We start from the raw sequence: 47102 nt of genomic DNA on the forward strand, positions 1-47102 counted from the left end.
CGCCGAGCAGCGCCGCGCCTTCGTAGATTTGGTAGAACGGGTTCGGACAGAGTACGATCGCAGGCTCGCCGTCAGCATCGCGGCGCGGATTGAGCACCGTCTGCGCGAGCGCGAACAGCGCCTCGCGCGAGCCCGCCACCGGCAGCACCTCGGTCAGCGGATCGAGCGGCGGCAGGTTGTAGCGTTGCGCGACCCATTTCGCGATCGACTCGCGCAGCGGCGCCGAGCCGAGCGTGGCCGGATACGCGGCGAGGCCGCCGAGCGAATCGATGACGGCGTCGCGGATCAGCGGCGGGGTTGGATGTTTCGGCTCGCCGATGCCGAAGCTGATGTGCGCAAGGCCGGCCGGCGGCGTGACGTCCTTGAAAAGCAGGCGCAGCTTTTCGAACGGATAGGGCTGAAGGGAGTCGAGTAGCGGATTCACGGACGAAATGGCCTGATCGGGATGGACGCGGACGAATGGCGGGACAACCGGGCACGCGCGCCGGCGGGCGGCGGCGAACGGACGATTATAGCGTGGCGCGCCCGCGGACCAGGCGGGAGCCAGGCGCGCGGCGCGGGAGCAATCCGCGAGGCGGCACACCGGGGCGCCGCGGCGGGAACGGCGCGAAATCCGCCACGGTTCGCGTAAAAGAATACGCAGGAGCAGCAATGTACGCAGCAGTTCAGGAGACGGCCGGCTGGACCCTCATACGACCCGCCCACGACGCCCGTCGGAGTCCCGCCCCATGACCAACTGGCTTCGCAACGGCTGGCCGACGCTCGCGATCATGCTGGGCGCGTCGGTCTGGGGGATGGTCTGGTATCCGCTGCGGATGCTGGCCGCGCTCGGGGTGACCGGCACCGCCGCGAGCGCGCTCACGAGCGGCACCGGCTGCCTGTTCGTGCTGCTCGTGCGGAATGGCGCGCTGAAGACCGTGCGGTGGCACTGGCTGCTGCCGGCGCTCGCGCTCGCCGCGGGCGTCACGAATCTCGGCTTCGTGTGGGGCGCTATCCACGGTCAGGTGATGCGCGTGCTGCTGCTGTTCTATCTGACGCCCGCGTGGACCGCGCTGTTCGCGCATTTCATCCTGCACGAGCGGCTCACGTGGTCGGGCGCGGCGCTGGCCGCGCTGTTGCTCGCGGGCGCGATGACGATGCTATGGTCGCCGCGTCTCGGCATTCCGGTACCCGGCAATCCCGCCGAATGGGCCGGGCTCGCCGGCGGCATGGGCTTCGCGATGAGCAACGTGCTGATCCTGAAGACTAGCCGCGTGCTGCCGGACATGAAGCCCGAAATGCGCACCGCGGTGATCTTCGGCGGCGCGGCGCTGTTCGGCGCGCTCGCGTCGCTGTTCGAGCCGATGCCCGCGCCGCCCGTCGGCGCGCATCTGGGCACAGCGGCGCTGCTGGTGCTCGGTCTCGGTCTGCTGCTCGCGTCGAACAACATGCTCGTGCAATACGGGCTCTCGCGCGTGCCGGCCAATCGCGCGTCGATCATCATGCTGTTCGAACTCGTCGTGACGGCGCTGTCGGCGTGGCTGTTCGCCGGCGAAGTACCGGGCCCGCGCGAATGGGCCGGCGGCGCGTGCATCGTGCTCGCGTCGGCCTTGTCGAGCTGGGTGCATCGGACGAAATTGGTGCCGCCCGATCCCGCCATCGGGGACACGGAGGGGCCCGGCGGCGACGATGGACGCGGTGGTCAATGCGGTAGCAAACGCGGCGACCATCGCGGTGACGAACCCGGCCCTGACGGCGACAGTGACGACCGCCGAAAGGGCGGTAAGAATCGTCCACGCGCGATGGTATGATTCCCCCTCATTAGCCGGCGCATGCGTACCTGTGTGTGCCTCAGATATGCATGAGCGCATGCAGCCGGCAACCAAATTGCGAAGGCTCGCGAGGTTGCGCGGGGCCGTCCCGCTGCGGCGGTGAACGACTGGCGCAACCTCGCGAGCCACCTATCACTCTCTCTTTTCAAACAGCGAAATCGCCGTGCGGCTCACCTCGATCAAACTCGCTGGTTTCAAATCCTTCGTCGATCCCACGCATTTCCAGGTCCCAGGCCAGTTGGTTGGCGTGGTCGGTCCGAACGGGTGCGGCAAATCCAACATCATCGACGCCGTGCGCTGGGTGCTCGGCGAATCGCGCGCCTCTGAATTGCGCGGCGAGTCGATGCAGGACGTGATCTTCAACGGCTCGACCGCCCGCAAGCCCGGCAGCCGCGCGAGCGTCGAACTCGTGTTCGACAACGCGGACGGCCGCGCCGCCGGCCAGTGGGGCCAGTATGCGGAGATCGCCGTGAAGCGCGTGCTGACGCGCGACGGCACGTCGAGCTACTACATCAACAATCTGCCGGCGCGGCGCCGCGACATCCAGGACATCTTCCTCGGCACCGGCCTCGGGCCGCGTGCGTACGCGATCATCGGGCAGGGCATGATCGCGCGGCTGATCGAGGCGAAGCCCGAAGAGCTGCGCGTGTTCCTCGAAGAAGCCGCCGGCGTGTCGAAGTACAAGGAGCGCCGCCGCGAGACCGAGAACCGTCTGCACGATACGCGCGAGAACCTGACGCGCGTCGAGGACATCGTCCGCGAACTCGGCACGAATCTCGAGAAGCTCGAGGGGCAGGCGGTCGTCGCGACCCGTTATCGCGAGCTGCAAAGCGACGGCGAGGAAAAGCAGCGTCTGCTGTGGTTGCTGCGCAAGAACGAGGCGGCCGGCGAACAGCAGCGCCAGCAACGCGCGATCGAGCAGGCGCAGATCGACCTCGAGGCGCAAACCGCGAAGCTGCGCGAAGTCGAGGCGGAACTCGAAACGCTGCGCGTCGCGCACTATTCGGCGAGCGACGCGATGCAGGGCGCGCAGGGCGCGCTGTACGAGGCGAACGCGGAAGTGAGCCGGCTGGAAGCCGAGATCCGCTTCATCGTCGAATCGCGCAACCGCGCGCAGGCGCAGATCGCCGCGCTGACCGCGCAGCGCGAGCAGTGGCAATCGCAGGCCGGCAAGGCGCAGGACGATATTGCCGACGCTGAAGAGCAACTGGCCGTCGCTGAAGAAAAAGCCGTGCTCGCCGAAGAGGACGCCGCCGCGAAGCACGATGCGCTGCCCGCCCTCGAAGCGCGCTGGCGCGACGCTCAGGCGGAGCTGAACACCGAGCGCGGCGGCATCGCGCAGACCGAGCAGGCGCTGAAGCTCGAAGCCGCGCATCAGCGCAATGCCGATCAGCAGTTGCAGCAGCTGCAGCAGCGCCATGAGCGGCTGAAATCGGAAGAGGGTGGCCTCGACGCGCCCGACGAGGCGCAGCTCGAGGCATTGCGCGTGCAGCTCGCCGAGCACGAGGAAATCCTTCACGACGCGCAGGGCCGCCTCGCCGACGCGCAGGAAACACTGCCGCGGCTCGACGGTGAACGCCGCGCCGCGCAGGAGCGCGTGCAGGCCGAAAGCGCGCAGATCCATCAGCTCGACGCGCGCCTCGCCGCGCTCAGGCAGTTGCAGGAAAACGTGCAGACCGAAGGCAAGATCCAGCCGTGGCTCGACAAGCACGAGCTGGGCAGCCTGCCGCGTCTGTGGAAGAAGCTGCATGTCGAGGCCGGTTGGGAAACCGCGCTCGAAGCGGTGCTGCGCGAGCGCCTCGCCGCGCTCGAAGTGTCGAATCTCGACTGGGTCAAGGCGTTCGCAACCGACGCGCCACCGGCCAAGCTGGCGTTCTACGCGCCGCCCGCGGCTGGTCAGCCTGCCCCGGCGGCGGGCGCGCTGCGCTCGCTGCTGTCGCTCGTGCGCATCGAGGACGCGGGTATTCGCGCGGTGCTGACCGACTGGCTGGGCCTCGCGTTCGTCGCCGACGATCTGCAGCAGGCGCTTTCGATGCGCGCGCAGCTGCCCGAGGGCGGCGCGTTCGTCGTCAAGGCGGGGCACGTGGTCACGCGCGTCGGCGTACAGCTGTATGCGGCCGATTCCGAACAGGCCGGCATGCTCGCGCGTCAGCAGGAAATCGAAAACCTCGGCCGCCAGGTGCGCGCACAGGCATTGCTCGCCGACGAGGCGAAGGCCGCCGCGATCCGCGCCGAAGCCGCGCACACGCAAGCCGCGCAGGCGCTCGCCGAGCTGCGCCAGCAGGCCGAACGCGCGACGCAGCGGGTGCACGCGTTGCAGATGGACGTGCTGAGGCTCACCCAGGCACACGAACGCTACACGCAGCGCAGCACGCAGATTCGCGAGGAACTCGAAGAGATCGCCGCGCAGATCGACGAGCAGCGGGCGCTGCGCGCCGAGTCGGAAGCGAACTTCGAGCGTCACGACGGCGAGCTCGCCGAACTGCAGGCGCGCTTCGAAGACCACCAGCTCGCGTTCGAAGCACTCGACGAAGAACTGACGACCGCCCGCGGCGAAGCACGCGAGCTCGACCGCGCCGCTACCGACGCGCGCTTCGCCGCGCGCAACATGGCGAACCGCATCGACGAATTGAAGCGCAGCATCCAGGTCGCGCACGAGCAGAGCGAGCGCGTCGCGGGCGCGCTCGAAGACGCGCGCGCCGAACTGGAAACGATCAACGAGCAGACCGCGCACACCGGGCTGCAGGACGCGCTCGACATCCGCGCCGTGAAAGAAGAGGCGCTGCGCGCCGCGCGCGTCGAGCTCGACGACCTGACCGCGAAGCTGCGCTCGGCCGACGAAACGCGCCTCACCGCCGAGCGCGCCCTGCAGCCGCTGCGCGACCGCATCAATGAATTGCAGTTGAAGGAGCAGGCCGCGCGCATCAGCGGCGAGCAGTTCGTCGAGCAGCTGGCCGCGGCCGGTGTCGATGAAGCCGAACTGCAAGCCAAGCTGACGGCGGACATGAAGCCGTCGTACCTGCAGGGCGAAGTCACGCGCATCAACAACGCGATCACCGCGCTCGGGCCGGTCAACATGGCCGCGCTCGACGAGCTGAAGGCCGCGACCGAGCGCAAGAGCTTCCTCGATTCGCAGTCGGCCGACCTGACGAGCGCGATCGAAACGCTCGAAGATGCGATCCGCAAGATCGACGCCGAAACGCGCACGCTGCTGCAAAGCACGTTCGACGAAGTGAACCGCCATTTCGGCGAGCTGTTCCCGCGTCTCTTTGGCGGCGGCCAGGCGAAGCTGATCATGACCGGCGACGAAATCCTCGACGCCGGCGTGCAGGTGATGGCGCAACCGCCGGGCAAGAAGAATTCGACGATTCACCTGCTGTCGGGCGGCGAGAAAGCGCTGACCGCGACCGCGCTCGTGTTCGCGATGTTCCAGCTGAATCCCGCGCCGTTCTGTCTGCTCGACGAAGTGGACGCACCGCTCGACGACGCCAACACCGAGCGTTTCGCGAATCTGGTACGGGCGATGTCCGACAAAACCCAGTTCCTGTTCATTTCGCACAACAAGATCGCGATGGAGATGGCGCAGCAGCTGATCGGCGTGACGATGCAGGAGCAGGGCGTCTCGCGGATCGTCGCGGTCGACATGGAAACGGCGGCGGGTTTCGCCCAGAATATCGTTTGAGTTAACGCCTTCGCGGGCATCCGCATCCAGCGCAGCGGCCTCGATGAGCGCCGCGCGGTACGTGGAGCGGACGACAGGCCCGCGCGGATAGAAGAATTGCTGATGGAGCATGCATGGACGAGTTGACACTCGGTTTGATCGGCGCGGGTGCCGTGGTGGTGGGGGGCGTGGTCGTGTACAACGCGTGGCAGGGCGCGAAGGTGCGCCGCAAAATGCCGCGGCCGATGCCGGCCGACACCGCCGAGAGCTTTGCGCGGGACGAGCATGAGGAGCAGAGCCCGTTCATCGAGCCGGCCCGGCCGACCACGCGGCGCCAGCCGAGCGTGAGCGCCGAGGCGGCCGCGGACCCGAGCGCGGCGCGCGTCGAGCCGACGTTCGGCGCGGGCGCCGCACCGCTCGATACACCGGCCGATATCCAGGCCGAGATGACGTCGCCGAACGGTTATCCATCGGCGGACGCCGATACCGTGGGCGAAGGCGAACATGCGGCGGCGCCGGGCGCGCACGCGAAGCGGCCCACGGCCGAAGCGCCCGCGGCCCAGCCCGCGTCCGCCGGGCACGAGCGGGTCGAACCGATCCTGCCGGCCGCCACGACGATTTCGTCGGCGCCGCCCGCGATCGTCGATCGACGCATCGACTGTATCGTGCCGATCCGGCTGAACGGCCCCGTGGCCGGCGACAAGGTGCTTCCGCTCGCGCAGCGCTTGCGTCGCGCGGGCAGCAAGCCCGTGCACATCGAAGGCAAACCCGAAGGCGGCGGCGCGTGGGAGCTGCTGCAGAACGGCACGCGCTATGAAGAGCTGCGCGCGGCCGCGCAGCTCGCGAACCGTAGCGGCGCGCTGAACGAGCTCGAATTTTCCGAGTTCGTGACCGGCGTACAGCAGTTCGCCGATGCGCTCGACGCTGCGCCGGAATTCCCCGACATGCTCGAAACCGTCGCGATGGCGCGCGAGCTCGACGGCTTTGCCGCCCAGTGCGACGCGCAGTTGTCGATCAACGTGCTGTCGGACGGCGCGCCGTGGTCGGCCAACTACGTGCAGGCGGTCGCCTCGCAGGACGGTCTGCTGCTGTCGCGCGACGGCACGCGCTTCGTCAAGCTCGACTCGCGGCAAAGCCCGGTGTTCATGCTGCAGTTCGGCGACACCAACTTCCTGCGCGACGACCTCACGTACAAAGGCGGTGAGATGATCACGCTGGTGCTCGACGTGCCGGTCGCCGACGAAGACATCCTGCCGTTCCGGCTGATGTGCGATTACGCGAAGTCGCTGGCCGAGCGGATCGGCGGACGCGTGGTCGACGACGGTCGCCGGCCGCTGCCGGAAAGCGCGCTGCTCGCGATCGAAAAACAGTTGATGACGCTGTACGCGAAGCTCGAACAGGCGGGTATTCCGGCGGGTTCGCCGGCCACGCGGCGCCTGTTCAGCCAGTAAGCCTTTTGCAGCGTACCACGCGTTTTGACGACGGCCGCACGATGTGCGGCCGTCGTCGTTTCCGGCTTGAGTCGCAGCGCGGCCCGCCCCGATTCAGCGATGTAAAGGGGCACGCTTCCTGCGATAATCCGATGTCCGACTTTCTTCTCGAGAAGCTTCCGACAGCATGGCCCGATCCTCCGTCCCTCCTTCCGCAACCAGCGCTCCGGCCGAGCGGGCCGTGTGGTTGCGCGCGGAACTCGAACGCGCGAACTACGCGTATTACGTGCTCGATCAACCGGACCTGCCGGACGCCGAGTACGACAAGCTGTTCAAGGAGCTGGAGCGCATCGAGGCCGAGCATCCCGATCTGATCGTGCCGGATTCGCCAACGCAGCGCGTCGGCGGCGAGGCCGCGAGCGGTTTCGAGCCGGTCGTGCACGATCTGCCGATGCTGTCGTTGAACAACGGTTTCGCCGACGAAGACATCGTCGCGTTCGACAAGCGCATCGGCGACGCGCTCGGCAACAACGCGAGCGAGCCGCCGGTTCCCGTCGACTACGCGGCCGAGCTGAAATTCGACGGCCTCGCGATCTCGCTGCGCTACGCCGACGGCGTGTTCGTGCAGGCCTCCACGCGCGGTGACGGCACAACCGGCGAGAACGTCACCGAAAACGTCCGCACGATCCGCTCGATTCCGCTGAAGCTGAAGGGTAAGCGCGTGCCCCACGTGCTCGACGTGCGCGGCGAAGTGCTGATGTTCAAGCGCGATTTCGAGCGCCTGAACGAACGCCAGCGCACCGCCGAACAACGCGAATTCGCGAACCCGCGCAACGCGGCGGCGGGCAGCTTGCGGCAGCTCGATTCGAAGATCACCGCGCAGCGGCCGCTGTCGTTTTTCGCGTATGGCATCGGCGTGCTCGAAGGCATCGAGATGCCGGCCACCCATAGCGAACTGCTCGACTGGTACAAGGAGATGGGCTTGCCGGTCAATGGCGAGCGTGCGGTCGTGCAGGGCGCCGAAGGCCTGCTCGGCTTCTTCCACGCGGTCGGCGAGAAGCGCGACAGGCTCCCCTACGACATCGACGGCGTGGTCTATAAGGTCAACCGGCGCGACGAGCAGGATGCGCTCGGTTTCGTGTCGCGCGCGCCGCGCTTCGCGCTCGCGCACAAATTCCCCGCGCAGGAAGCGCTGACGAAGCTGGTCGCGATCGACGTGCAGGTCGGCCGCACCGGCGCGATCACGCCGGTCGCGCGGCTGGAACCGGTGTTCGTCGGCGGCGCGACGGTTACGAACGCGACCTTGCACAACGAGGATGAAGTGCGCCGCAAGGACATCCGCATCGGCGACACGGTGATCGTGCGGCGCGCCGGCGACGTGATTCCGGAGGTGGTCAGCGCGCTGCTCGAGCGTCGTCCGGCCGACGCGCGCGAGTTCGTGATGCCGACGCAGTGCCCGGTGTGCGGTTCGGCGATCGAGCGGCTGCCCGACGAGGCGATCGCGCGCTGCACGGGCGGGCTCTTCTGTCCGGCGCAGCGCAAGCAGGCGTTGTGGCACTTCGCGCAGCGGCGCGCGCTCGATATCGACGGCCTCGGCGAGAAGATCATCGATCAACTGGTCGAACAGAACCTGGTGCGCACGCCGGCCGATCTGTTCAATCTCGGCTTCACGACGCTCGCGGAACTCGACCGCTTCGCCGAAAAGTCCGCGCAGAACCTGCTCGACTCGCTCGACAAGGCCAGGCACACGTCGCTCGCGCGCTTTATCTACGCATTGGGGATTCGCCATGTCGGCGAATCGACCGCGAAGGATCTCGCGAAGCACTTCGGCTCGCTCGATCCGATCATGGATGCGTCGCTGGAGGAACTGCTCGAAGTCAACGACGTGGGGCCGGTCGTCGCCGAATCGATCCACCAGTTCTTCGCCGAGGACCACAACCGCACGGTGATCGAACAGCTGCGCGCGCCGGGCAAGGTCACGTGGCCCGAGGCGCCGCCAGCGCCGAAGGCGCCGCAGGGCGTGCTGGCCGGGCAGACGGTCGTGCTGACCGGTACGCTGCCAAACCTGTCGCGCGAGGACGCGAAGGAAATGCTCGAGGCGGCCGGCGCGAAGGTGGCGGGGTCGGTATCGAAGAAAACCAGTTACGTGGTGGCGGGGGCCGACGCGGGCAGCAAACTTTCGAAGGCGGAGGAACTCGGCATCCCCGTACTCGACGAAGATGGTATGCGCAAGCTCCTGGAGGGGCACCGATGATTCACGACATTCTGAAGATGGGCGATCCGCGCCTGCTGCGAATCGCCGAGCCGGTCGATCACTTCGACACGCCCGAGCTGCACCGGCTCGTGGAAGACATGTTCGAGACCATGCACGCGGCGAACGGCGCGGGTCTCGCCGCGCCGCAGATCGGCGTCGATCTGCAGGTGGTGATCTTCGGCTTCGGTTCGAACGAGCGCTATCCGGACGCGCCGCCGGTGCCCGAAACGGTGCTGATCAACCCGACCGTCACGCCGGTCTCGCAGGACATGGAAGAAAGCTGGGAAGGTTGCCTGTCGGTGCCGGGGCTGCGCGGCGTGGTGAGCCGGTTTTCGATGATCCGTTATCACGGCTTCGACCAGTTCGGCAATCCGATCGACCGGGTCGCCGAGGGTTTTCACGCACGGGTTGTGCAGCACGAATGCGATCATCTGATCGGCAAGCTGTATCCGATGCGGATTACCGATTTCTCGAAGTTCGGCTTTACGGAGGTCCTGTTCCCGGATCTCGATACGAATAGCGACGACTGACACAGCTGCCGCCAACAAAAAACCCACGCCAAAGTGCGTGGGTTTTTTGTTGTGCCGATGCGCCCGCTCTCAGCAAGGAGGCGCATTGGACGGACCTCAGAACGACTCGTCTTCCGACAGATAGCGCCACTGTCCCGGCGGCAGCGCGCCGAGCATCACCTGGCCCATGCGCACGCGCTTCAGGCCCACCACCTCGAGACCGACCAGTTCGCACATGCGGCGAATCTGACGCTTCTTGCCTTCGCGCAGCACGAAACGCAGCTGCTCGCCGTTCTGCCAGCTGACCTGGGCGGGCTTCAGCGCGACGTCGTCGAGCGACAGGCCGTGGCGCAGCAGCGCGAGTTTTTCGGCCGGGAAATGGCTTTCGACGTCGACCGTGTGATCGCCGTAGGCGACGCGCACCAGATACTCCTTGTCCACGTCCGAGTGACCGCCGATCAGTTGCTTCGCGATGCGGCCGTCCTGCGTCAGCACGAGCAGGCCCGTCGAATCGATGTCGAGACGCCCGGCCGGCGCGAGCTGGCGCAGATGCGACGCCGAGAAGGGGATCCCCGAACGGTCGCCTTCCCAGCGATTCTCCGGCGTGACGAGCGTGATGGCCGGCTGATAGCCGTCCTCCGCCTGGCCCGACACGAGCCCGACCGGCTTGTGAACGATCACGGTCACCTGGCTCGACTGAAAGGCTTCGGCGGCCGGGTCGATGTCGATGCGCTGATCCGGGAACACCTTCGTGCCGAGCGTATCGACGCGCTCGCCGTCGACCATGACCCAGCCTTTCTCGATCCATTCGTCGGCCTCGCGACGCGAGCACAGACCGAGCTTGGACATCAGCTTCGACAGACGCAGCATGCCCGGTGCGTCTTCGCGATCGCGGCGGGGCGGGTGCGGGGTGTCGATGGTGGTGTCGACGGGGCGGGCGGTTGCTGATGCCGAGGCTCGCGGCTTGGCGGCGCGGGCCGGTCGGTCGTCGCCGAAGCGGCGGTTCGCGGCCGGCAACGTGTCGTCGAAGCTGCGCGCAGGGCGCTCGCGACGCTCGGTGCGTTCGCCGTAGCCGCCTTTTGCCGGCTTCGCGAAGCTGCGCTCGCCACGCTCGCTTTCGAAGCTGCGCGAGGTGCTGTCGCTGCGCGCGCCTCGATCGCCACCGCGACGCTCCTGCGGCTCACCGCGATCGCTACCGAAGCGCGGACGGTCGGCGGCCTCGCGCTCCCGGCGCACCGGACGATCGCCACGCGCGCCGCCTTCCGACGGCCTGCCTGTGCCTGGACGCGGACCGCTGAACGGACGGCGTTCGCCGGCGTCGCGGCCCGGTGCGCGCTCACCGCGCTCCGCATTGCCCTCGAAACGACGGGGTGCGCGTTCTGCACGCTCGCCGAATTCGCGCCGAGGAGCGCGTTCGCCACGCTCAGCGCTGCCTTCAAAACGACGCGGCGCGCGTTCAGTCCGTTCGCCGAAATCGCGTCGAGGCGCGCGTTCACCACGCTCAGCGCTGCCTTCGAAACGACGCGGCGCGCGTTCAGTCCGTTCGCCGAAATCGCGCCGAGGCGCCCGTTCGCCACCTTCAGCGTTGCCTTCGAAACGACGCGGCGCGCGTTCAGTCCGTTCGCCGAAATCGCGTCGAGGCGACCGTTCGCCACGTTCAGCGTTGCCTTCGAAACGACGCGGCGCGCGTTCAGTCCGTTCGCCGAAATCGCGCCGAGGCGCCCGTTCGCCACGCTCGGCGTTGCCTTCGAAACGACGCGGCGTGCGTTCAGTCCGTTCGCCGAAATCGCGCCGAGGCCCGCGTTCACCACGCTCAGCGCTGCCTTCGAGACGACGCGGCGCGCGTTCTCCGCGCTCGCCTCGCTCAGCCGCACCTTCGAAGCGGCGCGGTGCGCCCGCGGCAGCCGCGCCCCGTTCGCGCACGCCCGACCCTTCGGCACGCGGCGCGCGTGCACCGGCGCCCGCCGGCTTCGCACCGACCGGCCGCTTCGCGCCACCACCCGTCGACGCCGCGCCTTCGCGCTTCGCGCCGGCCTCGGCCTCGAATGGCTTCGGCCGCGCTGGACGGGTCGGCTTACGCGCCGACGCGCTGCCGGGGCGGACAGGGGCGCGTTCGGACGACGCCGGCCGCGGATGCTTCGCTGTTAATTTGATTCGCATGAAATCTCACACTGCGATCGCGCGCAGTAGTTCGGTCTCGACCTGAATTTGCAGGCGGTTGTCCGACAGGCTGTGTCCTTCGAGCAGAAACACGTCCTCGACGCGTTCGCCGAGCGTATTGATCCGCGCCGAGGCGACGCCGACCCGGTGCTCAGCCAGCACGCGCGCGATCGAATAAAGAAGGCCCGGCCGGTCGTTCGCCGACACGGACAGGATGTAGTATTGGCCGCGCTCATCGGCCCGCAGGTCGACGCGCGGCGTAATGGGGAAGGTGCGCGACAGCCGTGACAGCCGGCCCTTCGACGGTCCCGGCAGCAAGGTGCCGTGGCCCGCGAGGCGCGCGGTCAGCTCCTGCTCGACCAGATTGGCGATGTCGCGATAGTGCACGTCCTCTTCGGTGTGCGCGACGAGGAAGTTGTCGAGCGCGTAGCCGTGGCGCGTCGTGCTGACACGCGCATCGAGCACCGACAGGCCGTTGCGGTCGAAATACGCGCAGATGCCCGCGAACAGATCGGGCTGGTCCTTCACGTAGACGAGCACCTGCAGCGCCTCGCCGATCGGCGACGGCCGCGCGCGTACGAGCGGCGTCGGCGTTTCGACGTGGCGGTACAGCACGCGCGTCTGCCACGCGATGTCCGCCGCGTCGTGGCGCAGGAAATAGCCGACGTCCAGCTTGTCCCACAGCGCCCGTTGCGCGCCTTCCGGCACGGTTTCGAGACGCAGCAGCGCGAGCGCCTCTTCCTGGCGCGACTTCAGCTCGGAATGCTCGTCCGGCTGGGCACCGCCAAGCACGGCGAGCGTGGTGCGGTAGAGGTCTTCGAGCAGCTTGCCTTTCCACGTGTTCCAGACCTTCGGGCTGGTGCCGCGGATGTCGGCGACGGTCAGCAGATAGAGCGCGGTCAGGCGGCGCTCGGTGCCGACCAGCTCGGCGAAGCGTTTGATCACTTCAGGGTCGCTCGTGTCCTGCTTCTGCGCGACCTGGCTCATCGTCAGATGCTGCTGCACGAGCCACACGACCAGCTCGCCATCCTCGCCTTCGATGCCGTGCTGGCGGCAGAAGCGCCGTGCGTCGGCCATGCCCAGCGTGGAATGATCGCCGCCGCGGCCCTTCGCGATGTCATGAAACAGTGCGGCCACGTACAGCACCCACGGCCGGTCGAAGTTGACGATCAACTGGCTGCAGAACGGGTATTCGTGCGCATGCTCGGCGACCGCGAAGCGGCGCAGATTGCGCAGCACCATCAGGATGTGCTGATCGACCGTGAACACGTGGTACAGGTCGTGCTGCATCTGCCCGACGATGCGCCGGAAATTCAGCAGATAACGCCCGAGCACGCTCGTCTGGTTCATCAACCGGAACGCATGCGTGATACCGGCCGGCTGCTTCAGGATTTCCATGAAGAGTCGGCGATTTTCCGGATCGCGCCGCCAGTGCTGGTCCATCACGTCGCGGGCGTTGTAGATCGCGCGCAGCGTGCGCGCCGACAGTCCCTTCACGCCCGGGGTGCGCTCGTATAGCAGGAACGCCTCGAGGATCGCATTCGGCTCGCGCTGGAACACGTCGTCGGAGGCGATTTCGAGCATGCCCTGCTTTTCGACGAAGCGATCCGACAGCACGCGCGTGATGCCGCTCGTGCTCGGAAACAGCTGCGCCTCGATGTTCTGGATCAGGATCGTCGCGAGTTGCGTGACCGCTTTCGCGGCCCAGTAGTAGCGGCGCATCAGCTGCTCGCTCGCGCGCTTGGTCGCGGTCGGCTTGAGGCCGAAGCTTTCCGCGACCGGCGTCTGCAGGTCGAACACCAGGATGTCCTGGCGGCGCCCGGCGATCACGTGCAGCCGCGCACGCAGCGACTTCAGAAAGCCTTCGTTGTGGCGCAGCTCGCGCGCCTCGCGCTCGGTGATCAGTCCGCGTGCTTCGAGTTCGCGCCAGCTGCTGCCGAAGCCGGCCGCCTGTGTGATCCACAGGATCAGCTGCAGGTCGCGCAGCCCGCCCGGGCTTTCCTTGACGTTCGGCTCGAGCGCGTAGGGCGTGTCCTGAAACTTCGCGTGACGCTGGCGCATTTCGAGCACCTTCGCCTGGAAGAACGCCTTCGGGTCGAGCGCCGCACGGTAGCGCCGAGCGAAATCGTCGAACAGTGCGGTGCTGCCGGTGATGCGGCGCGCTTCCAGCAGCGAGGTACGCACCGTGACGTCGTTGGCCGCTTCCTCGATGCATTGCGACACGCTGCGCACGCTGCTGCCGAGTTCCAGCCCGAGATCCCACGCGAGGCTGATGAAGCGCTCGATGCGCGCGTCCAGATGCTCGAGCCGCGCGTCGGGCAACAGCACCAGGATGTCGATGTCGGAGTGCGGCGCGAGTTCGCCGCGCCCATAGCCGCCAACCGCGACCAGCGCGAGGTCGTCGGGCAGCTCGCAGGTGTCCCAGGCGGCGCGCAGCGAATGGTCCGTGGCGCGCGCGAGGGCGGCCATCAACGCGTCGACGTTGGTGGCCGTTCGGAAGCGTTCCAGCAACTGGGCTTTGGCCACTTTGTAGTCCGCCTTGAGCGACGAGGCATGGGAGGGGGCGACGGCTGGAACGCTACTCATTGGCAGGAAGGCGGTGTGGTCGGAATCGGTCAGGCCGTGGCCGCGACCACGGGCGGACGCGCGGGCGTGCCGGCCGACACGGTCAGCACGTCGTAGCCTGTCTCGGTGACGAGCACCGTGTGCTCCCACTGCGCGGACAGGCTGCGGTCCTTGGTCTTGACGGTCCACTGGTCGGGCATCGTGCGGATGTCACGGCGGCCGGCGTTGATCATCGGCTCGATCGTGAAGATCATACCGGCCTGCAGTTCGAACCCGGTGCCGGGGCGACCGTAGTGCAGGATCTGCGGATCTTCGTGGAATACGGTGCCGATGCCGTGTCCGCAATATTCGCGCACCACGCTGTAGCCGAGGCCTTCGGCGTGCTTCTGGATCGCATAGCCGATGTCGCCGAGATGCGCGCCGGGTCGCACCTGGTCGATGCCGAGCCACATGCATTCGAAAGTGGCTTGCACGAGGCGCTTTGCCATGATCGACCCTTCGCCGACGATGAACATGCGGCTCGTGTCGCCGAAATAGCCGTCCTTGATCACGGTGATGTCGATGTTCAGCGCGTCGCCGGTTTTGAGCGCCTTGTCGCCCGGAATGCCGTGGCAGATCACGTCGTTGACGGAAATGCAGGTGGCTTTCGGGTAGGGCGGGTAGCCGGGCGGCTGGTAATTCAGCGGCGCGGGGACCGTGCCCTGGTCCTTCAGCATGTATTCGTGACACAGACGGTCGAGCTCGCCAGTGGTGACGCCGGCCTTGACGAACGGCGTGATGTAGTCGAGCACTTCGCTCGCGAGCCGGCAGGCGACGCGCATCTTCGCGATATCGTCTTCGTTTTTGATGGTGATAGCCATGGTTTCCTCGGAAGCCTTGCTGGATAAGGCTTGCTGGGTGTTGCGGTGGCCGGGCGGAGGGGCGTCTGCCGGGCACGGAATGCCGGTCGATCCTTAACACCCCCGCGCGTGGCGGAATCGAGCCATTTTACAGCAGTGGGGGCCGGGTCGTTGCGCAGGATCGGGCGGCAATGGGCGAAAAGCGCCAGAATCGGCAAATTGGCGGCCCAAAGGACGCCAGGCCGGGCTTCGGGCCCGGCGGCGCGGTCCCGTGCGTAGGACCATCGGCCGGTGGTCGGGCCGGTTGAGTCAGTCGGTCGTCGCGTGCTATACTCTCGGGCTAAGTCGGTCCTAGTCCGCTTTTATTCGCGAGTCCGCAAATTCGCGCATGGCAGCTGGGCGGAGCGGCTTCTCGCGGCACTCCGGTTGTTGGGTGTCGTGAGTGAGAGAAAGTCGTGTCAGGCAACCAATTCGCAAGCCGGCGCACCCAGGGTGTCGTCGCGTTCCAGCCAAGGTAGAGGCGAGCGCGGCCGATACGGCAGCCGGTTTAAGACCCAACCCTCGTGGAGAATTTCATGGCAGTTACGATGCGTCAAATGCTGGAAGCAGGTGCCCACTTCGGTCACCAGACCCGTTTCTGGAACCCGAAGATGGCCCCCTTCATTTTCGGTCATCGCAACAAGATTCACATCATCAACCTCGAAAAGACGCTGCCGATGTACAACGACGCGCTGAAGTACGCGCGTCAGCTGGCATCGAACCGCGGCACGATCCTGTTCGTCGGTACGAAGCGTCAATCGCGTGACACGATCGCCCAGGAAGCGCAGCGCGCTGGTATGCCGTTCGTGAACGCGCGCTGGCTCGGCGGCATGCTGACCAACTTCAAGACGCTGAAGGTTTCGATCAAGCGCCTGAAGGACATGGAAGCGGCGCTGGAAGCCGGTGAAACCGAGCGCATGAGCAAGAAGGAAGCGCTTCTGTTCGAACGTGAAATGGCCAAGCTGCAGAAGTCGATCGGCGGCGTGAAGGACATGGGCGGCATTCCGGACGCGATCTTCGTGGTTGACGTCGGCTACCACAAGATTGCCGTGACCGAAGCAAACAAGCTCGGCATTCCGGTCATCGCCGTGGTCGATACGAACCACTCGCCGGAAGGTGTGGACTACGTGATCCCGGGTAACGACGACGCCAGCAAGGCCGTCGCCCTGTACACGGCTGGCGTGGCCGATGCGATCCTCGAAGGCCGTGCCAACGCGGTCAACGAAGTGGTCCAGGCTGCGCGTGGCGGCGACGGCGACGAGTTCGTCGAGGTCAACCCGGAAGCGTAAGGCTGCCCAGTGTCCGGCATAAAAGGGGGCTTTCTACAGGCCCCCTTTTTTTAAGTCGCGACGTCTATGACAGTTGTTGTAACGGGCATCTGGCAGAGTGCTCGGGGCGACGCGAGGCGCGTCGCTCGCAAAAAATGCGCGAAAACGCTGAAACGAATTCCTGCCGCCGGCATCGAAATGCGGGCGGCGTGTGACAGACAGAACTCAAGGAGCAAATGATGGCGGCAATTACCGCAAGCATGGTTGCAGAACTGCGCGCGAAGACCGACGCGCCGATGATGGAATGCAAGAAGGCGCTGACGGAAGCCGACGGCGATCTGGCGCGCGCTGAAGAACTGCTGCGCGTGAAGCTCGGCAACAAGGCGAGCAAGGCGGCATCGCGCGTGACGGCCGAAGGCGTCGTCGCATCGTTCATCAACGGCAACGCTGGTTCGCTCGTCGAGCTGAACTGCGAAACCGACTTCGTCTCGAAGAACGACGACTTCCTCGCGTTCTCGAAGAAGATCGCCGAACTCGTCGCGACGCAAAACCCGGCTGACGTCGCGGCGCTGTCAGCCCTGCCGCTCGACGGCCAAACCGTCGACGCAGTGCGCCTCGCGCTGGTCGGCAAGATCGGCGAAAACCTGTCGATCCGCCGTTTCGTGCGCTTCGACACCGCGAACAAGCTGGCGGCGTACCTGCACGGCACGCGCATCGGCGTGCTGGTCGAGTACACCGGCGCGGACGAACAGGTCGGCAAGGACGTGGCGATGCACATCGCTGCGATGAAGCCGGTCTCGCTGTCGTCGGACGACGTGCCGGCGGACCTGATCGCCAAGGAACGCAGCATCGCTGAACAGAAGGCGGCCGAATCGGGCAAGCCGGCTGAAATCGTTGCGAAGATGGTCGACGGCAGCGTGCAGAAGTACCTGAAGGAAGTGTCGCTGCTGAACCAGACGTTCGTGAAGAATGACAAGCAGACGATCGAGCAGATGCTGAAGGCGGGCAACTCGAGCGTACAGAAGTTCGCGCTGTTCGTGGTCGGCGAAGGCATCGAGAAGAAGCAGGACGACTTCGCAGCGGAAGTGGCCGCCCAGGTCGCTGCTGCAAAGCAACAATAAGCGTTACCTAAGCTTCACCGCCGTACCGTTTGGACCCGCGGCGAGGCAAGACCTCGCCGCGGTCGGCAGCGCCGCAAGGCCGCGCACGAGTTGACCCTCGCCGCGCGGCCGCCGCTGGCGAACCTCAGGGTTCGCCAATTTGGCGGTGCTTGCCCGAATCAGCATTTCACCCCTACATTAGTCCCTTGTTGTTGCCCTGTTCTGCGCGATCTGGATACCCCTATGCCCACTGCCTATAAACGCGTCCTGCTCAAACTCTCCGGTGAAGCTCTGATGGGCGACGATGCCTTCGGCATCAATCGCGGAACCATCGAACGAATGGTGGCGGACGTGGCCGAAGTGGTCCGTCTCGGAACACAACTGGCCGTGGTGATCGGCGGCGGCAATATTTTTCGCGGCGTCGCGGGCGGTGCGGCGGGTATGGACCGCGCAACGGCCGACTACATGGGTATGCTCGCCACGATGATGAACGCGCTGGCGCTGCAGGACGCGATGCGTCACGCCGGCATCGAGGCGCGCGTGCAATCGGCGCTGCGCATGGACCAGGTCGTCGAGCCGTACATCCGGCCCCGCGCGATCCGCCAGCTCGAGGAAGGCAAGGTCGTGATCTTCGCGGCCGGCACCGGCAACCCGTTCTTCACGACCGACACGGCCGCTGCATTGCGCGGCGCGGAAATCGGCGCGGAAGTGGTGCTGAAGGCGACCAAGGTGGACGGCGTCTATTCGGCCGATCCGAAGAAGGATTCGAGCGCGACCCGCTACAGCACGATCAGCTTCGATGAGGCAATCGGCCGCAATCTGCAGGTGATGGACGCGACGGCTTTCGCTCTGTGCCGCGACCAGAAGCTGCCGATCCGCGTGTTTTCGATCGTCAAACCCGGTGCGCTCAAGCGCATCGTGCTAGGTGAGGACGAGGGCACCCTCGTCCACGTGTAAACTTCGTTTACATTACGTGGGCTTTGACGCGAGCCCGGGCCGCCGCATCGCGCGTGCCGGGCGGCTCGCACCGTTTTGAAGGTTCGGAGGTTTAAAAATGTCTGTGGCTGATATCAGGAAGGGCGCTGAACAGAAGATGCAGCGCTCCATCGACGCGTTCAGGAACGACCTGTCGAAGATCCGCACGGGCCGTGCGCACACGGGCCTGCTCGATCATATCCAGTGCGACTACTATGGCTCGCCGGTGCCGATTTCGCAGGTCGCGAACCTGACGCTGATCGACGCGCGCACGATCGGCGTGCAGCCGTGGGAAAAGAAGATGGTCCAGGTCGTCGAAAAGGCGATCCGCGAGTCGGATCTCGGTCTGAACCCAGCTACCCATGGCGATGTGATCCGCGTACCGATGCCAGCATTGACCGAAGAGCGTCGCCGCGAGCTGACCAAGGTCGTTCGCAGCGAAGCCGAAACGGCCAAGGTGGCCGTGCGCAACCTGCGCCGCGACGCCAACGAGCAACTGAAGAAGCTCGTCAAGGACAAGGAAATCTCGGAAGACGACGAGCGTCGTGCCGGTGACGACGTCCAGAAGCTGACGGACAAGTTCGTCGCCGAAATCGACAAGCTCGTCACAACGAAAGAAGCCGAGATCATGACGGTCTGACGCCGTTCGGCTCAGCACCTTCTGATTTCCACTTCTTTACTGGCATTACTGTCCCGACGGCCATGACCTATACCAGCTCAACCGTGCGCGTGCCTGAAGTCGCCGCGGTGCCGCGACATATCGCGATCATCATGGATGGCAACGGCCGTTGGGCCACGCAGCGGCGTCTGCCCCGCGTGGCGGGCCATACGCGCGGCGTCGACGCGGTGCGGGCGGCCGTCGAGGCGTGCGCGCGGCGGGGCGTCGAATATCTGACGCTGTTCGCGTTCAGCTCGGAGAACTGGCGCCGTCCGAACGAGGAGGTATCGTTCCTGATGCGCCTGTTCGTCACCGCGCTCGAGCGCGAGATCGGCAAGCTGCACGCGAACGGGATCCGTTTGCGCGTGGTCGGCGATCTCGAGCGTTTCGACGACAAGATCCGCGATCTGATCAAGCGCGCGGAAACCAAGACCGCGCGCAATACCCGTCTCACGCTGACCATCGCCGCGAACTACGGCGGGCGCTGGGACATCATGCAGGCCACCCGCAAGCTCGTCGAGCAAGCGGCGGCGGGCAAGCCGGTCGAGGTCAACGAGGACGCGTTCGCCGAGCACCTGTCGATGGCCTACGCACCCGAGCCGGACCTGTTCATCCGCACCGGCGGCGAGCGCCGCGTCAGCAACTTCCTGCTGTGGCAGCTTGCCTACACCGAGTTCTATTTCACCGACACGTTCTGGCCGGATTTCGACGCCGACGCGCTCGGTCACGCCATCGCTTCGTACACGGAGCGGGAACGCCGCTTCGGCCGCACCAGTGCTCAGCTCGAGCCGCAATCGCAGAACGTCGATTCGCTTCCATGCTAAAGACCCGTGTCATCACGGCGATCGTGTTGCTGGCAGTGTTCCTGCCTGTCACGCTGTTCGCGCCTGTCGGCGCATTCGGCGCACTGATCGCTTTCGTCGTCGTGTTCGCCGCGTGGGAGTGGGCGCGCCTGCTGAAGCTCGGTGGCGCGGGTCCGGTGCTGTACGCGCTCGTCGCGGCACTCGGACTCGTCACCAGTACGCGGGTGGGCATCGGCACCGAACCTGCGCGGCCGTTCTTCCAGGCGGCGGCGATTTTCTGGGTGATCGCCGGTCCATTCGTGCTGCTGCGCAAGCCCGTGCTCGCGCAGGGCGCGTGGCGCGCGTTTCTGTTTCTTGCCGGAATCGTCGGTTTCATCGCGTGCTGGCATGCTCTCGTCGCCGCGCGCATGCAGGGTGTGCCGTTCGTGCTGTCGCTGCTGCTATTGGTATGGCTCGCCGATATCGGCGCATACTTCTCCGGGAAGGCATTTGGCAAGCACAAGCTGGCGCCAGCGATCAGTCCGGGTAAAACCTGGGAGGGGGCGATCGGCGGCTGGCTGCTGGTCATGATCGTCGCGGCCGCGGCGATCTTTTTGCACGCGTTCGAGCCGACCCTGTATTCTGCGCTGCTGGCGCAACTGGGTGCGCTGCGCACGGTGCTCGCGCTGACCCTGCTGGTGGTTTTCAGCGTGGTCGGTGACCTGTTCGAATCGATGATGAAACGTCAGGCCGGCGTCAAAGACTCGAGCGGCCTGTTGCCGGGGCACGGCGGCGTGCTCGATCGCATCGACGCGTTGTTGCCGGTGCTGCCGCTCGCCATGCTGCTGCTCGGCTAGAGAAAGAGATATGCAAAAACGTCTGACATTGCTCGGTTCCACGGGCTCGATTGGAGACAGTACGCTCGACGTGGTCGCGCGTCATCCCGAGCGTTTTTCGATTTACGCGCTGAGCGCGCATCGCAACGGCGACAAGCTCGTCGGGCAATGCCTGCGCTTCGCGCCCGAAGTGGCGGTGGTCGGCGACGCCGACACGGCCGCGAAGGTCGCCGCGAAGCTGCGCGAAGCGGGCAGCAAGACCGAGGTCACGTACGGGCCGCAGGCGCTCGTCGACGTCGCGAAGAGCGAGGGCTGCGACACGGTGGTCGCGGCGATCGTCGGCGCGGCCGGTCTCGCGCCGGGCCTTGCCGCGGCGCGCGCCGGCAAGCGAATCCTGCTCGCGAACAAGGAAGCGCTGGTGATGTCCGGCGCGATCTTCATGGACGCGGTGCGCGACCACGGCGCGGTGCTGCTGCCGGTCGACAGCGAACACAACGCGATTTTCCAATGCCTGCCGCGTGAAGCGTCGCTGCATGGCGGCGTTTCAAAGATCATCCTGACCGCATCGGGCGGCCCGTTCCGCACGCGCGAACCGGCCACGCTCGTCGACGTGACGCCTGACGAAGCCTGCAAGCATCCGAACTGGGTGATGGGCCGCAAGATCTCGGTCGACTCGGCCACGATGATGAACAAGGGCCTCGAAGTGATCGAGGCGCACTGGCTGTTCAACCTGCCCGGCGAGCGCATCGACGTGCTGATCCATCCGCAGAGCGTGATTCATTCGCTGGTGTCGTACGCGGACGGTTCGGTGCTCGCGCAGCTCGGCAACCCCGACATGCGCACGCCGATCGCGCACGCGCTCGCGTTTCCGGATCGCGTCGATTCCGGGGTCGCGCAGCTCGATCTCGCGGAGATCGCGTCGCTGTCGTTCGAAAAACCCGACTACGCGCGCTTCCCGTGCCTCGCGCTCGCCATGAAGGCGCTTGCGGAAGGCGGCGTCGCGAGCGCGGCGTTGAACGCCGCGAACGAGATCGCGGTGGAGGCATTTCTCGCGCGCCGCATCGGCTTCATGGCGATTGCCGAGGCGGTCGACTCGGTGCTGAACGCGTTGCCGAACCGCAGCGCGCACGCGCTCGACGACGTCATCGAAGCGGACGCCGCGGCGCGCCGAGCTGCTACCGAATTCATCGCGCGTCTGCCTGACGGCGCCCGTCGCACGGAACGCGTCGTCCAGTGAGGCGTTTATGAATCTGCTGATCGAACTGCTCGCTTTCGCGGTTGCGATTGGCGTACTCGTGGTAGTCCACGAGTACGGGCACTACAGCGTCGCGCGTCTGTGCGGCGTGAAGGTGCTGCGCTTCTCGATCGGCTTCGGCAAGCCGCTCGTTCAGTGGGTCAGTCCGAAGACGGGCACCGAGTGGACGATTGCCGCGCTGCCGCTCGGCGGCTACGTGAAGATGCTCGACGAGCGCGAGACCGGCCCCGGTTCGATTCCCGAGGCGGATCTGCCGCATGCGTTCAACCGCCAGTCGGTGTGGCGGCGCTTCGCGATCGTCGCGGCCGGTCCGGTCGCGAATTTCCTGCTCGCGATCGTGCTGTTCGCGCTCGTGTTCGCAACTGGCGTGACCGAACCGGCCGCCGTGATCGCGACACCCGCGCCGAACACGCCGGCCGCGCTGGCGGGCTTCGAGGGCGGCGAGACCATCGTCGGTGTGCGCACCGGCCATAGCGATGAGACCGAGCCGGTGCGGTCGTGGTCGGATCTGCGCTGGAAGCTGCTCGGCGCCGCGTTCGATCAGCAGCGCATCGTGCTCAGTGCAAAAGACGCGCACGGCACGTCCGATTTTCCGATGGACCTGCGCGGCCTCGGCGAGAAAGACGTCGACGACGATCTGATGTCGCGCCTCGGCTTCGAGCCCGGCGGCGGCAAGCTGACGGTGGCGGGCGTGCAGGCGGGCAGCGCCGCGCAAAAGGCCGGGCTCGTCGCCGGCGACCGGCTGCGCGCGATCAACGGCACGCCGACCGATAATGCCTCGGCCTTCATCGCTTTTGTAAAATCGCACGCCGGCGTGCCGGTCACGCTGCGGGTGGAGCGCGGGGGCCGTGGCGGTCATGCGGCGGGCGCGCTCGAAGAAATCACCATCGTGCCGCAGTTGCAGCGCGATGCAGCGAGCGGGCAGCAGATCGGCCGCATCGGCGCGGAGCTGGCGACCCAGGTGCCGTCGATCGACGTGCGCTACGGGCCGCTCGAGAGCCTCCACCTCGGCGCGCGCCGTACCTGGGATCTCGCGGTGTACTCGGTCAGGATGTTCGGCCGGATGATCGTCGGCGAGGCGTCGCTGAAGAATCTGTCCGGTCCGGTGACGATCGCCGACTACGCGGGAAAGAGCGCACGTCTGGGTCCTGCCGCGTTTCTGTCGTTCCTGGCCCTTGTCAGCATTAGCCTCGGCGTGCTGAACCTGCTACCAATTCCGGTATTGGATGGGGGTCATCTGTTATATTATTTGGTTGAAGCTGTGACCGGTAAAGTTGTCTCCGATCGCTGGCAACTCGTTTTTCAGAGGGCGGGGCTTGCCTGCATCGTCGCGTTGTCGGCGATTGCGCTGTTCAACGATCTGGCTCGTTTAATCCATTTTTAAAGTGTCCGGCGGCGTTCACGAGGGCGGCCGCCAGGCCTGATGCAGCTATACATACTGGGGAAGCACGTTGTTCAAACCTCATCGCTTTGGTCCAAAGACGGTTGTAGCCGCGGCGTTCGCCGCGCATGGGCTGGTTGCTCACGCAACGACGCCCTTCGTGGTGCAAGACATTCGCATTGAGGGATTGCAACGCGTCGAACCGGGCACGGTGTTCGCGTACCTGCCCATCAAGCAAGGCGATACCTTTACCGACGACAAGGCGTCCGAAGCGATTCGCGCGCTGTACGCGACGGGCTTCTTCAACGACGTCAAGATCGCGACCGAAGGCAACGTGGTGATCGTGCAGGTGCAAGAGCGCCCGGCCATCGGCACGATCGACTTCGCCGGTATCCACGAGTTCGACAAGGACAACCTGATCAAGGCGCTGCGCGCGGTCGGGCTGTCGCAAGGCCGCTACTACGACAAGGCCCTCGTCGACAAGGCCGAGCAGGAACTGAAGCGCCAGTATCTGACGCGCGGTTTTTACGCGGCTGAAGTCACCACGACGATCACGCCGATCGACCGCAACCGCGTCGGCATCCTGTTCTCGGTGGCCGAAGGTCCGAGCGCGAAGATCCGTCAGATCAACTTCATCGGCAACAAGACATTCAGCACCGGCACGCTGCGCGACGAAATGCAGCTGTCCACGCCGAACTGGTTCTCGTGGTACACGAAGAACGACCTGTACGCGAAAGACAAGCTCACCGGCGACCTCGAGAACGTCCGCTCGTACTACCTGAACCGCGGCTATCTCGAGTTCAGCATCGAATCGACCCAGGTGTCGATTTCGCCGGACAAGAAGGACATGTACCTGACGGTCACGCTGCATGAAGGTCAGCCGTACACGATTTCGAACATCCGCCTCGCCGGCAATCTGCTCGACCGCGAAGCGGAACTGAAGAAGCTGATCAAGATCAAGCCGGGCGACCGCTTCTCGGCCGAAAAGCTGCAGGCCACCACGAAGGCGATCGTCGACAAGCTCGGCGAGTACGGCTACGCGTTCGCGACCGTCAATGCACAGCCGCAGATCGACCAGAACAACCACACCGTCGACCTGACGCTTCAGGTCGACCCGAGCCGTCGCGTGTACGTGCGCCGCATCAACGTGGTCGGCAACACGCGCACGCGCGACGAAGTGGTGCGCCGCGAAATGCGCCAGCTCGAAAGCTCGTGGTTCGATTCGAACCGCCTCGCGCTGTCGAAGGACCGTATCAACCGTCTCGGCTACTTCACCGACGTCGACGTGACCACGGTGCCGGTCGAAGGCACGCCCGACCAGGTCGACATCGACGTGAAGGTCGCCGAAAAGCCGACCGGCGCGATCACGCTTGGCGCGGGCTTCTCGTCGACGGACAAGGTGGTGCTGTCGGCGGGTATCTCGCAGGACAACGTGTTCGGCTCCGGCACGAGCCTCTCGGTGAACATCAATACCGCGAAGACGTACCGTACGCTGACGGTCACGCAGGTCGACCCGTACTTCACGGTGGACGGTATCAAGCGGATCACCGACGTCTACTACCGCACGTACCAGCCGCTGTACTATTCGACCGATTCGAGCTTCAAGATCGTCACGATTGGCGGTGACCTGAAGTTCGGCATTCCGTTCTCCGAAGTCGACACGGTGTTTTTCGGCGTCGGCTTCGAGCAGAACCAGCTCGACATCGACTCGAATACGCCGCAAAGCTATATCGACTACGTGAACCAGTTCGGCCGCGTGTCGAACAACGTACCGCTGACGGTCGGTTGGTCGCGCGACGCGCGTGACAGCGCGCTGGTGCCGAGCCGCGGCTACTTCACGCAGGCGAACGCCGAGTACGGCACGCCGATCGGGGGCACGCAGTACTACAAGGCCGACATCAACGCGCAGTACTATTACTCGTTCGCGCGTGGCTTCGTGCTGGGCTTCAACTTCCAGGGCGGCTACGGTAACGGCCTCGGCGGCAAGCCTTATCCGATCTTCAAGAACTACTTCGCCGGCGGTATCGGTTCGGTGCGCGGCTACGAGCCGAGCTCGCTCGGTCCGCGAGACGCGAAGACCAACGACCCGATCGGCGGCTCGAAGCTGCTCGTCGGCAATATCGAGCTCACGTTCCCGCTGCCGGGCACGGGCTACGATCGCACGCTGCGTGTGTTCACGTTCCTCGACGCCGGTAACGTGTGGGGAACGGAAGGTAACAGCATCGGCGCAAATGGCCTGCGTTACGGCTACGGTGTGGGTCTCGCGTGGATCTCGCCGATCGGCCCGCTCAAGTTGAGCCTTGGCTTCCCGCTCACGAAGCACACTGGCGACCAGTACCAGAAGTTCCAGTTCCAGATCGGGACGGCGTTCTGATCGGGCGGCGGGTGTTCCCGGCGGCCGGCGTTGCCGGCGGCCGGCTGCGGCGGCGGACCCGGTCAAACTACAGTATCGAGAGGATGACTTTGCTAACCGGTATGTTTTCGAAACGTGTAGCGTGCGCATTGGCGCTGGCAATGACCCTCGGGGTTGGCATGGCGCACGCGCAGGAGGCGAGGATCGCCGCGGTGAATTCCGACCGCATCCTGCGCGAATCGGCGGCGGCGAAAGCCGCGCAGCTGAAGCTCGAGGCCGAATTCGCGAAGCGGGACAAGGATCTCGCCGACATGGCGCAAAAGCTCAAGTCGATGTCCGATGCACTCGACAAGAATGGCGCGACAATGTCGGCGACCGATCGCGCGCAAAAGCAGCGCGACCTGTCGCAGCTCGACTCGGACTTCCAACGCAAGCAGCGTGAGTTCCGCGAAGACCTGAACCAGCGCCGCAACGAGGAACTCGCGGCGGTGCTCGATCGCGCGAACAAGGTCATCAAGCAGATCGCCGAAACGCAGCACTACGATCTGATCGTCCAGGAAGCGGTGTACGTGAGCCCGCGCATCGATATCACCGACCAGGTGCTGAAGGCACTTGCGGCATCGGGCAACTAAGGACAATGAGGGCGACTGAGGGCGGCGCACGGTCGCCCCGCACGCCTCGGCGCGCGCCCTCGCAATGATTGAACAGGTTGGAGACAGGATAGGCATGGCATTTACGCTCGAGGACATCGTCCAGCGGTTCGGCGGTGAAGTAGTCGGTAACGGGGCGCAGCGCGTGAGCAGTCTTGCGCCGCTCGACCAGGCAGGCCCGGACCAGTTGGCGTTCCTCGCCAATCCGAAGTATCTGTCGCAGGTCGAAACGACCCGCGCCGGCGCAGTGCTGATCAATGCCGGCGACCTTGCGAAGCTCGCCTCGCGCGAAGCTCGAAACTTCATCGTCACGCCGAATCCCTACGCTTACTTTGCGCGCATCGCGCAAACCTTCATCGACCTGGCCGCGCCGAGGGCGGTCCCCGGCGTGCATCCGAGCGCAACCGTCGATCCTTCCGCCCAGGTCGCCGCGAGCGCGGTGATCGGTCCGCGTGTCACCGTGGAAGCGGGCGCCGTGATCGGCGAGCACGCGCGGCTCGACGCCAACGTCGTAATCGGCCGCGGCACCCGCGTCGGGGCGAACTCGCATCTGTATCCGAACGTGACCGTGTACCACGGCTGCAAGCTCGGCGAGCGCGTGATCGTCCACGCGGGCGCGGTGATCGGCTCGGACGGCTTCGGCTTCGCGCCCGACTTCGTCGGCGAGGGCGACGCACGCACCGGCAGTTGGGTCAAGATTCCGCAGGTCGGCGGCGTGTCGATCGCGAACGACGTCGAAATCGGCGCGAACACCACGATCGACCGCGGCGCGATGGCCGACACGATCATCGAGGAGTGCGTGAAGATCGACAACCTCGTGCAGATCGGCCACAACTGCAAGGTCGGCGCCTACACGGTGATCGCGGGCTGCGCGGGCATCGCGGGCAGCACGACCATCGGCCGTCATTGCATGATCGGCGGCGCGGTCGGCATTGCCGGACACGTGACGCTCGCCGATTACGTGATCGTCACCGCAAAGTCGGGCGTGTCGAAGTCGCTGCTGAAGCCCGGCATGTACACGAGCGCGTTCCCGGCCGTGAACCACGCGGACTGGAACAAAAGCGCCGCGCTGCTGCGCAATATCGACAAGCTTCGCGATCGCATCAAAGCGCTGGAGAACGCCACCGTCGACAAAGCCGGCAATGCCACTGACGGCGCCGCAGGTCAACCCGCAGGCAACAAGATCTGACAGTTATCCCGGCGACCCATCCGCACCGCGTAAAATAGTGGTCGAGCATCATGAAGCAAAGCCGGTGGCCGTGACCGGGTGGCACGACCACCGGTCATCAGAGGCGCCGGTCGTGCGCGTTTTCAACCCACCTGCACCCAGCATCCGCAGTCATCATCGCGCAGTCAATGCGTGAGCAGAAACACCATGAGCACCGAAAAAATCAATCTCGACATTCATAAGATTCTCACGCTGCTGCCGCATCGTTATCCGATCCTGCTGGTCGACCGGGTGCTCGAACTCGAACCGCACAAGAGCATCAAAGCGTTGAAGAACGTGTCGATCAATGAGCCGTATTTTCAGGGACATTTCCCGACGCGGCCGGTGATGCCAGGCGTGCTGATCCTCGAAGCCCTCGCGCAGACCGCGGCGCTGCTGACGTTCTCGGAAGAGCCGAGCGATCCGTCGAACACGCTGTACCTGTTCGTCGGCATCGACAACGCGCGCTTCAAGCGCGTGGTGGAACCGGGCGATCAGCTGATCCTGAACTGCACGTTCGAGCGTCACATGCGCGGCATCTGGAAGTTCAAGGCGCGCGCCGAAGTGGATGGCGTCGTCGCGGCGGAAGCCGATCTGATGTGCGCGGTGCGCCACACGGACAAAGACGCGTAAAGCCCGCGTCGGGGCAGGTCGCGGCGCGGCAAGGCGCGCGCGCGGCGGCCCTGGCGGCAAGGCCATCCACACAACGCAACAGAATCAGAAGCGAGGACGCATGAGCAGGATCCATCCCACCGCGATCATCGAAGCGGGCGCGCAGCTGGACGAATCCGTCGAAGTCGGGCCCTATGCGGTGATCGGCGCACACGTGACGATCGGTGCGCGCAGCACGGTCGGCTCGCACAGCGTGATCGAAGGCTATACCACGCTCGGCGAAGACAACCGCATCGGCCATTACGCATCGGTCGGCGGGCGTCCGCAGGACATGAAGTACCAGGACGAGCCGACCAGGCTCGTGATCGGCAACCGCAACATGATCCGCGAGTTCACGACGATCCACACCGGCACGGTGCAGGACGCGGGCGTCACCACGCTCGGCGACGACAACTGGATCATGGCCTACGTGCACATCGGTCACGACTGCCACGTCGGCAACAACGTGATCCTGTCGAGCAACGCGCAGATGGCCGGTCACGTGACGATCGGCGACTACGCGATCATCGGCGGCATGTCGGGCGTGCATCAGTTCGTGCGCATCGGTGCGCATTCGATGCTCGGCGGCGCGTCGGCGCTCGTGCAGGACGTGCCGCCGTACGTGATCGCCGCGGGCAACAAGGCCGAGCCGCACGGCATCAACGTCGAAGGGCTGCGTCGCCGCGGCTTCTCTGCCGACGCGATCTCGGTGCTGCGCACCGCGTATCGCGTGCTGTACAAGAACGGCCTGTCGCTCGAAGAAGCGAAGGTGCAACTGAAGGAACTCGGTTCGGCCGGCGGTGACGGCGACGCCCCGGTGCAGACGCTGCTCGCGTTCGTCGAAGCGTCGCAGCGCGGCATCATCCGCTAACCGATGACGTTGCAACCCAGTCCGCTGCGCGTCGCGATGGTGGCCGGCGAGCCGTCCGGCGACCTGCTCGCCGCGTCGCTGCTCGACGGCCTCGCCAGCCGGTTGCCGGCCGCCACGCAGTACTACGGCATCGGCGGTCCGCGCATGATCGCTGCGGGTTTCGGCGCCCACTGGCCGATGGAAAAGCTGACGGTGCGCGGCTATGTTGAAGCACTGCGGCACATTCCTGAAATCCTCGGTATCCGCAACGAGCTCAAGCGTCAGCTGCTCGCCGAGCCGCCGTCCGTGTTCGTCGGCGTCGACGCGCCCGACTTCAATTTCCGGCTCGAGCACGCACTGCGCGACGCCGGCATTCCGACCGTGCACTTCGTCTGCCCGTCCATCTGGGCGTGGCGTGGCGGGCGCATCAAGAAGATCGCCAAGGCCGTCGACCACATGCTGTGCGTGTTCCCGTTCGAAACCGCGCTGCTCGAAAAGGCGGGTGTCGCGGCGTCGTACGTCGGGCATCCGCTGGCCGATCAGATCCCGCTCGAACCCGACACCCTCGGTGCGCGCCGCGCACTCGGTCTCGCGGAAAGCGGGCCGGTGATCGCGGTGCTGCCGGGCAGCCGGCGCTCCGAGATCGATCTGATCGGCCCGACGTTCTTCGCGGCGATGGAGATGATGCAGCACCAGGAGCCCAGCGTGCGCTTCGTGATGCCGGCGGCGACGCCCGCGTTGCGCGCGTTGCTGCAGCCGCTCGTCGATGCACATCCGGGCCTCGTGCTGACCATCACCGAAGGCCAGTCGCAACTCGCGATGACCGCCGCCGACGCGATTCTCGTGAAGAGCGGCACCGTCACGCTCGAAGCCGCGCTGCTGAAAAAGCCGATGGTGATTTCGTACAAGGTGCCCTGGCTGACCGGCCAGATCATGCGCCGCCAGGGCTATCTGCCGTACGTCGGCCTGCCGAACATCCTGGCCGGGCGTTTCGTGGTGCCGGAGATCCTGCAGCACTTCGCGACGCCGCAGGCGCTCGCCGAGGCGACGCTGAAACAGTTGCGCGACGAGGCGAACCGGCGCACGCTGAAGGAAATCTTCACGGAGATGCATCACGTGCTGAAGCAGAACACCGCGCAGCGCGCGGCCGAAGTCGTGGCGAGCGTCGTCGAGCAGCGGGCAGGGCGGCCATGACCGCCGCGCGCGCGCCTCGCCGGAAGATCGCGGCCACCGTTCGGGTAGTGGCGCAAGCCGGCCTGAACTTCGAGAGCGCCGACGACATCGTCTGCGGCGTCGACGAGGCAGGGCGCGGACCGCTGGCCGGTCCGGTCGTCGCGGCGGCGGTGATTTTCGATCCCGCCAAACCGATGATCCGTGGCCTCGACGATTCGAAGGCACTGAGCGCACTCAAGCGCGAAGCGCTGTACGACAAGATCGTCGAGCGTGCGCTCGCGTACTGCGTCGCGTCGGCGACAGTCGAGGAAATCGATTCGCTGAACATCCTGCACGCCACCATGCTCGCGATGAAGCGCGCGGTCGAGGGCCTGTCGGTCGTGCCGACGCTCGTGAAGATCGACGGCAACCGTTGCCCGACGCTCAGCATCCGTAGCGAGGCGGTGATTGGCGGCGACGCGCTCGTGAAGAGCATCTCGGCGGCGTCGATTCTCGCGAAGGTCACGCGCGACCGCATGCTGGTCGAACTGCACCAGGCGTATCCGATGTACGGCTTCGACGCGCATGCCGGTTATGGCACGCCGCAGCATCTCGCGGCGCTGCGCGAGCATGGGCCGTGCGAGCATCATCGGCGATCGTTCGCGCCGGTGCGCGAAGCGCATTTGAGGTTCGGCACTGGCGTGCCGTTGCCAGCGGCGGACGCCGTCGTCGTGGCCGACGCGCTGCTGCTCGACGGCGATGCGTTCGGCGAAGCCGGCTTCGCGTGACCCCATCAGCGCGGCTCGAGCGCGCTGCGCGCTTGCGTGCCGTTGATTGCCGCTGATTCCTTTTCCCTTCTCACCGCCTTCGCTGCCTGTGAAAGCCATCACCTCGCGGGACAATCCGCTCTACAAGCGCCTGAAGGCACTGGCCGGCTCGACGCATCAACAGCGCCGCAGCGGCCACGCGCTGCTCGAGGGCTTCCATCTCGCGAGCACGTATCTGGACGTCGCAGGTCAGCCGGAGCTATGCGTCGTCACCGACGGCGCGTTGCGTCACGACGAAGCGCAGGCGATCGTGTCACGGATCGACGAGCATCGGCTCGTGACGCTGCCGGATGCATTGTTCGGGCAGTTGTCGAATGTCGTGCATGGGGTCGGGATTCTGCTGCTCGTCGAGAAGCTCGACGCACCGCTGCCCGAGCGCGTCGAGCAAAACTGTCTCGTGCTCGACGGCGTGCAGGACGCGGGCAACGTCGGCTCGATTCTGCGCAGCGCAGCGGCTGCGGGTATCGAGCACGTGTTCTGCGCGCCGGGCACCGCATACGCGTGGTCGTCGAAGGTGCTGCGTTCCGGGATGGGCGCGCACTTCCTGTTGCAGATGCATGAGGATGTCGAAGCGCGTGCGCTGATCGAACGGCTCGCGGTACCGATCGTCATCACCGATTCGCACGGTGCCGAAGCGATCTATGACAGCGACCTGAGCAGGCCGCTCGCGTGGGTGTTCGGCAACGAAGGGGCGGGCGTGTCGCAGGCGTGGCGCGATGCCGTGTCGTTGCGGGTGACGATTCCGCAGCCCGGCGGTATGGAGTCGCTGAACGTGGCGGCCGCGGCGGCGGTCTGCGTGTTCGAGCAGTGCCGGCAGCAGCGCGGGCGCAAAAAGTAGACTTAAGTGGCGTTGCGAGGGCTCTGGCCCAGCAACGCAACGCCTGCTCGGCCATCCCTCAATACGACGGCCGATCCAGCTTGATCTCCTGCAGGATCGTCGTCGCGATCTCCTCGATCGACTTGTGCGTCGACGACAGCCACTTGATCCCCTCGCGCCGCATCATCGTTTCGGCTTCGTTGATCTCATAGCGGCAGTTTTCCGGCGCCGCATACTTGCTGCCCGGCCGCCGCTCGTTACGGATCTCCGACAGCCGCTGCGGATCGATCGACAAGCCGAACATCTTCTGTCGATGCTCGCGTAGCGGCGTCGGCAGCTTGCCGCGTTCGAAATCTTCGGGAATCAGCGGATAGTTCGCCGCTTTCACGCCGTACTGCATCGCCAGGTAAAGGCTCGTCGGCGTCTTGCCGCTGCGCGACACGCCGACGAGGATCACGTCGGCGTCTGCGAGATTGCGATTCGATTGACCGTCGTCGTGCGCGAGCGAGAAATTGATCGCCTCGATCCGGTTCTTGTACTCCTCGGTGTCCGCGTTCTGATGGCCGCGCCCCATCGCGTGGCTCGACTTCAGTTCCAGTTCCTGCTCGAGCGGCTCGACGAAGGTCTGGAACATGTCGAGCACGAGCGCGTTCGAACCCTTCACGATCTGATTCGACGAGCTATCGACCAGCGTGGTGAACACGATCGGTCGACGGCCGTCCTGCGCGACCGCTTCGTTGATCTTTTCGAGCGTTGCGTAGGCCTTCTCGGTCGAGTCGACGAATGGCACGCGGACCAGGCGGAATTTCTGGTCGAACTGGGAGAGGATCGAATGCGCGAAGGTTTCGGCAGTAATCCCGGTACCGTCTGAGACGATGAATACGGTGGGCGGCATCAGAGGAGCTGTGAACGTGAAAGGCAAATGAGCCGGAAAGCGCGAGCGCGACAACGCGCTCGAATCAAACCGCGCGGCGGCGGGCGCGCCGCGCTCGTGCCCCGCGCGGGCGGTCTCGCAAAAGCCGGCTGGCTCGGTCGGCGCGCGATTCGAGGCGCAATTCTCGACCGACTGCCACATTTCAGGAGTCGGCACGGTAGAATAGCGGCAACCTGTTGGATAAGCAATTGCAGGCGATTGGCCGCTAACTTGCCGCGAACGGTCGTTCAACGTCACGTTATCTAATGTCAATATGCGTTGAACGCAACAGATCGAGCGGTAAGTCCGCTCAACCGCGTTCTTCGGTGCGTCCGCCTCGTGCTCCATGGCCGGCGCGCCATGCAACGCATCTCTGCCGTCCAGGCGATTGCTTATCTAACAGGTTGTGCAAGACACGGGGTCGAGGCTTCCAATGGGCTGCCCGTGTTCAAGCCCACTTGCACAGCCGTGAATTTCTTTCACACTTAGGGGCTTGTATGACTAACGCAGTTACCGTCGCAAAGGACAAGGCGTATGTAGTTCCGTTCGAGCAGTTGCGGATGACCGACGTGGAAATCGTCGGCGGCAAGAACGCGTCGCTGGGCGAGATGATCAGCCAGCTCGCCGAAGCCGGCGTGCGCGTGCCGACCGGCTTCGCGACCACCGCGCTCGCATTTCGTGACTTCCTGCAGCACAACAATCTGACCGAACGCATCGCCAAACGTCTCGAGACGCTCGACGTCGACGACGTGAAGGCGCTCGCCGAAGCGGGCAAGGAGATCCGTCAATGGATCGTCGACGCGCCGCTGCAGCCGCAGCTCGAGGCTGACATTCGCGCGGGGTTCGACACGCTGCAACAGAGCTCGCCCGAGGAACTGTCGTTTGCCGTGCGTTCATCCGCGACCGCGGAAGACCTGCCGGACGCATCGTTCGCCGGTCAGCAGGAAAGCTACCTGAACGTGGTCGGCATCGACGACGTGCTCGATCGCATGAAGCACGTGTTCGCGTCGCTGTATAACGACCGCGCCATCTCCTATCGCGTCCACAAGGGCTTCACGCATGCTGAAGTCGCGTTGTCGGCTGGCGTGCAGCGCATGGTGCGTTCGGACGTCGGTGCCGCGGGCGTGATGTTCACGCTGGACACCGAATCGGGCTTCAGGGACGCCGTCTTCATCACGTCGAGCTATGGCCTCGGCGAAACCGTCGTGCAGGGCGCGGTGAATCCGGACGAGTTCTACGTGTTCAAGACCACGCTGGCGCAGGGCAAGTACCCGGTCATTCGCCGCTCGATCGGCTCGAAGCTGATCAAGATGGAGTTCACGAAGCCGGGCGAGCCGGGCCGCGTGAAGACCGTCGACGTCGCGCACGAACAGCGCAACCGCTTCTCGATCACCGACGAAGACGTGATCGAGCTCGCGAAGTACGCGGTGATCATCGAGAAGCACTACCAGCGTCCGATGGACATCGAGTGGGGCAAGGACGGCCGCGACGGCAAGATTTTCATCCTGCAGGCGCGTCCGGAAACGGTGAAGAGCCAGGGCGGCGGCAAGGCCGAGCAGCGCTTCAAGCTGAAGGGCCAGTCGAACGTGCTGGCAACGGGCCGCGCGATCGGTCAGAAGATCGGCGCGGGTCCGGTGCGCGTGATCCACGACCCGTCGGAGATGGACCGCGTGCAGCCGGGCGACGTGCTCGTCGCCGACATGACCGACCCGAACTGGGAGCCGGTCATGAAGCGTGCGTCGGCGATCGTCACGAACCGTGGCGGCCGCACCTGCCATGCGGCGATCATCGCGCGTGAGCTGGGCGTGCCGGCCGTGGTCGGCTGCGGCGACGCGACCGACGTGCTGAAGGACGGCGCACTCGTCACCGTGTCATGTGCGGAAGGCGACGAAGGCAAGATCTACGACGGCCTGCTCGAAACCGAAATCACCGAAGTGCAGCGCGGCGAACTGCCGCCGATTCCGGTGAAGATCATGATGAACGTCGGCAATCCGCAGCTCGCATTCGACTTCTCGCAACTGCCGAACGCAGGTGTGGGTCTCGCGCGGCTCGAGTTCATCATCAACAACAACATCGGCGTGCACCCGAAGGCGATCCTCGAGTACCCGAACGTCGATCAGGACCTGAAGAAGGCGGTCGAAAGCGTCGCGCGCGGTCACGCGTCGCCGCGCGCGTTCTACGTCGACAAGCTGACCGAAGGTATCGCAACGATCGCGGCGGCGTTCTATCCGAAGCCCGTCATCGTGCGTATGTCGGACTTCAAGTCGAACGAGTACAAGAAACTGATCGGTGGTTCGCGCTACGAGCCGGACGAGGAAAACCCGATGCTGGGTTTCCGCGGCGCGTCGCGCTATATCGCGGAAGACTTCGCCGAGGCGTTCCAGATGGAATGCGTCGCGCTAAAGAAGGTGCGTGAAGAGATGGGCCTCGACAACGTCGAGATCATGGTGCCGTTCGTGCGTACGCTGAAGCAGGCGGAGCGCGTGGTCGGGCTGCTCGCGAAGTTCGGCCTGAAGCGCGGCGAGAAGGGCCTGCGTCTGATCATGATGTGCGAAGTGCCGACGAACGCGATCCTCGCGGAAGAGTTCCTGCAGTACTTCGACGGATTCTCGATCGGCTCGAACGATCTCACGCAGCTCACGCTCGGCCTCGACCGCGACTCGGGCATGGAGCTGCTCGCGGTCGATTTCGACGAGCGTGATCCAGCGGTCAAGTTCCTGCTCAAGCGCGCGATCGAAACCTGTCTGCGTCTCGACAAGTACGTCGGTATCTGCGGCCAGGGGCCGTCGGATCATCCGGACTTCGCGCAATGGCTGACTGACGAAGGCATCGAGTCGATCTCGCTCAACCCCGACACGATCATCGATACGTGGCAGCAGCTCGCAAAGGCGAAGCAGTAACTCGCGAGGTATCGAATGCCGCTTTCGCAGGCGGCATTCGGCACGCGTTAAAGGCACGTGCGCTTCGTGCTATAAACACCCCGGTAGAACCGGGGTGTTTTGCATTGTGGAGGTCGACGTGGCGCCTGGTGGACTGTTCTGGTGGATCGGGGCGGGTGTGCTTGTCGTGCTGGAGCTGATGAGCGGCACCTTCTATCTGTTGATGATCGCGTTCGGCTTCGTCGCGGCCGCGCTTGCGCGCATTGCCGGCGCCGGGACCGATCTGCAATTCGTAGTGGCGGCGCTGGTTGCGCTCGCGGCGGTCGTGGTGCTCAGACGCTCGCGCTTCGGCCGTCGTAGGCGCGAGCAGGCGTCGCGCAATCCGGATGTCAATCTGGATATCGGGCAGACGCTGAACGTGCCGGCCTGGCAGGGGCGCAAAGCACGCGCGACCTATCGTGGCGCGGCATGGGACATCGAGCTGGCCGCGGGCGAACCCGAAGACGCGCAGGTCTACGAGATCAAGGAGTTGCGGGGCAGTTGCCTCGTCGTCGTCGCGAGCCGGCAGCCGAAGGCGCGCGCGAGCGCGACCTGACGATCTGAGCGCCGGCCGCCCAAGCTGAAAACGCAGGCCCGACCAACCTGCGCACAACTATTCGAAGCAGAATCGGAGGGTAGCGATATGGATTCAACCATCGTCGGGGCAGTGCTGCTGATCGTCGTGATCGTGCTCGCGTCGCAGACCATCAAGATCGTGCCGCAGCAGCATGCGTGGGTGCTCGAGCGCCTCGGCCGTTATCAGGCGACGCTGACGCCGGGTCTGAGCTTCGCGTTCCCGTTCGTCGACCGGGTCGCGTACAAGCACGTGCTGAAGGAAATTCCTCTCGAAGTGCCGAGCCAGGTCTGTATTACGCGCGACAACACGCAACTGCAGGTCGACGGTGTGCTGTATTTCCAGGTCACCGATCCGATGAAGGCATCGTACGGATCGAGCAACTTCGTGTTCGCGATCACGCAGTTGTCGCAGACCACGCTGCGCTCGGTCATCGGCAAGCTGGAGCTGGACCGGACCTTCGAGGAGCGCGATTTCATCAATCACAGCATCGTGTCCGCGCTGGACGAGGCGGCCGCGAACTGGGGCGTAAAAGTGCTGCGCTACGAGATCAAGGACCTGACGCCGCCAAAGGAAATCCTTCACGCGATGCAGGCGCAGATCACCGCCGAGCGCGAGAAACGCGCGCTGATCGCGGCATCGGAAGGGCGCAAGCAGGAGCAGATCAATATCGCGTCGGGCGGCCGCGAGGCGGCGATCCAGAAGTCCGAAGGCGAGCGTCAGGCAGCGATCAATCAGGCGCAGGGGCAGGCCGCGGCGATTCTGGCGGTGGCCGAGGCGAACGCGCAGGCGATCCAGAAGATCGCGGCGGCGATCCAGCTGAACGGCGGCATGGACGCGGTGAATCTGAAGGTGGCCGAACAGTACGTAAACGCGTTCTCGAACCTCGCCAGGCAGGGCACGACACTGATCGTGCCGGGCGACATGTCGAACATGAGTTCGATGATCGCGTCGGCGCTGACCATCGTGAACAGGAGCAAGGCGGCAGCGGAGCCGCCGCGCGGCGACTTGCGCTGACGAACGGGCAATGCATGCGCAATGAGTGCGTGACGTAAAAGCAAATGGCCCGCACATCGATGCGCGGGCCATTTTTGCATGAGCCGGAAACGAATCGCGTTCAGGTCGGCGAGCGCATCAAGCGCGCCTTCTCGCGCTCCCAGTCGCGCTTCTTCTCGGTCTCGCGCTTGTCGTGCATCTTCTTGCCCTTCGCGAGACCGATCTCGCATTTGACGCGACCGTTCTTGTAGTGAAAATTCAGCGGCACGAGCGTGTAGCCGCGCTGCTCGACCTTGCCGATCAGCTTGCTGATCTCCTCGCTATGCAGCAGCAGCTTGCGCGTGCGCACCGGGTCGGGATGGATGTGCGTCGACGCTTCGGGCAGCGGGCTGATGTGCGTGCCGATCAGGAACAGCTCGCCGTTGCGGATCACCACGTAGCCTTCCTTGATCTGGCCGCGCCCGGCGCGCAACGCCTTGACCTCCCATCCTTCGAGCACGAGGCCTGCCTCATAGCGTTCCTCGACCGAGTAGTCGTAGAAGGCTTTTCTGTTGTCTATGATGCTCATGAATGGAAAGTGCCCAACTCGTTTAAAATCACGATTTTAGCAAAGCGGGGCAAGGAAAGCCCGCGGCGCTCGTCCACCGTTGCCACGCGCTGTTCAATTTATGGCAGATGTCCAGAAAACCGTTTTGATTCGCCACTCGGCGGAGCAGATGTTCGACCTCGTCACCGACGTCGACGATTACCCCAAGTTCCTGCCATGGTGCGGGGGCATCGAAATCCGTCACCGGGACGACACCAGCATGGAGGCGAGGATCGATATCAACTTCAAGGGCATCAAGCAGCATTTCGCCACGCGCAACTCGATGGAGCGCCCCACGCGCATCGACATGGAATTCGCCGACGGTCCGTTTCGCAAGTTCACCGGTTTCTGGCGCTTCACGCCGCTGCGCGCCGATGCGTGCAAGATCGAATTCGCGCTGCACTACGAGTTCACCAGCATCCTGCTCGAGAAGATCATCGGGCCGGTGTTCAATCACATCGCCAATACCTTCGTCGAATCTTTTGTGAAGCGCGCCAACCAGCGCTATGGTCAGTCATGAGCGCGCGGCTAACGGTCGAGGTCTGCTATGCGCTCGCTGCCGAGCAGGCGCTGATTGCGGTCGAGTTGCCCGCGGGCGCGACGCTGCAACAGGCGATCGGCGCAAGCGGGATTCTGCAGCGCTTTCCGTCGATCGATCTGAACACGCAGAAGGTGGGCGTGTTCGGCAAGCTCAAACCGCTCGATACAGTGCTGGCGGACCATGATCGCGTCGAGATTTACCGGCCGTTGCTGGTGGATCCGAAGGTGTCGCGCCAACGCCGCGTCGAAAAGACACGCAAGGCGGGGTCGATCGAGGGGAGGCGTTGGTTGAACAAGGATTCGCGCTAGGCGGCGCTAGTTGGGGGGGGCGGCGGACTTTTTCGCGCGCCGCCCGTCTTGCATCATCGCGTCACATCACCTCAAGGCGCCGCCGTCTGCGCCTTATCGTTCATGCCCTCGATGCGCGCCGCACCCGACGAATCGTCGTCCGAATGCCGGCGCACCGACCACCAGACCCCCGCCACCAGCAGCAGGATCGCCGCGAGTTCGAGCGGGCGCGGCAGGCGCTCGTCGTAAATGAACGCGTAAAGCAGCGCGAACAGCGTCTCGAACACGATCATCTGGCCGGACAGCGTTAGCGGCAGCCGTTTTGCCGCGGCATTCCACAGGCCGTTGCCGAGCCACGACGCGCCGATCGCGAGTGCGAGGTTGAGCAGCCAGAACGTGTGCCAGCGCGGGTCGGCCAACTCACCCTGCGGGCCGCCCGACGGCAGCACCGCGACCACGAGCCACAACGCGCCGCCGAGCGCGCCAGTCACGACGCCCCACAGCACCGACCACTCATTGCCGCTGAAATGCGTCTGACGCTGCAGGTAACGGGCGTTCTCGACCGCGAACCAGGTCCAGCAGATGAGCGCGCCCACCGCGCAGGCCACGCCGAGCAGGCGCGTCGCGATGCTCACCGGCGCCGCGCCGGCCACCGTAAAGACGTCGATATTGATGCAGACGATGCCCGCCATCACGGTCGCGAGCGGCCATGCGAGGCGCGCGAGCGGCACCGCACCGTGATCGCGCCGGCCGACCAGCGTGACCGTGACCGGCAGCACGCCGACGATCAGCGAGGCCGGCGCGATTCCGATCAGGTGCACGGCGGCCGTCAGCAGCAGGTAATAGACGATATTGCCGGCCAGCGCGAGCTTGACGAGCGCGATCAGATCCTCGCGGCTCAGCCGTTTGGCGAGCGAACGCGCGATCGGCAGCGCCGCGGCGAGCGACACGACGCCGTACATCGAGTAGCGGCCGGCGACGAGCAGGAGCGGGGAGAAGTCGGGCAGCACCCGCGGCACCAGAAACACCATGCCCCACAAGGCTCCGGCCATGACGCCATAGACGACACCGCGCTGCATCGACTGCCTCTGCTGGATAAACGAATGGCCGGCAGAATAGCGGTTTTGCGAGCAGGGCGTCTTGTTCGATCCTGCATTCGGACCGCTCGACCGCCGCTCGACAGGGTACGTGCCGCGAAAATGCCGCCGGCTCTGCCCCGATTTCGCCTGCGAACGCGCAATCGAAACCCGTTCGAACCCGACGCGAACAGGCAAGCGAAATCGACGCATGCCGGAGCGGCAAAAAATCGTCTGAAATTCGCTAAGCTGCTGTTCGCGCAGTGAAAACCGGGGTGGTATCGCGTATAATTCGCTTTTGCGCCTATAGGATTTGCCATGCGTCTGATCCAAACAGCACTCACGTTCGATGACGTGCTCCTCGTCCCGGCCTTCTCCGATGTTCTGCCGCGCGACACCAGCCTCAAGACCCGGCTGACCCGCAACATCTCCCTCAATATGCCGCTCGTGTCCGCCGCGATGGACACGGTCACCGAAGCACGTCTGGCAATCGCCATGGCGCAAATGGGCGGCGTCGGCATCATCCACAAGAACCTCACGCCGGCCGAGCAGGCGCGTGAAGTCGCGAAGGTCAAGCGTTTCGAGTCGGGCGTCGTGCGCGATCCGATCACCGTGCCGCCGCATATGAAAGTGCGCGACGTGATCGCACTGTCGCGCCAGCATGGCATTTCGGGCTTCCCGGTCGTCGAGGGCTCGCAGCTCGTCGGCATCGTGACGAATCGCGACCTGCGCTTCGAAGAGCGTCTGGACGAGCCGGTGCGCAACATCATGACGCCGCGCGAGCGCCTCGTCACCGTCAAGGAAGGCACGCCGCTCGCCGAAGCGAAGGCGCTGATGCACAGCCACCGCCTCGAGCGCGTGCTGGTCATCAACGACGCATTCGAACTGCGCGGCCTGATGACCGTCAAGGACATCACCAAGCAGACCGAGCACCCGGATGCATGCAAGGACGAGCACGGCAAGCTGCGCGCGGGCGCGGCGGTCGGCGTCGGCGCGGACAACGAAGAGCGCGTCGAGCTGCTTGTGCAGGCCGGCGTCGACGTGATCGTCGTCGATACCGCGCATGGCCACAGCAAGGGCGTGCTCGAGCGCGTCAAGTGGGTCAAGCAGAACTTCCCGCACGTCGAGGTGATCGGCGGCAACATCGCAACCGCCGCGGCCGCCAGGGCGCTCGTCGAATACGGCGCGGACGGCGTCAAGGTCGGTATCGGCCCGGGCTCCATCTGCACGACGCGAATCGTCGCAGGCGTCGGCGTGCCGCAGGTCACCGCTATCTCCAACGTGTCCGAAGCGCTGAACGGCACCGGCGTGCCGGTCATCGCCGACGGCGGCGTGCGCTTCTCGGGCGACGTCAGCAAGGCGCTCGCGGCGGGCGCCAGCGCGGTCATGATGGGCAGCATGTTCGCCGGTACCGAGGAGTCGCCGGGCGAGGTATTCCTGTACCAGGGCCGCCAGTACAAGTCGTACCGTGGCATGGGCTCGGTCGGCGCCATGAAGGACGGCGCGGCGGACCGCTACTTCCAGGACAACTCGGCCAACATCGACAAGCTGGTGCCGGAAGGCATCGAAGGTCGCGTCGCGTACAAGGGTTCGGTCAACGCGATCCTGTTCCAGCTGATCGGCGGCGTGCGCGCGAGCATGGGCTACTGCGGCTGCCGCACCATCGCCGAAATGAACGAGAAGGCCGAGTTCGTGCAGATCACCGGTGCGGGCCTGCGCGAGTCGCATGTGCACGATGTGCAAATCACCAAGGAAGCGCCCAACTACCACGTGGACTGAACGCCCATGAAGCCACTGCTGCGCGTTGTACTGATCCTCGATGCGTTGTTGCTGCTGGCGTTCGGCCTGCTGTTCGTGCTGACGCCGTGGACCTCGCTGTACGACGCGTTGCAACTGCTGCCGACGGAGCCGATGCTGGTCGGCCAGGCGTTCGGCGTCGCGCTGATCGGGCTCGCGTGGCTCGCGGTGCATGCGTCGTTCGACGGGGCGCTGACCTCGACGGTCGCGAAGGTCGTCGGTCATGTGCACTGGCTGATCGGCGTGCTGATGCTGGTCTGGCTGCTCGGGCTGCATACGCCGTCGCTGACCGGTTTCGGCCAGATGGTGGCGGTGCTGGCCGGTGTCGTGCTGGTGGTGATCGGGCTCGGCGGCGTGCGACTGTCGGGTGCGGTGCGGCGGCGCGAGAAGGGGATCGTGGTCAAGCCCTCGTCGAGCAAGGCCGACAGTCGTGCCGATAAGCGTGCCGCGAAAGTGGCCGAAAAGGATGCCGCACGGCAGCGTGAACCCGAACGCGACAACGCGCGCGAGCCACGTGCCTCAGCGGGCTTTCCGGTCTATCACGCCGAGCCGGTGCCAGAGCCCGTCGTGCCGGTCACGCGGCCGGCCAATCCGGCTGCCGCGGCTTCCGTTGCCACTACCGCGCCGCTTCATCCGGCCGCAAGCGAGCCCGGCCTGAGCGAGTCCGGACGCGCTGCGCGCGACACCAGCAACGACGTGCCCGGCGCACCCCGCCCGCTGTTTCATGATTGAAGCGCCGCGCGCGAGGCCGTTTGCCGAAGCTACCGGATTTCGTTCGCGCGCATCGCAGGCGGCGAGTTCCGTGGTTGGCCGCGCCCTTGTGCTTCATCGTAATGTTGGCGGTCCGCGCCGCGCCAAGACCATCGCCGCGCGGACCGCTTTGAATTCGACGCCGCGCCTCGCGCGCGGCATTCCGTATCCGCTCACTTCTGATTCCGTCCGCTGCCATGCATGACAAGATCCTGATTCTCGACTTCGGTTCGCAAGTCACCCAACTGATTGCACGTCGCGTTCGCGAAGCCAACGTGTATTCGGAAATCCATCCGTACGACGTCGACGCGTCGTTCATCCGCGACTTCGCGCCGAAGGGCGTGATTCTGTCGGGCGGCCCGAGCTCGGTCACCGAGGAAGACACGCCGCGCGTGCCGCAAGCCGTGTTCGAACTCGGCGTGCCGGTGCTCGGCATCTGCTACGGCATGCAGGCGATGGCGCAGCAGCTCGGCGGCAAGGTCGACATCGGTCATCTGCGCGAATTCGGCTACGCCGAAGTGCGCGCGCGCAACCATACGAGCCTGCTCGAAGGCATCAGCGACTTCACCACGTCCGAAGGCCACGGCATGCTGAAGGTATGGATGAGCCACGGCGACAAGGTGCTGGAGATGCCGCCGGGTTTCGCACTGATGGCATCGACGGAATCGTGCCCGATCGCCGCGATGGCCGACGAGCAGCGCCGCTTCTATGGCCTGCAATGGCATCCGGAAGTCACGCACACGGTGCAGGGCCGCGCGATGCTCGAGCGCTTCGTGCTGCAGATCTGCGGCGCGAAGGCCGATTGGGAAATGGGCCACTACATCGACGAAGCCGTCGCGAAGATTCGCGAGCAGGTCGGTAACGAGCACGTCATTCTGGGCTTGTCGGGCGGCGTGGATTCGTCGGTGGCGGCGGCGCTGCTGCACCGCGCGATCGGCGATCAACTGACCTGCGTGTTCGTCGACCATGGCCTGCTGCGCCTGAACGAAGCCGAGCAGGTGATGGCGCTGTTCGCCGATCACCTTGGCGTGAAGGTGATTCACGTCGACGCGAGCGAAGCATTCCTCGGCAAGCTCGCCGGCGTGACCGATCCTGAAGCGAAGCGCAAGATCATCGGCGCGGAGTTCGTCGAAGTGTTCCAGGCCGAAGCCGGCAAGCTGACCGACGCGAAGTGGCTGGCACAAGGCACGATCTATCCGGACGTGATCGAATCGGCGGGCAAGGGCAAGAAGGCCGCGCAAACCATCAAGAGCCACCACAACGTCGGTGGTCTGCCGGAGACGCTGAACCTGAAGCTGCTCGAACCGCTGCGCGAGCTGTTCAAGGACGAAGTGCGCGAGCTTGGCGTGAAGCTCGGTCTGCCGCACTCGATGGTGTATCGCCATCCGTTCCCGGGTCCGGGTCTGGGCGTGCGGATCCTCGGCGAAGTGAAGCGCGATTTCGCGGACCTGCTGCGCCGCGCGGACGCGATTTTCATCGAGACGCTGCGCAACACGATCGACAAGGAAACCGGCAAGTCGTGGTACGACCTGACGAGCCAGGCATTCGCGGTGTTCCTGCCGGTCAAGAGCGTCGGCGTGATGGGCGACGGGCGCACCTACGAGTACGTCGTCGCGTTGCGCGCGGTGCAGACGCTCGACTTCATGACCGCGCATTGGGCGCATCTGCCGCATGAACTGCTTGGGCATGTGTCGAACCGGATCATCAACGAAGTGCGCGGGATCAACCGGGTCGTCTACGACATCTCGGGGAAGCCGCCTGCGACGATCGAGTGGGAATGAGGGGCTCTTGAAATTCCCTTTTGAATCAAAGGCTTGTGATGATCGATAAATCACGCGTGCCAGATTCTAAATTGCCGAGCGCAGGTCCGTAAGTCCTTGATCGCTAGGGGAATTGTCAACCTGCGCCTGCGCCTGCGTGGAGGCCGAGCAACTGTCATTTGACGGTATTTCTGACGGTATGTATGGGCAACATGTGGATGGGCTTGCTTGATACCGTCAGCGGTGCCGACGGTATCCTTGACCGGTTAAAGCCATGCGCTTTGGCGCTCAGCCGTCCAAGCCGCCGGTGGGTTCAGCCATTGATGCCAATGGCACCAGAATGGAGTTGTTCAGTGCCCAGCGCCTCCTGAGGCAGCCACATGCCTGCAGACCAAACTGTTTCTAGTTTTGCGGCGAGTTCTGCGCCGAGCCAGGCAGCCGCCAGTCCTGCTACATAGGTTGCACACTCGGGTTTTTCACGCCGCACTCCGTTCGCAAGCAACCAGCGGTACAACGGGAGCGCCGCAGAAACGGTCGGATAGCCTGGCTCGACGGAACGGTTGAAATCCACGGGAATTGACAAGCCCTTCGGGTCCAGGTCGCCGAAGTACTCCGCTGAAGAAGCTCCTGTTTCTTGCATCGCTTGGCGCAACGCTCGCCCAGTAAGCCTGAAGTTTTCACCTCCGCCATAGATGACCGCCGTGTATCGCCGCGTGGCCTCGTTCCATCCGGCGAAGCTCCAGTACGTGTTGTGGTTTTCGACAACGAGTACGGACTTGCCAAGCGCATCAACTTTGCGATACGGCAGCGGCTGGGGGCACTCGGAAGCAACCAATGACGGATATTGGAAGTCGCCCACCAAAGAGGGAGTCTCCGACACACATGTTGTCGAGCCGCTTCTCGTCGCCGAAGATTTCCAAGGAACGCTCCTTGATGGGAACCGAGGAGAAAGCCCCTCGGCGTCGGAGTAGGAAGTCATTGATGGGCCGTAGCGCTGACAACTGCGATGGCCTCAACTCCGGCCAGAACCCCAGCTCCGGCGCCCAGGTCACGTCGGCATGGTTGACAGAAACCTTGGAGCGAGGTGAGTTCTTCAACGTGACCCAAAGTGGAAGAGCGGGCGAGCCGGCCTGTTCCCAACTTCCGGTAGCCGGCAGCGAGATGGCGCCGTCAGCTTCCAGCTCCTTCAGCGCCCTCAGCAGCAGCACACCACGGTCCGGGCTGTTCTGGACATCTGGGTACAGCGAGAAGTAGTGCCGGCGCAGCTCGTCGAGCGGCACACGCTTGCGCGGCGACGACAGTAGCGCTTCAAGGAACGCACTCAAGCCGTCAACTCCTCGGGCACGTCGTTGAGCTTCAGGTTCGCGAACTCGAGGTGCCAGCGTCTCGTCTTGCTGTTCTGTCCGGCGCGGCGCAGGCGGATGAATCGCTGGAACTCGCCGAGAGCGTTGAAGTCCTGAAGTGCCGTGGCGAATATCAACTGGACGTTCATGGCCTCGGCCAGCAGCCGTTGGGCACGCCACATGGCGGGGCTGGTGGCTTTCGCGAACGGGTTGTCGAGGATGAGCGGCCCACCGGCGATGCGATGTACCTGCGCGTGGTTCTCAGCCCGCAACTGGTTGATGACCAGGTACAGGAACATCGCCATGACGACGCCTTCGCCACCGGAGTTCGAAACCCGCTCAACCGGTACGTACTGCTCTGTCTCCTCGATGGACATCTTCAGGACTTGCAGTCCCAGCGGACGCCCATAAACGCGCGCCACAGCGTCGGCGATGAGGTCCGTACCGCGCGGAGGGAACACGTTCGTATCAACCAACGTGTCGAGGTAGGCGCTGAGGGTCTGGCGTCGCGTCTCGACTGGGACCGTGCCGAAGTTTGCCCGCATCTTCAGGACTTGCTTGCCGCCAACGTATGGGGCGCCCATTGGCACTGACTTGTCCTTGCTCGTCACGCGATTGAGCGTCGTGATGGCCGAGCGGACGACGGCGAGCACCTCCTCGACGCAGGCGTCGAAGTCGGCTTGCATCGACCTCAGCGTTGCTTCCGTCGTCGCGATGCGGTCGTCCAGGTGCTCCAGTAGGCGTTTGGCATCCGTGCACGCGGCACCGAACTCGTTGGCAATCATCTGCTGCGCAACATCGGGGTCAACCTCGCGGAGCGCTTGCTCCGACGCAGCCACCTTGACGAGGTCGAAGGCGGCACGGGCCTTCGTCTGCAGTTTGCTGACGCCTTGATTCTTCCCTGTGTAGTCCTTCAGCAGCGCGTTGACTTGGTTGCTGGCGTCGGCCTCGAGAACAAGGCTGTCGGGGTCCGGCACCTCCAAGGTCATTCCCACTTGGGCGCCGATTTCCGCTGCGATGAGCATAGGGTCGGGCTTGTCTTCAAATCCCATGCTGCTGCGCAGCAGCGCCTCAACCGTCCCGTCGGCCTCCGCTGCTGCGCGCTTCCGATTGGCTCGGTCCGCAGCCTGGTTCGCAACTTCGTTGGCTGTACGCATCCGCTCCAGCGCCTCGTTCACGCGGGCCTCGGCCTCGGCCATGAGCGCGGCCAGGGCATCCAGGTCCAAAGCCTCGTGAGCAGGTACCACAGGCCCGACGTTCGTCTTGTTTGAGTAGAACCACTTTTTTGACTCGCCGTTCACGACCTGCAGATTCGAGGCGGCGTTTACCTGCTCTGGCTTGGCTGCCTCCAGTGCGGTCGCGACGTTGGCCAACGCTTCTTCATGGTTCGCATCCATGAAGGGCTGAGGTTGACCCGGTTCGACGGATAGATTTGCAGTTGAGTTGGATAGATTTGCAGTTGAGTTTAGTGCGGTGTGGCACCTCCCGATAAGATCAAATCGCGGGTTGTCCACGGCCGGGCGGCGGGTCG

39 protein-coding genes (1 of these 39 only partly in view) are annotated in these 47102 nt (G+C 65.0%); 29 read left to right on the top strand and 10 right to left on the bottom strand.

The window, feature by feature from the left end:
- Window positions 1-424: the 5' portion of a succinyldiaminopimelate transaminase gene (gene dapC, locus F6X40_RS24265; RefSeq protein WP_187629533.1), read on the bottom strand. It extends 797 nt beyond the left edge of the window; only the first 424 of its 1221 coding nucleotides appear in the window; it begins with the start codon at window positions 422-424; its stop codon lies beyond the left edge, outside the window.
- Window positions 425-728: 304 nt separating this feature from the next.
- Here dapC and F6X40_RS24270 point away from each other — a divergent pair, with 304 nt between their 5' ends.
- From F6X40_RS24270 to def, 5 genes are all read left to right on the top strand, one after another.
- On the top strand, window positions 729-1790 hold the full coding sequence (locus F6X40_RS24270) for a DMT family transporter (protein ID WP_187629534.1): 1062 nt from the start codon (window positions 729-731) through the stop codon (window positions 1788-1790).
- A gap of 184 nt (window positions 1791-1974) precedes the next feature.
- Window positions 1975-5493 carry a chromosome segregation protein SMC gene (gene smc / locus F6X40_RS24275; RefSeq protein WP_187629535.1) on the top strand — a complete coding sequence of 1173 codons (3519 nt, stop codon included), beginning with the start codon at window positions 1975-1977 and terminating at the stop codon, window positions 5491-5493.
- Between the two features lie 113 nt (window positions 5494-5606).
- Window positions 5607-6923, top strand: coding sequence for a cell division protein ZipA C-terminal FtsZ-binding domain-containing protein (locus F6X40_RS24280; RefSeq protein WP_187629536.1), 1317 nt, complete (start codon window positions 5607-5609; stop codon window positions 6921-6923).
- 166 nt (window positions 6924-7089) lie between these two features.
- On the top strand, window positions 7090-9156 hold the full coding sequence (ligA, locus tag F6X40_RS24285; RefSeq protein ID WP_187629537.1) for an NAD-dependent DNA ligase LigA: 2067 nt from the start codon (window positions 7090-7092) through the stop codon (window positions 9154-9156).
- Window positions 9153-9686: a peptide deformylase gene (gene def, locus F6X40_RS24290; RefSeq protein ID WP_090800596.1), complete on the top strand. Its 534-nt coding sequence runs from the start codon at window positions 9153-9155 to the stop codon at window positions 9684-9686. Before ligA ends, def begins: the two co-directional genes overlap by 4 nt.
- A 96-nt stretch (window positions 9687-9782) precedes the next feature.
- Here def and F6X40_RS24295 read toward each other — a convergent pair whose 3' ends face one another.
- Genes F6X40_RS24295 through map form a run of 3 tightly spaced genes read right to left on the bottom strand, consistent with a single transcriptional unit; the run spans window position 9783 to window position 15250 of the window.
- The gene (locus tag F6X40_RS24295; RefSeq protein ID WP_187629538.1) at window positions 9783-11825 is read right to left on the bottom strand and encodes a pseudouridine synthase; all 2043 of its coding nucleotides are present in this window, start codon (window positions 11823-11825) and stop codon (window positions 9783-9785) included.
- A 6-nt stretch (window positions 11826-11831) separates the two neighbouring features.
- Window positions 11832-14411 (bottom strand): [protein-PII] uridylyltransferase, encoded by a 2580-nt coding sequence (locus tag F6X40_RS24300; protein ID WP_187629539.1) that lies wholly within the window; start codon window positions 14409-14411, stop codon window positions 11832-11834.
- Window positions 14412-14440: 29 nt separating this feature from the next.
- Window positions 14441-15250, bottom strand: coding sequence for a type I methionyl aminopeptidase (map, locus tag F6X40_RS24305; RefSeq protein ID WP_184022635.1), 810 nt, complete (start codon window positions 15248-15250; stop codon window positions 14441-14443).
- 554 nt (window positions 15251-15804) lie between these two features.
- Here map and rpsB point away from each other — a divergent pair.
- The 16 genes from rpsB (at window position 15805) to F6X40_RS24385 (ending at window position 32051) form a co-directional block, all read left to right on the top strand.
- A complete protein-coding gene (gene rpsB / locus F6X40_RS24310; RefSeq protein ID WP_187629540.1) occupies window positions 15805-16557 on the top strand; it encodes a 30S ribosomal protein S2 in 753 nt (250 codons plus the stop codon).
- Window positions 16558-16775: 218 nt separating this feature from the next.
- Complete coding sequence (tsf, locus tag F6X40_RS24315; RefSeq protein WP_184066181.1) at window positions 16776-17657, top strand: translation elongation factor Ts; 882 nt, start codon at window positions 16776-16778, stop codon at window positions 17655-17657.
- A gap of 222 nt (window positions 17658-17879) precedes the next feature.
- Window positions 17880-18593, top strand: a complete 714-nt coding sequence (pyrH, locus tag F6X40_RS24320) for a UMP kinase (RefSeq protein WP_090800588.1) — start codon at window positions 17880-17882, stop codon at window positions 18591-18593.
- A 97-nt stretch (window positions 18594-18690) separates the two neighbouring features.
- Window positions 18691-19251 (top strand): ribosome recycling factor, encoded by a 561-nt coding sequence (frr, locus tag F6X40_RS24325; protein ID WP_090800586.1) that lies wholly within the window; start codon window positions 18691-18693, stop codon window positions 19249-19251.
- Between the two features lie 62 nt (window positions 19252-19313).
- A complete protein-coding gene (gene uppS, locus F6X40_RS24330) occupies window positions 19314-20093 on the top strand; it encodes a polyprenyl diphosphate synthase (RefSeq protein ID WP_184022637.1) in 780 nt (259 codons plus the stop codon).
- Window positions 20087-20908, top strand: a complete 822-nt coding sequence (locus F6X40_RS24335) for a phosphatidate cytidylyltransferase (protein ID WP_187615368.1) — start codon at window positions 20087-20089, stop codon at window positions 20906-20908. Before uppS ends, F6X40_RS24335 begins: the two co-directional genes overlap by 7 nt.
- A 10-nt stretch (window positions 20909-20918) precedes the next feature.
- On the top strand, window positions 20919-22124 hold the full coding sequence (locus F6X40_RS24340; RefSeq protein WP_187629541.1) for a 1-deoxy-D-xylulose-5-phosphate reductoisomerase: 1206 nt from the start codon (window positions 20919-20921) through the stop codon (window positions 22122-22124).
- A gap of 7 nt (window positions 22125-22131) precedes the next feature.
- Window positions 22132-23526: an RIP metalloprotease RseP gene (gene rseP, locus F6X40_RS24345; RefSeq protein ID WP_018417653.1), complete on the top strand. Its 1395-nt coding sequence runs from the start codon at window positions 22132-22134 to the stop codon at window positions 23524-23526.
- 67 nt (window positions 23527-23593) lie between these two features.
- Window positions 23594-25897 carry an outer membrane protein assembly factor BamA gene (bamA, locus tag F6X40_RS24350; RefSeq protein WP_184066169.1) on the top strand — a complete coding sequence of 768 codons (2304 nt, stop codon included), beginning with the start codon at window positions 23594-23596 and terminating at the stop codon, window positions 25895-25897.
- A gap of 89 nt (window positions 25898-25986) precedes the next feature.
- A complete protein-coding gene (locus tag F6X40_RS24355) occupies window positions 25987-26508 on the top strand; it encodes an OmpH family outer membrane protein (RefSeq protein WP_026225318.1) in 522 nt (173 codons plus the stop codon).
- Window positions 26509-26602: 94 nt separating this feature from the next.
- On the top strand, window positions 26603-27715 hold the full coding sequence (lpxD, locus tag F6X40_RS24360; protein ID WP_184066166.1) for a UDP-3-O-(3-hydroxymyristoyl)glucosamine N-acyltransferase: 1113 nt from the start codon (window positions 26603-26605) through the stop codon (window positions 27713-27715).
- Window positions 27716-27901: 186 nt separating this feature from the next.
- A complete protein-coding gene (gene fabZ, locus F6X40_RS24365) occupies window positions 27902-28366 on the top strand; it encodes a 3-hydroxyacyl-ACP dehydratase FabZ (protein ID WP_006048683.1) in 465 nt (154 codons plus the stop codon).
- A gap of 100 nt (window positions 28367-28466) precedes the next feature.
- On the top strand, window positions 28467-29255 hold the full coding sequence (gene lpxA, locus F6X40_RS24370; protein ID WP_184056892.1) for an acyl-ACP--UDP-N-acetylglucosamine O-acyltransferase: 789 nt from the start codon (window positions 28467-28469) through the stop codon (window positions 29253-29255).
- Window positions 29256-29258: 3 nt separating this feature from the next.
- Window positions 29259-30428, top strand: a complete 1170-nt coding sequence (gene lpxB / locus F6X40_RS24375) for a lipid-A-disaccharide synthase (RefSeq protein WP_187629542.1) — start codon at window positions 29259-29261, stop codon at window positions 30426-30428.
- Window positions 30425-31174: a ribonuclease HII gene (gene rnhB, locus F6X40_RS24380; RefSeq protein ID WP_187629543.1), complete on the top strand. Its 750-nt coding sequence runs from the start codon at window positions 30425-30427 to the stop codon at window positions 31172-31174. Before lpxB ends, rnhB begins: the two co-directional genes overlap by 4 nt.
- 88 nt (window positions 31175-31262) lie before the next feature.
- On the top strand, window positions 31263-32051 hold the full coding sequence (locus F6X40_RS24385; protein WP_184022645.1) for a TrmH family RNA methyltransferase: 789 nt from the start codon (window positions 31263-31265) through the stop codon (window positions 32049-32051).
- A gap of 58 nt (window positions 32052-32109) precedes the next feature.
- Here F6X40_RS24385 and F6X40_RS24390 read toward each other — a convergent pair whose 3' ends face one another.
- Window positions 32110-32925, bottom strand: a complete 816-nt coding sequence (locus F6X40_RS24390; RefSeq protein ID WP_184066329.1) for a pyruvate, water dikinase regulatory protein — start codon at window positions 32923-32925, stop codon at window positions 32110-32112.
- A gap of 515 nt (window positions 32926-33440) precedes the next feature.
- Here F6X40_RS24390 and ppsA point away from each other — a divergent pair.
- The 3 genes from ppsA to F6X40_RS24405 all read left to right on the top strand — a co-directional run bounded on the left by ppsA (window position 33441) and on the right by F6X40_RS24405 (window position 37452).
- Complete coding sequence (ppsA, locus tag F6X40_RS24395) at window positions 33441-35843, top strand: phosphoenolpyruvate synthase (protein ID WP_187629544.1); 2403 nt, start codon at window positions 33441-33443, stop codon at window positions 35841-35843.
- 118 nt (window positions 35844-35961) lie between these two features.
- Window positions 35962-36417, top strand: coding sequence for an NfeD family protein (locus F6X40_RS24400; protein ID WP_090805347.1), 456 nt, complete (start codon window positions 35962-35964; stop codon window positions 36415-36417).
- A gap of 87 nt (window positions 36418-36504) precedes the next feature.
- Window positions 36505-37452, top strand: a complete 948-nt coding sequence (locus tag F6X40_RS24405) for an SPFH domain-containing protein (RefSeq protein WP_187629545.1) — start codon at window positions 36505-36507, stop codon at window positions 37450-37452.
- Window positions 37453-37552: 100 nt separating this feature from the next.
- Here F6X40_RS24405 and smpB read toward each other — a convergent pair whose 3' ends face one another.
- The gene (gene smpB / locus F6X40_RS24410; RefSeq protein WP_013089686.1) at window positions 37553-37999 is read right to left on the bottom strand and encodes an SsrA-binding protein SmpB; all 447 of its coding nucleotides are present in this window, start codon (window positions 37997-37999) and stop codon (window positions 37553-37555) included.
- A 100-nt stretch (window positions 38000-38099) separates the two neighbouring features.
- Between smpB and F6X40_RS24415 the strand changes: the two genes are divergently transcribed.
- Complete coding sequence (locus F6X40_RS24415) at window positions 38100-38537, top strand: type II toxin-antitoxin system RatA family toxin (RefSeq protein ID WP_018417666.1); 438 nt, start codon at window positions 38100-38102, stop codon at window positions 38535-38537.
- Window positions 38534-38866, top strand: coding sequence for an RnfH family protein (locus F6X40_RS24420; RefSeq protein ID WP_090800565.1), 333 nt, complete (start codon window positions 38534-38536; stop codon window positions 38864-38866). Before F6X40_RS24415 ends, F6X40_RS24420 begins: the two co-directional genes overlap by 4 nt.
- 71 nt (window positions 38867-38937) lie before the next feature.
- On the opposite strand, the gene F6X40_RS24425 is transcribed toward F6X40_RS24420, so the two are convergent.
- Window positions 38938-39924, bottom strand: a complete 987-nt coding sequence (locus tag F6X40_RS24425) for a DMT family transporter (RefSeq protein WP_184066148.1) — start codon at window positions 39922-39924, stop codon at window positions 38938-38940.
- A 315-nt stretch (window positions 39925-40239) separates the two neighbouring features.
- Here F6X40_RS24425 and guaB point away from each other — a divergent pair, with 315 nt between their 5' ends.
- The 3 genes from guaB to guaA all read left to right on the top strand — a co-directional run bounded on the left by guaB (window position 40240) and on the right by guaA (window position 44249).
- Complete coding sequence (gene guaB, locus F6X40_RS24430; protein ID WP_187610480.1) at window positions 40240-41700, top strand: IMP dehydrogenase; 1461 nt, start codon at window positions 40240-40242, stop codon at window positions 41698-41700.
- A gap of 6 nt (window positions 41701-41706) precedes the next feature.
- Entirely contained in the window at window positions 41707-42450 is a 744-nt protein-coding gene (locus tag F6X40_RS24435) for a hypothetical protein (RefSeq protein WP_187629546.1), read from the top strand.
- A gap of 215 nt (window positions 42451-42665) precedes the next feature.
- The gene (gene guaA, locus F6X40_RS24440) at window positions 42666-44249 is read left to right on the top strand and encodes a glutamine-hydrolyzing GMP synthase (protein ID WP_013089680.1); all 1584 of its coding nucleotides are present in this window, start codon (window positions 42666-42668) and stop codon (window positions 44247-44249) included.
- Window positions 44250-44541: 292 nt separating this feature from the next.
- Here guaA and F6X40_RS42510 read toward each other — a convergent pair whose 3' ends face one another.
- From F6X40_RS42510 to F6X40_RS24450, 3 genes are read right to left on the bottom strand one after another with little or no spacing between them, the layout of a single operon-like run.
- A complete protein-coding gene (locus F6X40_RS42510) occupies window positions 44542-45087 on the bottom strand; it encodes a Wadjet anti-phage system protein JetD domain-containing protein (protein ID WP_316251842.1) in 546 nt (181 codons plus the stop codon).
- A complete protein-coding gene (locus tag F6X40_RS42515; protein ID WP_262421528.1) occupies window positions 45017-45553 on the bottom strand; it encodes a hypothetical protein in 537 nt (178 codons plus the stop codon). Before F6X40_RS42515 ends, F6X40_RS42510 begins: the two co-directional genes overlap by 71 nt.
- The gene (locus tag F6X40_RS24450; protein ID WP_187629547.1) at window positions 45550-46968 is read right to left on the bottom strand and encodes a hypothetical protein; all 1419 of its coding nucleotides are present in this window, start codon (window positions 46966-46968) and stop codon (window positions 45550-45552) included. The genes F6X40_RS42515 and F6X40_RS24450 overlap by 4 nt, the downstream gene beginning before the upstream one ends.
- Between the last annotated feature and the right edge of the window lie 134 nt (window positions 46969-47102).

The organism is Paraburkholderia sp. UCT31 (genome assembly GCF_014397655.1).
Lineage (GTDB): Bacteria > Pseudomonadota > Gammaproteobacteria > Burkholderiales > Burkholderiaceae > Paraburkholderia > Paraburkholderia tuberum.

Coding starts and splice junctions, on each gene's coding strand:
- F6X40_RS24405 (WP_187629545.1), top strand. CDS start 36,505: ATGGATTCAACCATCGTCGGGGCAGTGCTGCTGATCGTCGTGATCGTG.
- rnhB (WP_187629543.1), top strand. CDS start 30,425: ATGACCGCCGCGCGCGCGCCTCGCCGGAAGATCGCGGCCACCGTTCGG.
- pyrH (WP_090800588.1), top strand. CDS start 17,880: ATGCCCACTGCCTATAAACGCGTCCTGCTCAAACTCTCCGGTGAAGCT.
- F6X40_RS24415 (WP_018417666.1), top strand. CDS start 38,100: ATGGCAGATGTCCAGAAAACCGTTTTGATTCGCCACTCGGCGGAGCAG.
- map (WP_184022635.1), bottom strand. CDS start 15,250: ATGGCTATCACCATCAAAAACGAAGACGATATCGCGAAGATGCGCGTC.
- F6X40_RS24295 (WP_187629538.1), bottom strand. CDS start 11,825: ATGCGAATCAAATTAACAGCGAAGCATCCGCGGCCGGCGTCGTCCGAA.
- smpB (WP_013089686.1), bottom strand. CDS start 37,999: ATGAGCATCATAGACAACAGAAAAGCCTTCTACGACTACTCGGTCGAG.
- F6X40_RS24390 (WP_184066329.1), bottom strand. CDS start 32,925: ATGCCGCCCACCGTATTCATCGTCTCAGACGGTACCGGGATTACTGCC.
- F6X40_RS24425 (WP_184066148.1), bottom strand. CDS start 39,924: ATGCAGCGCGGTGTCGTCTATGGCGTCATGGCCGGAGCCTTGTGGGGC.
- tsf (WP_184066181.1), top strand. CDS start 16,776: ATGGCGGCAATTACCGCAAGCATGGTTGCAGAACTGCGCGCGAAGACC.
- guaB (WP_187610480.1), top strand. CDS start 40,240: ATGCGTCTGATCCAAACAGCACTCACGTTCGATGACGTGCTCCTCGTC.
- frr (WP_090800586.1), top strand. CDS start 18,691: ATGTCTGTGGCTGATATCAGGAAGGGCGCTGAACAGAAGATGCAGCGC.
- lpxD (WP_184066166.1), top strand. CDS start 26,603: ATGGCATTTACGCTCGAGGACATCGTCCAGCGGTTCGGCGGTGAAGTA.
- rseP (WP_018417653.1), top strand. CDS start 22,132: ATGAATCTGCTGATCGAACTGCTCGCTTTCGCGGTTGCGATTGGCGTA.
- def (WP_090800596.1), top strand. CDS start 9,153: ATGATTCACGACATTCTGAAGATGGGCGATCCGCGCCTGCTGCGAATC.
- guaA (WP_013089680.1), top strand. CDS start 42,666: ATGCATGACAAGATCCTGATTCTCGACTTCGGTTCGCAAGTCACCCAA.
- F6X40_RS24450 (WP_187629547.1), bottom strand. CDS start 46,968: ATGGATGCGAACCATGAAGAAGCGTTGGCCAACGTCGCGACCGCACTG.
- F6X40_RS24300 (WP_187629539.1), bottom strand. CDS start 14,411: ATGAGTAGCGTTCCAGCCGTCGCCCCCTCCCATGCCTCGTCGCTCAAG.
- F6X40_RS24420 (WP_090800565.1), top strand. CDS start 38,534: ATGAGCGCGCGGCTAACGGTCGAGGTCTGCTATGCGCTCGCTGCCGAG.
- ligA (WP_187629537.1), top strand. CDS start 7,090: ATGGCCCGATCCTCCGTCCCTCCTTCCGCAACCAGCGCTCCGGCCGAG.
- ppsA (WP_187629544.1), top strand. CDS start 33,441: ATGACTAACGCAGTTACCGTCGCAAAGGACAAGGCGTATGTAGTTCCG.
- uppS (WP_184022637.1), top strand. CDS start 19,314: ATGACCTATACCAGCTCAACCGTGCGCGTGCCTGAAGTCGCCGCGGTG.
- lpxB (WP_187629542.1), top strand. CDS start 29,259: ATGACGTTGCAACCCAGTCCGCTGCGCGTCGCGATGGTGGCCGGCGAG.
- F6X40_RS24280 (WP_187629536.1), top strand. CDS start 5,607: ATGGACGAGTTGACACTCGGTTTGATCGGCGCGGGTGCCGTGGTGGTG.
- F6X40_RS24335 (WP_187615368.1), top strand. CDS start 20,087: ATGCTAAAGACCCGTGTCATCACGGCGATCGTGTTGCTGGCAGTGTTC.
- lpxA (WP_184056892.1), top strand. CDS start 28,467: ATGAGCAGGATCCATCCCACCGCGATCATCGAAGCGGGCGCGCAGCTG.
- fabZ (WP_006048683.1), top strand. CDS start 27,902: ATGAGCACCGAAAAAATCAATCTCGACATTCATAAGATTCTCACGCTG.
- F6X40_RS24340 (WP_187629541.1), top strand. CDS start 20,919: ATGCAAAAACGTCTGACATTGCTCGGTTCCACGGGCTCGATTGGAGAC.
- F6X40_RS24270 (WP_187629534.1), top strand. CDS start 729: ATGACCAACTGGCTTCGCAACGGCTGGCCGACGCTCGCGATCATGCTG.
- rpsB (WP_187629540.1), top strand. CDS start 15,805: ATGGCAGTTACGATGCGTCAAATGCTGGAAGCAGGTGCCCACTTCGGT.
- F6X40_RS24435 (WP_187629546.1), top strand. CDS start 41,707: ATGAAGCCACTGCTGCGCGTTGTACTGATCCTCGATGCGTTGTTGCTG.